Source organism: Mesorhizobium sp. SEMIA396, from assembly GCF_024518615.1.
Lineage (GTDB): Bacteria > Pseudomonadota > Alphaproteobacteria > Rhizobiales > Rhizobiaceae > Mesorhizobium.
In genome coordinates, this window is the sequence record NZ_JANIFC010000005.1 from 167,161 (window position 1) to 223,935 (window position 56,775).

The window sequence follows — 56,775 nt, forward strand, 5'->3', positions numbered from 1 at the left end:
CTGGCGATCGCCAAGGCGGCACGAAATGAATTCATCCACGGTTTCCTAAGCTATCTCGGGCCGATGATCGTGCCGCGCTTCCAGCTCGGCTATCTGGTCACGCCCGAACTCAAGGACAGCTATTACGCGCGCATACACAGCGAACATAAGACAATCGTCGACGCCATCGAAAGGCAGGATGGCCGCGCCGCCCGCCAGGCCATGCGCAAGCACCTGCACAACAGTCTCGGGCGGGTGCGCGCCCTGGCCCGAGCCTCTGGCGTGGAGGCAATCGAAGCCGAGCAGAAGGCGGCGGCGGCCTCACTTTTCACCGACATGAAAAGGCCTGCCTCGACAGGCGGATGAGGCCTCGCGAATTCGATCGCATCGGCGCGCCTGAGCTGAAAATTAGACATCCGTTGCGAAAGCCGTGTTTTTTGTTCCGTCACCGGCTGCGCGGGTTTCCCAAGGGCTGAAGGCGCCAGCTTGCCAGCGTTTCCCTGGGTTTTCGGCTGCTGCGGTTATCCGAACACCCCAAGGGATTTTGGAGGCATCCGAAATTTTCGAAAGTTTATCTTTCCTTTTTGCTGGTTTTCTTGGTTTCGCGGCATCGGCCCGGGCCGCAAACTGAAAACAGACAATCAGGAAAGCCCACGTGACGACAGCCTTCATCACCGGTGCGACGAGCGGCATAGGGCGGGCCATAGCGATCGCGCTGAGCGACGCCGGCTACGACGTCTATGCGGTCGGGCGCAGCCAGGCCGCGCTCAAGGAGCTGCAGGCACAGCGGCCCGGCATCGTGCCGATTGCCGTCGACGTCACCGACCGCGAGGCCCTGGAAGCGGCCCTGGCGGATCTCACCATCGACGTGCTGATCAACAATGCCGGGGTCATGCCGCCGCTCGGCAACTTCGCCGATATGGAGATCGCTGACATCGACACCACGCTCGAGGTGAACCTCAGCGCGGCAATCCTGCTCACGCGCCTCGTCGTCCCGCAAATGCGCGAGCGGCAGTCCGGGCATGTATTGTTCACCGGCTCCACAGCGGGCCACGCGGCATACTCCAACATTGCCGTCTATTCAGCGACCAAGGCGGCGATATCAGGCTTTGCAGCAGCGCTGCGCGCCGACCTCTCCCCATCGGGCGTACGCGTCACCGAGATCGTTGCCGGCCGTGTCGAGACGCAGCTCTACCAGGACATCCTCGACGCCAACGCGCGCGCAGCCATGTACGCCAGCAAAGTGGTGCAGCCGGATGACGTGGCCAGGATGGTCGTCGCTGTGCTTGGGCTCCCCGCGTGGGCCGACGTTACCCGTTTCGACATCATGCCGACTTGGCCAACCTCGCCAAGCGGTACCAAGTAAGGAAAACTGGGATGAAAGATCTTTCCGTTCTGATCGTTGGCGGTGGTGCCGGCCTCGGTGCCCTCTTAGCCGAGATGGCTGTCGAGGCCGGAGCGGCAAAGATCGGCATCATCGACATCAACCAGGAAGCCGCCGAGTCCGCGCTGGCGACCGCGAAGGCCAGCGGACTGCCTACCGCGACCGCCCTTTGCGACATCCAGGTAGGCCCACAGTGCCACGCCGCATTCGAGGCGATCGTTTCGAAACTCGGGCGCGTCGACACGCTGATCAATTGTGCCGCGATCTACCCTCGCCGCCCGCTCCTCGAAATCACCGACGCCGACTGGGATGCCTCCAACGGCATCAACATCAAGGGCACCTACCACATGATGGTGGCGGCGGTTCGCCACATGCAATCGCAGGAGCCGAAGAGCCACGTCCGCGGCCGGATCGTGAACCTGACCTCGGTCGACGCCTTCAAGGCGCATCCGCAGAACGCTCACTATGCGGCGACCAAGGCCGCCGTCGTCAGCCTTACCCGATCCTTTGCCCATCACGTGGCGAAGGACGGCATTCTGGTGAATTCGGTGGCGCCGGCCGGCATGGCGACGGAGAAGGCGAAAGCGCTCGGCTTCCTGGAGGAACTGGCCAAGGCGAGCCCGCTCGGCCGCGGTGCCGAGCCAAAGGAGATTGCCGAATGGGTGCTGATGACGGGCAGCCCCAAGAACACTTACATGACCGGTGAAAACGTAATTGTTTCAGGTGGTTACATATACGCCTAAGTCTCTTTCGCCGCGGGCGACTGAACTCTGGCAGTGCATGACCGAGGCAGTGCATGACCGACCGGGCCACAAGCAGGGAAAGGAACGGAATTTCGATGACCGGCAAGCTGCGCCTTCCCTCGCTGAATGCTCTGCGCGTGTTCCACGCGGTCGCGCAGCACAAGAGCTTTCGGCAGGCGGCGGATGAATTGCTGGTCACGCCGCAGGCCGTCGGACAGCAGATCAAGCTTCTGGAGGATACGCTCCAGGTAACGCTGTTCGAGCGTAAGGGCCGGTCGATCGAACTGACCGAGTCGGCCATTCTTCTGTCGCACTATGTCAAAGCCGGCTTCAACGAGTTTGCCGAAGGCGTTCGCCGCGTCACCAAGTCGAACTATCGGGACCGCATCAACCTGAATGCGAGCCCATACTTCGCCACGCATTATCTCCTGCCGCGGCTTTCGTTGTTCCGGGAAATCTTGCCGGGCGCGGACCTGCGCCTGACGACCATGGTCGACCTGCCCGATTTCGGGCGCGACGATATCGATATGACGGTCCAGTGGGGCTACGGCAACTGGTCCGACTATGAAACCACGTTGCTGGTGCCGGATCCGAAGATCATCTGCTGCACGCCGGCGATCGGCGAAAGGATCAAGTCGGCGCATGATCTGACACAGTTCACGTTGCTCGACACCGTCAAGTCGAAGCGTCTGTGGCCGGACATATTGCGCCACCTTGGCGTGGAACTGACGGATGGCGACCGCAGCATCAGCTTCGACGACGCCGCGACCATGCGCCGGGCGACCTTGCAAGGCATAGGTGTGGGCTTGGTTTCCGTCATCGATGCCGAGGAAGATTTCCGGGCGGGCACGCTGGTCGCGCCGATCGGCCGCGACGCCATTGCCGACATGAAGCCGGAGGAAGTCCCGGGCTTCTATCTTGTCGTCCCACGCGGACATCTGCGCGTGAAGGCGGTCGCGGCACTTCACCGATGGCTGGCTCAGCAGGATTGGCGCGGCGACCTCACGATTTCCTCGTTACCGAAACCGGCCCCGCTTTCCGACTAGAAGCGGCTTCGAGACCGAGGCCTGAAAGACGCCTTTCGGGCCTCCAACAACAAGAAACCAAACAACCTCAAACAGTGGAGACGGAACATGAAAATGATGAAATGGGGGGCTTCGGCCCTGGCCCTTGGCCTCGTGCATTTTGCGGCGCCGGCGGAAGCCGCCGGCGGCAAGACGCTCGAAACCGTCAAGGCACGCGGCATGCTGAACTGCACCGGCCATGACGGCTCCTATCTCGGCTTCGCCGAGGTGGACGACAAGGGCAACTGGAAGGGCATGGACATCGACCTCTGCAAGGCGGTGGCCGCGGCCGTGTTCGGCGACCCTGCGAAGCTGAAAGTCGTTCCTATCAGCTGGGCCCAGCGCTGGCCGGCCCTGCAGTCCGGCGATGTCGACATCATCGTCAAGGCCTCGGGCGGCACGCTCAGCCGCGACACCGAACTTGGGCTGCAGTTCTCCATGTCCTACTATCTCGGGACCACCAAGGTGATGGCGCACAAGGAGCTGAACCTCAAGTCGCTCAAGGATGCCGCAGGCGGCACGATCTGCATTCCCGCCGGCACCTCGCAGGAACAGCAGGTCGCTGCCTATACTGCCAAGCTCGGCATCAAGCTCGAACCGGTGCTCATCGAGAAGACCGAGGAGCTCGAGCAGGCCTATTTCTCGGGACGCTGCGATCTTTATGCGCAGTGGGGTCCGACACTGGCCATTGCGCGCATCGCCAAGAGCAAGGTCGACGACCATGTCATCCTGCCCGACGTGCTCGCCGTCGAGCCTGAAGTCATGATCATGCGGCAAGGCGACGACAACTGGGTCGACATCGCCAACTGGACGCTGAGCACGCTGATCTTTGCCGAGCAGGAAGGCATCACCTCGAAGAACGTCGACGAGATAAAGGCCAAGCCGACTTCACCGCAGGTCGCCAAATTCCTCGGCGTCACGCCAGGCATGGGCAAGGGTCTCGGGCTCTCCGACGACTGGGCCTACAAGGTGATCAAGAACGTCGGCAACTACGGCGAAATCTTCGATCGCGATCTCGGCAAGGACTCGCCCTACAAGATGGATCGCGAACTGACCAATTTGTGGAACAATGGCGGTGTCCTGTTCCCGCTGGTTGTTGATTGATCCGTTCTGAACGCATCCCGCTCCAGGTCCCGCCCGGCTCCCGCCGGGCGGGACCGCGCGGCAATTCGGGAAGGATTTCTGAATGGTCAGCCTGCTGAGAAATCAAAAAGTCCGCAACGCACTGTTGCAGATCCTGTATGTCGGCTCGATCGCCGCGATGGTGCTTGCCGGCATTGTGATCGCCAGACAGAACCTGGCGGCGCAGGGGATCACCTCCGGATTCGACTTCCTGTTCAAGTCGACGGGCTGGGACCTGAACTTCTCGCTGCTGCCCGCCACGGCCAACGACCCTTATTGGTGGTACTTCCTCATCGGGATCATCAATACGCTGTTTCTGGGAACCGTCGGCCTGACGCTGGCGACGATCGTCGGAACGATCGTCGGCCTGGCGCGGACATCCTCGAACGAATTGGCCCGGCTGCTCGGCCGCACCTATGTGGACATCTTCCGAAACATCCCGCTGATCCTCCAGGTTTTTTTCTGGTATGCCGTCATCACCCATCTGCCGACGCCGCGCGCCGCGCATGAGGGATGGGGCTTTCTCCTCACCAGCCGGGGGCTTTACATCCCGTTCCCCAATATCAGCAGCGCCGCGCTCGCTGCGGCGACATTGGCTGTGATTGCCGCCATCGCGCTGCCGATCTGGCTGGGCAGGACATCGCGCCTCAGCCTGCCGGTCGGCCAGCGTGGCGGCATTCAGCTTGCCGGCACGGCGGCGGCACTTGCCTGCGCGGCCATCGTTCTGGTGGCCGGCCGCCTGGCCGACTCGCCGCTACTCGATTTTCCGGCGCTGCAAGGTCTCAATCTGCGAGGCGGCCTGCGCATTCCGCCGGAGTTTGCGACACTGGCCATCGCGATCGCCATCTATGGCGGCTCCTACATCGCCGAGATCGTGCGCGGCGGGTTCAAGGCTGTCGGCAAGGGCCAGGTCGAGGCGGCTCTTTCCCTGGGCCTCGGCCCGTGGCGGGTCTTCATGCTGGTGCGGCTGCCGCTGGCACTACGCGCCATGCTGCCAATCCTCGCCAACCAGTATGTCTGGCTGATGAAGGCGACCACAATGGGCATCGCGGTGGGCTTCACCGATTTCTTCATGATCGTGGCGCTGACGATCAACCATTCCGGCCAGACAATCGAAGCGATCGGCATCCTGATGGCTGGCTTCCTCGTCATCAACCTCAGCCTCGCCGCCATCTTCAACCGCATCAACAAAGCAATCGCCCTCAAGGGCAACCAGTTGAGGGGGTGAGGGATGGAAATGGTCGTTGTCGCCCCTCCTGCCATTGGCAAGATCGAGGATCTGAGGCGGCGCTTCTTTGCGACGCCCCTGCAGGCATTGCTGTCGCTGGCTTCCCTGGCGGTCATGGTCTTCCTGGCCTGGAAGCTCCTGAATTGGGCGGTTTTCTCGGCCGTCTTCACGACGAGCGGCGGACCCGAAGCCTGCCAAGCGGCGGCGGGAGCCTGCTGGTCGGTCATTGCCGCGCGATGGCGCATCATCCTGTTCGGCCTCTATCCCTATGACGAGCAGTGGCGGTCGGCCCTGGCTTGCCTGATCGTCGTGGTCATGACGGTGCTAAGTTGCGTTCCAGCCTTCTGGACGGGTCGCCGCATCGCACTCGTATGGGGAGCCGGAACGGCGCTTTTCTACGTGCTGATGAAGGGCGGCGTGCTTGGTCTGCCCTATGTCGGCGAGGAGGCCTGGGGCGGACTGGCGCTGACCCTGTTCATCTTCGTGACCACCTGCCTGATCGGCTTCCCGCTGGCGATCTGCCTGGCGCTGCTGCGCCGCTCCGGCCTGCCATGGATTTCCCGCACCACTGGCCTCATCATCGACGGGGTGCGTTCATTGCCTCTGATCTCGATCCTGTTCACCTTCGCCATCGTGCTGCCGTTCGCACTGCCGCAATGGCTGGTGGGCGACAAGCTGTACCGGGTGATCCTGGGCTCGGCCCTGTTTTTTTCCGCCTACCAGGCGGAGATCGTCAGGGGTGGGATGCAGGGCGTTCCCAGTGGGCAAGAAGAGGCAGCCATGGCGCTTGGCATGCGCTATTGGCAGCGCGTCGGCCGCATTCTTCTACCGCAGGCCATGCGCAATGCGCTGCCGGCGACGATCAACCAGTTCGTGATCTCGTTCAAGGAAACTTCGCTGGTGATCATCGTCGGCTTCTTCGAGATCCTGGCCTCCGGCAATGCCGCCTACGGCACCGGCGAGTGGCGCTTCGCCTATGTCGAGGTCTATGCCTTCATCGCCTTCATCTACTTCATCTTCGTGTTCAGCCTGTCCCGCTATGGCGCTTTTCTCGAGCGCCGTATGTCGGTCGGCGAACGATAGGGGGCGTTTACGTGATTTCAGGAAACTCGCCCCGATCCAGCGGCCCCGCGGTGCTGATCGAAAATCTCGACAAATATTACGGGACATTCCAGGCGCTGCGAAAGGTGAGCTTGTCCGTGGATCGCGGCGAGAGGATCGTCGTCTGCGGCCCGTCCGGCTCCGGCAAGTCCACCATGATCCGCTGCATCAACCGTCTGGAGCAGCACAATGGCGGCCGGATCACCGTGCTCGGCACCGAGCTCAACGACGATGTCGGCAACATCGACGGGATCAGGCGGGAAGTCGGCATGGTGTTCCAGCACTTCAACCTGTTTCCACACATGACGGTGCTGGAGAACTGCATGCTCGCGCCCATGATCGTACGCAAGGTGCCGCGCGCGGATGCCGAGGCGACCGCCCGGCGCTATCTGGAGAAGGTACGCATTCCCGAACAGGCGATGAAGTATCCCGGTCAGTTGTCCGGTGGCCAGCAACAGCGGGTCGCGATAGCGCGTGCCCTTTGCATGCAGCCCGAGATCATGCTGTTCGATGAGCCGACCTCTGCGCTCGACCCGGAAATGATCGCGGAAGTGCTCGACGTCATAGTCACGCTCGCCTCCGAAGGCATGACAATGATCTGCGTCACGCATGAGATGGGTTTTGCGCGCCGGGTTGCCGACCGGGTAATTTTCATGGATGGAGGCGAGATCGTCGAACAGGCGCCTCCCGATGAATTCTTCACCTCCTCCCGCAACGAGCGCACGCGGCAGTTCCTGTCGCAGGTGCTTGGTCACTGATCGATGCAACGATCCCGCGTCAGGCCGCAGCCATGTCCGTGACTGATCCCGTCACCGCCTTGCGCGATATGCTCGGACCGAAAGGATGGCTTTCGGGCAGCGATGCCAGGCCCTATCAGCGCGATTGGCTCGATCGCTACGGCGTCGCGGCTCTGGGCGTGGCCAGGCCTGCGGACACCTCCGAAGTGGCCAGTGTCGTAAAGACATGCCACGCGGCCGGTCTGGCGGTCGTGCCGCAAGGCGGCAACACCGGGCTTTGCGGCGGCGCCGTCGCCGATCGGCCGGATGCGGTGATCGTTTCGCTTTCGCGCATGACGGCGATCGGCAAACCGGACTTGGACAGCGGCTCGATCCTCGTCGAGGGGGGAGCCGTGCTTGCCGCGCTGCACGAGGCGCTGGAACCGCACGGCCTGATGTTTCCGATGCATCTCGGCGCGGAAGGCAGCGCCAGGATCGGCGGCCTGGTCGGCACCAATGCCGGCGGCAGCCAGGCATTCCGGTATGGCATGATGCAAGACCTCGTGCTTGGCCTGGAGGTCGTGACCCCTGATGGGGCGATATGGAACGGGCTGCGCGCGGTGCAGAAAGACAATGCCGGCTACCAGTTGCGCAAGCTCTATTGCGGCGCGGAAGGAACGCTTGGCATCGTGACGCGCGCGATCCTGCGGCTCTACCCGATGCCGCGGCGGCAGGCGAGCGCGCTTGTCGTCATGTCCGATTTCGCCGCGGCGATTTCGTTTGGCACCTTTCTGCGGGGCGAGGTGGGGGAATTCCTGACCGGGCTCGAGTTCTTCTCCGACATCGGGCTGGGACTGGCCCTCAAACACCTGCCCGACCTCGCCTACCAGTTGGAGGCACGCGGCGAGGTCTATGTGCTGGTCGAACTGGCATCGGGCGCCCCCCGCGTTCCGCTCGACGAGATACTGGCTTCGGCGCTGGAGTGGGGCATGGAGCAAGGCCTGGTGCTGGACGGAGCATTGGCGGCGACGGGCGCGCATCGCGCACAATTCTGGCGGCTGCGAGAGGAGCAGCCGGAAGGACAGAGGCTGGAAGGAGAGCAGCTGAAGCACGACATCTCGGTGCCTCCGGGCGCTATCGCCCGTTTCGTCGAGGCCGGCGCAGAGATCTGCGACGACATTCTTCCCGGCGTGCGGATAAACCCGTTCGGGCATCTCGGCGACGGCAACATCCACTACAATCTGTCGCCGCCGGAAGGCCGCGCCGATTTTGACGGCAAGGCCGAGCGGTTCGCCGAGGCGCTATCGTCGCTCGCCACGCAAATGGGCGGCAGTTTCGCGGCCGAGCATGGACTTGGCCGCGCAAAGGTCGCCATGGCCGACCGAAACCGCAGTCCATTGGAACGCGAACTCATGGCGCGGCTCAAGGATGCATTCGATCCACGGGACACGATGAATCCGGGCGTGCTGGTGCGCGCTGCCCGGCAAAGAAAAACTTTCGAATAGACGGCATTTCTTGATTTCGCCCCGAACCGCCTGCGTGCACCTATGAACCGAAGGCAGGCTCGATCGACCTGCCGCCAAAGTGAGGATGTCGAAGCATGATCCGCAATGGCGGCCGCCTTCTCGTCGAGTGCCTGATCGGGCTTGGCGCGACCAGGAGCTTCGGCGTGCCCGGAGAAAGTTATCTGGCCGTCCTGGACGCGCTGCACGACACGCAGGGAAAGCTGGACTACACGCTTTGCCGCAATGAAGGCGGCGCGGCGTTCATGGCCTCGGCCTACGGCAAGTTGACCGGCTCGCCAGGCATCTGTTTCGTGACGCGCGGCCCAGGCGCCACCAACGCCAGCATCGGCGTTCACACGGCCATGCAGGACAGTTCGCCGATGATCCTGTTCGTCGGCCAGGTCGGCACCGACATGAAGGGCCGCGAAGCGTTTCAGGAAATCGACTACCGGTCGGTGTTCGGCACGGTCGCCAAATGGGCGGTCGAGATCGACGATGTCGCGCGCCTGCCCGAGATTGTGGCGCGGGCATGGACGACCGCATTGACCGGACGACCTGGTCCCGTCGTGGTCGCGCTGCCCGAGGACATGCTGACCACCATGACCGAAGCGGCTCCGCTCAGCGCACCGGCGGCCATTTTCGAGCCGGCGCCGGCGCCGGAAGCGATCGCTTCGGCCTTCAGGCTGCTGGCCAAGGCCGAGAGGCCGGTCCTGCTCATGGGCGGCGCCAACTGGACCGTGGACGGACGCGCGGCGCTACAGGCTTTCGCAGAGGTTTCCGACATCCCTGTCGTGGCGGCCTTTCGCTATCAGGACCAGTTCGACAACCATTCGCCGGTCTTTGTCGGCGAGGCCGGCGTCGGCATGGTGGCGCATGTCAAAGCCCTGCTCCGCGACGCCGACGTGATCCTGGCCGTCAATGTGCGTTTTGGCGAGATGACCACGGACGGCTATACGCTGCTGTCCGTGCCGGTGCCGCGCCAGAAACTGATCCATGTCCATGGCTCCGATCGCGAGATCGGCAAGACCTATGTGCCGGCTATCGGTATCCATGCCGGGCCGAACGCTTTTGCCCGGGCGTTGACGCCCGTCAAAGGCGGCTGGGCGGACTGGCGCGCCGCGGCCCGCAAAGCCTATGAAGGGACATTCGGCGCGCCCGTCCAGCCCGGCCCGGTGGACATGGTGGAGGTCAGCGCCTGGCTGCGCGCAAACCTGCCTGCCGACGTCATTCTCACCAACGGCGCCGGCAATTTCACCGTCTGGCCGAACAAGTTCTTCAAGTTCGGGCCGGACGCACGGCTGCTCGCCCCGCAGTCTGGCGCCATGGGCTACGGCCTGCCGGCGGCAATTGCCGCCAAGGTTGCGTTTCCAGAACGCACGGTCGTCTGCTTTGCCGGCGACGGCGACTTCCAGATGAATTGCCAGGAACTCGGAACCGCTATGCAGGCTGGCGCGCAGCCGATCGTGCTGATCCTCAACAACGGCATCTACGGCACGATCCGCGCCCATCAGGAGCGCCACTATCCGGCGCGCGTTTCGGGCACGTCGCTCGAAAACCCTGATTTCGTGACACTGGCTAAGGCCTATGGCTTCCATGCCGAGCGGGTCGAGGCGACGCGCGATTTCGCGGCGGCGTTCGATCGGGCGCTCGGATCCGTGACGGGAGCGGTCCTCGACATCGCCATATCTCCCGAAGCGCTGACGCCCCGACAGACCCTTTCCCAGATGCGTGACGCCGCGCTCGCTTCCCAGAAGGCCAAGGCATGACCTCCAAAGACGACATCCGTCTCGGCGCGGACATCGGCGGCACGTTCACCGACGTCGCGCTCGACCTCAGGGGAACGATCTTCTCCACCAAGGTATTGACCAATTACGCGGCGCCCGAGCAGGCGATCCTGGACGGCATTGCCGTCGTCACGCGCGATGCCGGTATCGCGCTTGCCGAGATCGGCATCATCATCCACGGCACGACGCTGGCGACGAATGCGCTCATCGAACGCCGTGGCGCCAAGACCGCACTGGTCACCACCGAAGGGTTCCGCGATGTCATCGAGATGCGGACCGAAAACCGTTTCGAGCAGTATGACCTCGACCTGCAGCTGCCGGCGCCGCTAATCCCGCGCGAGCACCGTTTCACGGTAAAGGGCCGGATCGGTGCGGAAGGCCAGGAGCTTCAACCGCTCGACGAAGCCGCCCTGGAAGGCATTGCCGACCGGATCGCGGCCGGCGGTTTCGGCTCCGTGGCGATCGGCTTCATCCATGCCTACACCAACCCTGATCATGAGCGCCGGGCACGCGCTATCCTGTCCCGCAAGCTTACCATCCCGATTTCGATCAGCGCCGAAGTCTCGCCGCAGATGCGCGAGTTCGAACGCTTCAACACGGTCTGCGCCAACGCCTATGTGCGGCCGCAGATGGCGGACTATCTCGCGCGTTTCCAGACTCGCTTGAAGGAGATGGGCGCCGAGTGCCCGGTCTTCATGATCCATTCGGGGGGCGGTCTGATCTCGGTAGAGACGGCCTCGGAATTTCCCGTGCGCCTCGTTGAGTCCGGCCCGGCCGGCGGCGCCATCTTCGCCGCCGACATCGCCAGGCGATTCGGCCTGGAAAAGGTCGTCTCCTATGACATGGGCGGCACCACTGCAAAGATCTGCCTGATCGAGGATTATGCGCCGCGCACCGCCAGAACCTTCGAAGTGGCGCGTACCTATCGCTTCTGCAAAGGTTCCGGCATGCCGATCTCCATTCCCGTGATCGAGATGATCGAGATCGGCGCCGGCGGCGGCTCGATCGCCTGGGTCGACGCCATGGGCCGCATCCAGACCGGTCCCGAAAGTGCCGGATCGGAACCTGGCCCGGCCTGCTACGGCCGCGGCGGCAGGCGCCCGGCCATCACAGATGCCGACCTGGTGCTCGGCAAGCTCGATCCCGACAATTTCGCCGGCGGCGCCATCAGGCTGGACTCGCCCGCATCCGAACAGGCGATCCTGCGCGATGTCGGCGAACGCCTGTCGCTCGATGCCATGGCGACGGCCTTCGGCATCTGCGAGGTGGTGGACGAGAACATGGCCAATGCCGCCCGCGTCCATGCTGTCGAAAACGGCAAAAACATTTCCGACAACGTGATGATCGCCTTCGGTGGCGCGGCCCCGCTTCACGCCGCAAGGCTTTGCGAGAAACTCGGCATCGACCAGTGCATCGTCCCCAAGGGCGCGGGCGTCGGATCGGCGATCGGCTTCCTCAAGGCTCCGTTCGGCTACGAAGCCCTGGCATCCCGGCTGACGCGGCTGTCGCAGTTCAAGCCGGCCGAGGCCAATGCTTTGCTCGATGACCTCAAAGTGTCAGCCGAAAGCTTCGTGCGGGCAGGGGCCAACGGTACGATCACATGCGAAATCACCGCCTTCATGCGCTACGCCGGCCAGGGCTGGGAAATCCCCGTGCCGCTGCCGGACGAGCCGTTCGGCAATGATGCCGCAACCACGCTCGAGGATTTGTTCCAGGCGAATTACCAACGCTTCTTCGGCCGCGCCATCGAAGGACTTGGCGGCCTGGAAATCGAGATCGTCACCTGGTCCGTGAAGGCGACGGATGTCCGGCCTGCTGTCGCCAGGCACGAGCTGATCACCGGCAAGCGGACCACTCAGCCGGCAACAAGCCGCGCGGTGTTCGATCCGGCCAGCGGTGCGCCACGGACCTATGGCATCGTCGAACGGGAGGGGCTGTGCACCGGCGATCGGGTGGCAGGCCCGGTCATCATCGTCGAACGCGAGACGTCCACCGTCGTCACCACGAGCTTCGACGCCGTCATCCAGAGCGACGGCGCGATCCTTCTGATCCGCAAAGGCAGCCAGGCATGAGCGACATCAGTGAAATCCGCATGCAGGTCATGTGGAACCGGTTGATCTCGGTGGTCGAGGAGCAGGCCCTCACCTTGCTGCGCACGGCTTTCTCGACATCGGTGCGCGAATCCGGCGATCTGTCGGCAGGCGTGTTCGATCCCCGCGGCCAGATGCTGGCACAGGCGGTGACGGGAACGCCCGGCCATGTCAACACCATGGCCGAGGCGGTGCTGCATTTCATGAACGAAATCCCGCGCGAAACCATGTTCGAGGGTGACACCTACGTCACCAATGACCCCTGGTTGGGCACGGGCCACCTGCACGATATCACCATGGTGTCGCCGTCGTTCCTGAACGGCGAATTGGTTGCGTTCTTCGCCTGCACGGCACATGTGGTCGATGTCGGTGGGCGCGGCTTCGGCGCTGACGGCAAGTCGGTCTACGAGGAAGGCATCCAGATCCCGATCATGAAGTTCGCGGAGAAGGGCAAGGTCAATCTCGATCTCGTCAGGATCCTGCGCGCCAACGTCCGCGAGCCGAACCAGGTCGTCGGCGATTTCTATTCGCTCGCCGCCTGCAACGAAGTCGGCCACCGACGCCTCGTCGACATGATGAAGGAGATCGGCCTGGCATCGCTGGACGGGCTTGGCGAGTTCATCTTCTCGCGCACCCGCGACGCCTTGGTCGAACGCATCAAGGCGATGCCCAAAGGCAGCTGGTCGAACGCGCTGGTGACCGACGGCTACGACGAGCCGGTGAAACTCGCGGCGACGGTCACGGTTAGGGACGCCGGCGTCGAGGTCGATTTCACCGGTACCGACCCGATGAGCCGATGGGGCATCAACTGCCCGATCATCTACAGCAAGGCCTATGCCTGCTACGCGTTGAAATGCGTGGTGGCGCCCGATATTCCTAACAATGCCGCGTCGCTCGCCTTCTTCACCGTGTCGTCTCCGGTCAACATCCTGAACGCCGTGCGGCCGGCGCCGGTGGCGCTCAGGCACATCTTCGGCCACATGGTTCCCGATCTGGTGCTCGGCGCGATCGCCAAGGCGATGCCCGGCAAGATCCTTGCCGAGGGCGCCGGCGCACTGTGGAACATCCATATCTCGGTTCGGCCGGTCTCCGGCGGTTCGGGCCGCCGTGCCGAGGTGCTGATGTTCAATTCCGGCGGCATGGGCGCGCGCCCCGGTCTCGACGGACTGTCGGCGACGGCCTTCCCCTCCGGCGTCCATACGATGCCGATCGAGGCAACGGAGCACACCGGGCCGATCGTCATCTGGCGCAAGGAGCTGCGGCCCGATTCCGGCGGCGACGGCGAGTTCCGCGGCGGGCTCGGGCAGGTTATCGAAATCGAGGCGATCGAGGGCCATGAATTCGACTTCTCGGCCATGTTCGACCGCGTCAATCATCCCGCCCACGGGCGCAACGGCGGCGGGCCTGGAGTGGCCGGCGTGGTCAGGCTGGACGATGGCACGCAGATGCGACCCAAAGGCTGGCAGCATGTTCCGGCCGGCCGTCGGCTGATCCTCCAATTGCCGGGCGGCGGCGGCTATGGCGATCCGTCCAAGCGCAGCACCGAGGCGCGGGCGAACGACCGCTCCAAGGAATACATTTCGGAGAACGGCAAATGAGCTACATTGCCTCGCGCCTGTCTGCGGTGAAGCCGTCGGCGTCCATGGCTGCTTCGCAGGCAGCCAAGGCCCTGCGCGCCAAGGGCGTCGACGTGATCGATCTTGGCCTGGGCGAGCCGGATTTCCCGACACCGAGCCATATCATCGAAGCGGCGCATTTCGCCGCGAAGGCCGGCCAGACGCTATACACGGGTGCCGCCGGCACGGCCGAGGTGCGCGAAGCCGTGGCCGGCAAGTTCCGCCGCGAAAACGGACTGGACTACACGGCGGACGACGTCGTCGTGGCCAATGGCGCCAAGCAGATCATCTTCAACGCGCTGATGGCGACGCTGGAGTCTGGTGACGAAGCGGTCCTGCCGGCGCCCTACTTCGTCTCCTATCCCGAGATGGTGAAGCTGCTCGGCGGCAGGCCTGTCGTTATCGAGTGCCCGGAAACTTCCGGCTTCCGGCTGACGCCGGAGCTGCTCGAAAAAGCCATCACTCCAAGGACGAAATGGCTGTTCCTCAACATGCCCGGCAACCCCTCCGGCGCCATATATTCGCAATCGGACCTGCGGGCACTCGGAGCGGTTTTGGCAAGGCATCCGCAGGTGCTGGTGCTTTCCGACGAGATTTACGAGCACATCCTGTTCGACGGACGCGACTTCGTCTCCTTCGGCAAGGCTTGCCCGGAACTCAGGGACCGCACCCTGATCGTCAACGGCGTCTCCAAATCCTATGCGATGACCGGGTGGCGTGTCGGCTATGCCGCCGGGCCGGCGCCGCTCACCAGGGCGATGGCGATCATCCAGAGCCAGTCCTGCACGTCCGTCTGCTCGATCGCGCAAGCGGCGACGGTGGCCGCGCTCAACGGCCCCCAGGACGAGGTGGCACGCTTTCGGCAGGCGTTCGAGGCGCGCCGCGACCTTGTCGTCGACGGCATCAGGCGGATCAACGGTCTTACGCTTTCGCCACCGGAAGGCGCCTTCTATGCCTATATCGGATGCGCCAGCCTGATCGGCCGCAGGACCCCAAAAGGCGTCGTGCTCGAGGACGACACGGCAGTGGCGAATTATCTCCTGAACGAAGGGCGCGTGGCCTCGGTGCCGGGCGCCGCCTATGGACTTTCCCCCTATTTCCGCATCTCGACCGCGACCGGCGAAGAGGTGCTGACCGAAGCGATCGCGCGCATCAACGCCGCCGTCGCGCAAGTGGAGTAAATCATGCCGCATTACGAACGCATCCTGATCACCGGCGCGGCCGGCCGCCTCGGTTCGGAACTGCGAAAGGGGCTGGTGCCGCTGGCAAAAACGATCCGCCTGGCCGGCCGCGAACCGTTCGGCGATCTTGCTCCACACGAGGAAGAAGCGGTCTTCGACCTCGCCGATATGGAGGCGACGTTTGCCGCCACCAAGGATTGCGATGCGATCGTGCATTTCGGCGGCGCACCACTCGAATGCGAATGGCAAACCATCCTGGATTCCAGCATCCGCGGCTCCTATCACATCTACGAGGGCGCCCGGAAACACGGCGTGAAACGAGTCATCTATGCCTCCTCCGTGCATGCCGTCGGCTATCACGAGGTCGAGGCGCATATCGGCGTCGACGCGCCGGTGCGTCCCGACAGCCTCTATGGCGTGTCGAAGAACTTCGTCGAGAGCCTGAGCCGGCTTTACTGGGACAAGTTCGGCATCGAGACGGCGTGCCTGCGCATCTTTTCGTCCTTCCCCGAACCGGCGGACCGTCGCATGCTGTGGTCATACCTCTCCTTCGCCGATTGTGTGCGTCTGGTCGAGGCAGCTCTCACCGCGCCGCGCGTCGGCCATACGATCTCCTTCGGCCTTTCCGACAACAAGGTGAAAACGGTCGACAACAGCGGCGCCAACCATCTGGGGTTTTCTCCGCAGGATAGTGCCGAGCCGTTCCGCGCCGCGGTCGAGGCGAAAACGCAGGTTCCGGATCCCAAGGCGCCATCGGTGAAGTATCTGGGCGGGTGGTTCTGCGAGCTTGGCCATCCGGACGACAAACAGGCGTAGCTGCCAATCCGCTCGATGGCGCAGAGCGGAAGCCGAGATGCGGCAGGCGACGGATTCACGCGTGGTGGCGGAGATCGAGGAGGTTGTCGGCGGCGCCGGCTTCGATGTGCCACGCCGACCACGGTCATGGATCAGATCTGGCAGCGGTACCTGCAGACGATGCCGGACTTCCCCCAAGCGTTCATCCACCTTGGGCGTCGAAGACTTGCCGGTCGTCATCGGTTTTGGGATTCTCATCTGATCTGGTAGTGGGATCCAAATCACAGGAGATGGCATGCCGAACGATGTAATCGTGCGCGACAGCAATGGCGCTCAATTGAATGACGGTGATTCCGTAACGCTGATCAAAGACCTCAAAGTCAAAGGCACTTCGGAGACGATCAAGCGCGGCACGTTGGTGAAGGCCATCCGCCTGAACGGCAATCCCGGCGAGATCGAATGCAACACCAAGCAAGTGAAAGGCCTGGTGCTCAAGACCGAGTTCGTGAAGAAGGCGTGAGCCTCAAGGCGGCAAGCGATCTCGATGGCTCCTTCGGGATTTTGGAGAGCCTGCCGTCGCCAAGGGGGCTGCGGAGCCGTTGAGCGTCCGGCACGCGATCGTTGCGCTGTGAATTGATAACTTCGCCGACCAGGCACAATCAAAAAAATCGCCAAGTCCCAAGCTGGAACCTCCGGCCTCATTGCGCGTTTCACGGCGTCCCGTTCGCGGACCCGCCCGGATATCTCTCCAAGCGCGCGAAAAACCAGGAGCCCGCTTCATGCACGACAAGCTGTTTCATTCACCGGTCGCACTGTCGGTCGGCCTCGGCTTCAAGCGCGAGATTGCCTCGCTGGCCGAAATGCACGATTTCCTCACCAATTGGACGACCTCCCGCCGCGGCCCGCTTTACCGAAACGCGGTGGAGACATGTGATCTGGCCGTTCCAGGTTATGTGAGCGTCGAGCAGGCGCGCCGGGCGTTGCTCGAATTCGCGCAAGCCGCCGGCATCCTGTGGCCGGACCTCGAGCCGGTGGCGGGCGTGCACGCCGTTGCGCGTGGCTATGGCGGCTACGCCGCCTGAAGATTGATGTTCTCCGTGGCGGCTAAAGCCACACCACCATAGAAAGCCCGGCTGGCCCCCAGCCGGGCTTTCGCGTTTCCGGCAGCTCGCAAGGAAATCGCCATCCTGTAGCCGTGTGTCTTGGGCGACAATCCCTGCGTGGAGTGTCGGGAAGAGCCCGAGCAAAAATCTTTATGAAATTCCTATTTCTTTCTACTGCGCCCCGTCTCGAACCTTTATGGCGATCGGGTCCATATTCCTTTTAGAAAATACAACCGGCTCCGTCGCCAAAGGTGCGACGGGACACTTTCGAGATATTGCGAACTCTCTTGTCAAATTCGCAAAGTACAAAAGAACAAAAGGAATAAACACAATGGATATGGCCGTTATCGGAATCGGAATTTTGTTCTTTGCCCTTTGTTTCGCCTACATAAAAGCTTGTGACGCGCTCTAGAGCGAGGCTGAAAAAATGATCGTCGACTATATTCTCGGTGGCGGCGTTACGCTGTTCCTGCTCGCCTACCTGACATACGCCCTCGTTCGTCCAGAACGCTTCTGAAGGCACGGAAAGCCACACCCATGACACTGAACGGTTGGATACAGATCCTGGTCTATTGCGGGATCGTCGTTTTGCTGGTGAAGCCGCTCGGCGGCTACATGCACCGCGTCTTCAACGGCGACCGCACGCTGCTTTCGCCGGTCCTTCGCCCGCTTGAGCGTGGGCTTTATCGTATTTGCGGAACCAGCGAACGCGAGGAACAGCACTGGACCACCTACGCGGTCGCCCTGCTGCTCTTCAACCTCGCCGGCTTCCTGGTGCTTTATGCGCTGCAGCGCCTGCAGGGCAGCCTGCCTTACAACCCTGCCGGCATGACAGCGGTTGAACCAGGGTTGGCCTTCAACACCGCCGCCAGCTTCATGACCAACACCAACTGGCAGAACTATGGTGGCGAGAGCACGATGTCCTATCTCGTGCAGATGGCCGGGCTGACGGTGCAGAACTTCGTTTCGGCGGCCACCGGCATTGCCATCGCCATTGCGCTGATCCGCGGCTTTGCCCGGGCGTCCGGCAAGTCGATCGGCAATTTCTGGGTCGATATGACCCGCTCCACACTCTATCTGCTGCTGCCGTTCTGCATCGTGCTGACGCTGGTCTATGTCTGGCTCGGCATGCCGCAGACGCTCGGCGCCTACGTCAACGCCACGACGCTGGAAGGCGCGCAGCAGACCATCGCCGTCGGCCCGGTCGCTTCGCAGGTGGCCATCAAGATGCTCGGCACCAATGGCGGCGGTTTCTTCAACGCCAATGCCGCGCACCCGTTCGAGAACCCCGACGCGATCTCCAACCTGATCCAGATGGTGTCGATCTTCGCCATCGGCGCCGCCTTGACCAATGTCTTCGGCCGCATGATCGGCAACCAGCGCCAGGGCTGGGCGATCCTCTCGGCCATGGGCGTCATGTTCATCGCCGGTGTCGCCATCTGCTACTGGGCGGAAGCCGCCGGCAACCCGCTGGTGCATGCGCTGGGCATCGACGGCGGCAACATGGAGGGCAAGGAGAGCCGCTTCGGCATCGCCCTGTCGGCGCTGTTTGCCGTCATCACCACGGCCGCTTCCTGCGGCGCCGTCAACGCCATGCACGGCTCGTTCACCGCGCTCGGCGGCATGATCCCGATCATCAACATGCAGCTTGGCGAAGTCATCGTCGGCGGTGTCGGCGCCGGTCTCTACGGCATCCTGATGTACATCGTCGTCGCCGTCTTCGTCGCCGGCCTGATGGTCGGCCGCACGCCCGAATATCTGGGCAAGAAGATCGAGGCCAAGGAGGTCAAGATGGCTATGCTGGCCATACTGTGCCTGCCGCTGGCGATGCTGATCTTCACGGCCATCGCCGTCGTGCTGCCGACCGGCGTGGCGTCGATGGGCAATGCCGGCCCGCACGGCTTCTCCGAGGTTCTGTATGCCTACACTTCGGCGGCGGCCAACAACGGTTCGGCCTTTGGCGGCCTCAGCGGCAACACGCCCTGGTACAACATCACGATCGGCATCGGCATGCTGATGGGCCGCTTCCTGGTCATCATCCCGGCGCTGGCCATTGCCGGCTCGCTGGTGGCGAAGAAAACGGTTCCGGCTTCCGCCGGCACCTTCCCGACCGATGGCCCGCTGTTCGTCGGACTGCTGGTCGGCGTCATCCTGATCGTCGGTGGCCTCACCTTCTTCCCGGCGCTCGCCGTCGGGCCGATCATCGAGCACCTGGCGATGGCTCACGGGCAGACCTTCTGAGACCGTCATGTCCTGGTTCAATGCCATGCGCCGCAAGGTCGGCCACAGGGACGATCACCGAAAGGAGGAGAGACCTCCTCCTTTCCCGACCCTGTCGACGTTTCTCGGCCTTGCGGCAGTCATGCTCGTCCTCTGGCTGCTGGCCTACGGGCCACCGCATTTCCTTTCGGCATCCAATCATCGGGTGCCGTCCAACAACACCGAAGCCGGAGCTTCAAAATGAGCAACTCGAAATCAGCAAGCATCATGGATGCACGCATCCTAGTTCCCGCCATTGGCGGCGCCTTCCGCAAGCTCGATCCGCGCACGCTGGCCAGGAACCCGGTGATGCTCGTCGTTGCCGTCGTCTCGGCGCTCACCACGGTGCTGTTCGTGAAGGACCTGGTCACCGGAGGCGGCAATCTCGGCTTTACGCTGCAGATCATCATCTGGCTTTGGTTCACCGTCCTGTTCGCCAACTTCGCCGAAGCGGTCGCAGAAGGCCGCGGCAAGGCGCAGGCGGATTCGCTGCGCAAGGCACGCACAGAGACCCAGGCCAAGCTTTTGACCGGTGAGGACCGCACCAAATACAAACTCGTGCCCGGCACCAGCCTCAAGGTCGGCGATGCCGTCCTGGTCGAGACCGGCGACATCATCCCGTCGGACGGCGAAGTTGTCGAGGGCGTCGCGTCGGTCAATGAGGCGGCGATAACAGGCGAATCGGCGCCGGTCATCCGCGAATCCGGTGGCGACCGTTCGGCGGTCACCGGTGGCACCCAGGTGCTGTCAGACTGGGTCCGCGTCCGCATCACCGCCGCCTCCGGCCATACCTTCCTCGACCGCATGATCTCGCTGGTCGAAGGTGCCGAGCGCCAGAAGACGCCGAACGAGATCGCGCTCAACATCCTGCTCGTCGGCATGACGCTGATCTTCGTGCTGGCCACCGCGACGATCCCGAGTTTTGCCTCCTACTCGGGCGGCTATATCTCGGTGACCGTTCTGGTGGCGCTGTTCGTCACCTTGATCCCGACCACGATCGGCGCGCTGCTTTCGGCCATCGGCATCGCCGGTATGGACCGCCTGGTGCGATTCAACGTGCTGGCCATGTCGGGCCGCGCCGTGGAGGCCGCAGGCGACGTCGACACGCTGCTGCTCGACAAGACCGGCACGATCACACTCGGCAACCGCCAGGCGACGCAGTTTCGCCCGGTCAAGGGCGTCACCGAACAGGAACTGGCCGACGCGGCTCAGCTAGCCTCGCTCGCCGACGAGACGCCGGAAGGCCGCTCCATCGTCGTGCTGGCCAAGGAGAAATACGCCATCCGCGCCCGTGACATGGCAACGCTGCACGCCACTTTCGTGCCCTTCACAGCGCAGACCCGTATGAGCGGCGTCGACATCGATGGTTCGTCGGTGCGCAAGGGCGCCGTCGATTCCGTGCTTGCCCATGTCAACCAGTCGGCAGCTGCCGCCCATGGCACGCGCCCAAGCAGCGAATCCATCCGCGATCTCCAGTCCATCGCCGACGAGATCGCCAAGTCCGGCGGCACGCCGCTGGCGGTCGAACGCGACGGCCGCCTGCTCGGCGTCATCCACCTCAAGGACATTGTCAAGGGCGGTATCCGGGAGCGCTTCACCGAACTGCGCCGCATGGGCATCCGCACGGTGATGATCACCGGCGACAATCCGATGACGGCAGCAGCCATCGCCGCGGAAGCCGGCGTCGACGACTTCCTCGCGCAGGCCACACCGGAGGACAAGCTGAAGCTGATCCGCGACGAACAGGCCAAGGGCAAGCTGGTGGCCATGTGCGGCGACGGCACCAACGATGCACCCGCCCTTGCACAAGCCGATGTCGGCGTCGCCATGAACACCGGCACGGTTGCCGCCCGCGAGGCCGGCAACATGATCGATCTCGACAGCGATCCGACCAAGCTCATCGAGATCGTCGAGATCGGCAAGGCGCTCTTGATGACGCGGGGTTCGCTGACGACCTTCTCGATCGCCAACGACGTGGCCAAGTATTTCGCCATCATTCCGGCGATGTTCGCCGTCTTCTACGTCGCACCGGGACAGACGACCGGCCCGCTGCAGGCACTCAACGTCATGCATCTGGCGACGCCGCAAAGCGCCATCCTGTCGGCCATCATCTTCAACGCACTGATCATCATCGCGCTGATCCCGCTGTCGCTGAAGGGCGTCAAATATCGCGCCATTGGCGCCGGGGCGCTGCTCAGCCGCAATCTGCTTGTCTACGGCCTCGGCGGCCTCATCGTGCCGTTCGTCGGCATCAAGGCGATCGACATGATCGTCACCGCGCTTGGCCTCGCTTAACTCTTTGTTTTAACGCAATTCCGGACGGAAACCCTGGAATTGCTTTGAGGAACATCTCCATGCTCACCCAGATAAGACCCGCGATCATCATGATCGTCTTCTTCACGGTCCTGACCGGCCTGATCTATCCCTTGGGCATGACCGGCATCGCCCAGGCGATCTTCCCGCGCCAGGCCAATGGCAGCCTGATCGAGAAGGATGGCAAGGTCATCGGCTCCGAGCTGATCGGCCAGGGCTTTGCCAGCGACAAGTATTTCCATGGCCGCCCCTCGGCCGCCGGCGACGGCTACAACGCCGCCGCCTCGAGCGGCAGCAATCTCGGCCCGACCAATCCCAAGCTGATCGACCGCATCAAGGGCGACGCGGAAAGATTGAAGGCGCAGAATCCGAACCAGCCCGTCCCGATGGACCTGGTGACGACGTCCGGCAGTGGCCTCGATCCCGATATCAGTCCCGAAGCAGCCTACTTCCAGGCCGCCAGGGTGGCCAAGGCCAGGGGGATCGATGAAGCCAAGGTCAAGGCGCTTGTCGATGCCCAAGTCGAGGGCAGGGAGCTTGGCTTCATGGGCGAACCGGTGGTCAATGTGCTCGGTCTCAACCTTGCGCTGGACGCCGCGAAACAGTGAATGGTGCGGGCCGGGGATCGACAGTATCCCCGGCGCCATCCATGATCGATCCCGATGCCGGACGACAGAAGCAACGACGCTAGACCTTCTCCCGACGCACTGCTTGACCATGCCGAGCGGGAAGGTCGCGGCCGGCTGCGGATATTCCTGGGTGCCGCTCCCGGCGTAGGCAAGACCTACGAGATGCTGATGTCGGGCCGCGCCAGGCTGACCGACGGCGTGGATGTGGTGATCGGTGTCGTCGAGACGCATGGGCGCAAGGAGACACTGGCCCTGGTCGAGGGCTATGAGGTCATTCCCCGCCGCAAGGTCGACTACAAGGGGCGCATCCTCGACGAGATGGATATCGACGCCATCCTCGCCCGGCGCCCGGCGCTGGTTCTCGTCGACGAACTCGCCCACACCAATGCGCCTGGCAGCCGGCACCCCAAGCGCTATCTCGATGTCCAGGAAATCCTGACGCACGGTATCGACGTCTACACGACGCTCAACATCCAGCATGTCGAAAGCCTGAACGACGTCGTCGCCCAGATCACCAAGGTCAGGGTTCGCGAGACGGTCCCCGATTCCATCATCGACCAGGCCGACGATGTCGAGATCATCGATCTCACCCCCGACGACCTGATCAAGCGGCTCGAGGAAGGCAAGGTCTATTTCCCCAACACCGCGCAGCGCGCGATCGAGAACTATTTCTCGCCGGGCAATCTGACGGCGCTCAGGGAGCTGGCGCTGCGCCGCACCGCGCAGCGCGTCGACGACCAGTTGCTGATCCATATGCAGGCCCACGCCATTCCCGGACCGTGGGCCGCGGGGGAAAGGGTTCTCGTCTGCGTCGACGCGCGTCCGGGCGGGGCGGCGCGTATTCGCTATGCGCGCAGGCTGGCCGACCGGCTCCGTGCCCCGTGGACGGCGCTGCATGTCGACAGCCCTCGCTCGGCCAGCATGCCCGAAGCGGACAAGGATCGGCTCGCTACGAACCTGCGGCTTGCCGAACAGCTCGGCGCCGAGGTGACCACCATTCCCGGTCAGAACATCGCGCAGGACATTGTTCGCCATGCGACGGCGAACAATTTCACCCATATCGTGGTCGGCAGGCCGACCCGGTCGCGCTGGCGGGAATTGATCGAAGGTTCGCTCACCTACGATCTCATCCGCAATGCCGGCGACATCAGCGTCCATGTCATTTCAGGAACCGAACGCAATGCCGAGGTGACGTCGAGGAGTGTCAAGGCGGCGGACGAGCAGTGGCAGTTCGAGATCTGGCCCTATCTCAAGGCCACGGCCTTTGTCATCGGTTCGCTCGCCTTCGCCGTCGTTCTCGACCAGTTTCTCGACGTTCGCAACCTGGCGATCATTCTTCTCATCGGCGTACTGGCATCGGCGGTAACGGGCGGTCTGTGGCCGGCTCTGTACGCTTGTTTCGCCAGCGCCCTTGCTTTCAATTATTTCTTCCTGGAGCCTCGCTATACGCTGACGATCCGGGATCCGGAGAGCATCGTCGCGCTCGGCGTCTTTCTCGTCGTTGCGGTCATCGCCAGCAATCTGACGGCGCGCGTGCAGCGCCAGGCGGTCGCCGCCCGCTCGCGGGCGCGGGCCACGGAAGACATCTACCTCTTTTCAAAGAAGCTCGCCGGCGCCGGCACGCTCGACGACGTCCTTTGGGCTACTGCCTTCCAGATCGCCTCGATGCTGAAGCTGCGGGTGGTGCTGCTTTTGCCGGAGGACGGGACCATCACCGTCAAGGCCGGCTATCCGCCCGACGACACGCTGGCCGAGGCCGACATCGCCGCCGCCCGCTGGGCCTGGGAGCACAATCGTGCCGCGGGTCGCGGCGCCGACACGCTTCCGGGCGCCAGGCGCCTCTATTTGCCCTTGCGCACGGGGCGCACGGCCATCGGGGTCGTCGGCCTCGACAACGACAAGCAGGGTCCGCTGCTGACGCCCGAGCAGCAGCGGCTGCTTGACGCACTGGCCGACCAGGCGGCGGTCGCCATCGAGCGTATTCAGTTGGTTGCCGACGTCGACCGCGCCAAGCTCGCCGCTGAGGCGGACAGGCTGCGCTCGGCGCTGCTCACCTCCATTTCCCATGATCTGAAAACGCCGCTCGCCGCCATCATGGGCGCGGCCGGCACGCTGCGGGATTTTTCAGCAGCGCTTCCCGAACCGGACCGGGCTGAACTGCTGTCGACGGTGCTCGACGAATCCGAGCGGTTGAACCGCTTCATCGCCAATCTGCTCGACATGACCAAGATCGAGTCCGGCGCGATGGAGCCGAACTACGCCTTTCACTATGTCGGCGACATCGTCGGCTCCGCCTTGCAAAGGGCCAGGAAAATCATTGGCGAGCACAAGATCGAGACCGACATCCCCAGGGATTTGCCGATGTTGAAGGTCGACCCGGTGCTGTTCGAGCAAGCGTTGTTCAATCTTCTCGACAATGCGGCGAAATATGCCCCGGCAAGCTCGACGATTCGCATGCAGGGTTGGACCGACAATGGCTCCGTCCTGCTGCAAATCATGGATGAAGGGCCAGGCATTCCTCCCGGCGATCTGGAACGGATTTTCGACACGTTCTATCGAGTGCGCAAGGGCGACCAGATCCGCGCCGGTACGGGGCTCGGCCTGTCGATCTGCCGCGGCTTCGTCGAAGCGATGGGTGGCACCATCATGGCGGCAAACCGGACCGACGGTTCGGGCGCGGTGTTCACCATCAAAATGCCCAGGCCGGCAAATCCGCCCAATTTCGACACTTCGAATACCGACGACCACGACGTGGGTGACCTGGCATGACAAACTCGAACGTCAGGATATTGGTCGTCGATGACGAGCCGCCGATCCGCAAGCTGCTGCGCGTCGGGCTCGGCAGTCAAGGTTATGCGGTCAGCGAGGCGCCGAACGCGAAGGTGGCGATCGAGCTGATGGAGGCGGAGAAGCCGGACCTCGTCCTGCTCGACCTTGGGCTGCCCGGCATGAGCGGTCATGAGTTGCTGCGCAAATGGCGCGACGATGGTCTCGACATTCCAGTGGTCATGCTGTCCAGCCGAACCGACGAGGCCGGCATCGTCCAGGCCCTGGAACTCGGCGCCGACGACTATGTCACCAAACCTTTCGGCATGAACGAGCTGGTGGCGCGCATTCGCGTGGCGCTCCGCCACAAGTTCCAGCAAAAGGGCGAGAAGCCGATTTTCCAGACCGGCGATCTCAGCGTCGACCTGGTCAAGCGCATCGTCAAGGTCGAGGGCAAGGAGGTAAAGCTGTCGCCGAAGGAATACGACATCCTGCGTATGCTGGTGCAGCACGCCGGCAAGGTGCTGACCCATCATTTCCTTTTGAAGCAGGTCTGGGGCGATTCGACCGATGTGCAGTATCTCAGGGTCTATGTCCGGCAGCTCAGGCAAAAGATCGAGAAGAGCCCCGACCAGCCGCGCTACATCACCACCGAGACCGGCGTCGGCTACCGCCTGCGCGAGGCCGAATGAGCAGGCCAGGTTTTAGCCGATAGCTTCCCGTGGCTGGCCAAGCGGTCTGGAAACCCGCAAAGCCGCGAGGCAGCCAACAATGCCGAGCGGCACGAAGGCAAGAAACAACCACGACGCGACATTCGCCGCCGCGTCGTGGTTCAGGCCTTGCGAAAAGCCGCTGGCGTTGGCGACGATGCCGGCGAGTGCGGCGCCCACGGCATAGCCGATGCGCTGCATGGTCGGCACCGCCGCCGAGGCGATGGTCTGCTCGCCCTCCGGGGCGGAGGCGACGATGACGCGCGTCAGGAACGGCCAGGCGATGCCGAAGCCGCCGCCCTGCAACAGGGCACATATCAGGATCAGCGGGACGGAGCCCAGGGGTATCGCATACGCAAAGCCGGCGATGCCGGCCGCGATCATCACTGCGCCGCCGACGATGATCAGCCGCTCGCGCTGCGGCGGCGCGTTGGCGACCAGGATCGAGAGGATCGACCAGGCTATCGATTCGGCGGCGATGATGTAGCCGGTGGTCAGCAGCGGAATGTCGTGAAGGCTGGTCAGCAACAGCGGTCCGTAGACGCCGAAGGAACAGGTCGCCACCGAAAAGGCGGCAACCATGGTCATGCCGGCGCCGACCGGCGTGCGCCATGAGAACAGCCGCGCCGGGAACAGCCGCGAACGCGGCTTCAGCGCGTCGATGGTGAAGAACAGCACCAGGCCGATGAGGCCGAAGGCCATCAGCAGCGAAGAGCGCAGCAAGGCGATGTCGACGCCGGCCGAGGCGATCAACACCACGGCGACGGCAAGGCAGCCAAGGGCCGCGAACGGGAAGGGCGGCGCCTTACCCGTGCTCGTCTTGGGTTTCGTCGCCTGCGGCGTGTCGAGCACGAGGAAGCTTGCCAGCGCCATGGCGGCGCCGCCGAGTGTGAAGATGCCGAAGGCCCAGCGCCATGACAACAGCTCGGTCATGATCGCGCCGAGCAATGGTCCGCTGAAGGCGGCGACGCCCCAGATCGCCGACATGATGCCGAAAAGCTGCGGCCAGATGGCGCGCGAGAACAGTCGTTCGACCGAGACGAAGGCCAGCGACACCAGCGCACCGCCGCCAAGTCCTTCGATCAGGCGGCCGGCGAGGAACAGTTGCATGGAAGGCGAGGTGGCGCATATCAGCGCGCCTGTTGCGTAGAGCAGCGCGGCGACCACCATGTTGGTGCGCAAGGGGACATAACTCACCAGTCGTCCGGCGGCCGCGCCGGCAACGATGGCGCCGAGTTCGTAGATCGCCAGCGACCAGCCGACGAGCTGTACGCCCGCCAGTTCGCCGACCATGGCCGGCATCACCGTTGCCACCATCGTTTCGTTGGTGGCGTGCAGCAGGATGCCGAGGCTGATGAAGCAGAAGCGCGCCAGGTCGCCGCTTGCCCACAATACGCGCCAGTCGACCCTGTTCGTGCTGATCTCGGTCATTTCCACCCCCGTCTTGCATATCTCGACGCCAGCGCAGGACGCCAGAAGCCAGTACGGGTTTCCGGCAGGACCATGCGGATCGACAGCGCTGGATCGAGGCGTTGTTGCGCTCGGGGCAGGCTTGTAAAACCTCAACCGGGGTTGAGCTCAAGCGTTTTTTTGAGGGCCGTTCGCGCGGATGCCCCTTCGGTTGGCGGGCTTCGTTGCGCGATCAATTCTCGGTGCTGCGCAGCTGGAATTGGCTGACGCCGATCGCGAGGTTCATGCCGGTCTGCGTCTGCAAGCTGAGCGGCTGCAAGGTGAAGGCCTGAGAGGAGCCGCCGACCAGCAGATTGGCGCCGGCGCCGACGGCGGCCGTCACCTCCGCGCTGGCGCCGATATAGTCGCCGGCCAGCGCACCCGGCGCATAGATGTTCTTCAGCGGCGTCAGCACGATCCACTGCATGACCGTCTGCTTCGTCGTGCCGATGTCGAGGCCGTATTTGTTGACGGCGCCGAAATAGGCTTCCGGCGCGAAGCTTTTGTCGGCGGGGTTGAAGGTGCAGCTCAGATCCTTGCTCGAGCCGAAGATGAAGCCGGTGCCGCCGCCTATGGCGCAGTCAAGCGTACCGACTTCCATGCCTCGGTCCTGCGCCTGCACCGCTCCGGATAGCGTCGTGAACATGGCGGCAGCTATGGCTGTCTTCAGCATGATGGTTCCCCCCCAAAATCAAACGGCGCGAAACCATCCTATCTGGTTCCGCGCCGCGGGGTGAGGGGTCATGGAGCGCACGGCTCCATGCAATCACTTGAATGAGTGGATCAGCTGGAGCGAGGTCACGGCCACGGCAAGGTTGACGCCGGTCTGCGCCTGGACGCTGAGCGGCTCCAGCATGACGGCGCTGTCCAGGCCGCCAACCAGCAGATTGGCGCCGCCGCCGGTCACCACGCTCGCCTCGGCGTTGACACCGTAGTAGCTGCCGGCGAGATCGCCTCCGTCACGATCCCGGGTCGCGGCCAGCACGGCCCAGACGAGCTGGCCCTGATGCGTCTGGCCGACATCGAGGCCGATCTTGGAGATGATGCCTGTGTAAATCTCGGACGGCCCGTGATGATGAGGCCGGAAGACACAGGACACGCCCTTGTTGGAAGCGACGATATAAGCGGTGCCGCCGTCGATGGTGCAATCGAGCGTGCCGAGTTGCAGCTTGCCGGCGCTGGCCGGAGCCACCGCGAACATCGTCGTGGCGAGGGCAGCGGCGCAGGCGAGTTTCTTGATCATGGGAGGGTCCTTTCGCAAAATACTTTCAACAACGGCTTGGGTGGGTAGACCGTTCCGCTGAAAACTTGGCGCGATCAAGGCAGGGGCCGAAAGCCTCCTGCCTGGGTTAATGCCCGGTTGCGAAGTGCGTCCTTTAGGACACGCAAAGGATCCCGCGGCACTTGGATGTCACGCGGATTCGTATGGGAAGCGCTTGCCGAAACCGAGATCAGCTGACGCGGGCGAGGCCATCCTTGGCCGGCTGGTAGGTAGGGTCGAGGCGAACGGCTTCCTTATAGGATTTCGCGGCCTTCGCCTTGTCGCCGCGCCGCTCATAGATCAGCGCCTGGTTGGACCAGGCCTCGGCATTCCTGCCGTCGAGCTTGATCGCCATGTTGAAATCGGAAAAGGCGTTGTCCTCGTCGTTGGTCGCCAGATAGGAGAGGCCGCGGCCGTTGTAGGGCTCGGCGGCGTCCGGCGCCAGCGAGATGGCGGTCGAGAAGTCCTCGATGGCGAATTTGTGCTGGCCCTGGCTCTGATAGATCAGGCCTCGATTGTGGTAGGCGCGCGCGTCGGTCGTATCGAGCTGGATTGCCTTCTGGAAGTCGTTGAAGGCGTCCTGGGTGCGACCCGCCTTGCGGTAGAGATTGCCGCGGCCGATATAGGCGGCGTCGTAGTTGCCGTTGATCTGGATCGAACGGTTGTAGTCCGCGAGCGCGGCTTCCTGATTGCCGAGGAAGCGCTGGATCAGCGCGCGATTCGAATAGGCCTGGAAGAAATTCGGGTTGAGCTGGATGGCTTGATTGAAATCCTTGAGCGCCGCTTGGTACTGGCCGCCACGACCATAGGCCGAGCCGCGCACATTGTAGCCTTCGGGATCCTGGGGATTGCGCTGGATGACCGCCGACAGCGAAGAAATGTTCTCGCTCGACCCTTGCGCCTTGTCGATGTTGTTGAATTCACCGGTCGGGCCCGCCGTTTGGCAGCCGGCAAGCGCCAGTCCGGAGAGCAGGGCCGCTGTCAGGGCGAAACCACGCAATGCAGTCCCGCGCTCCACGCTCGTTGCGTTCATGTCTGCCCTGTCCTCACTTCAAGCCGCGTCGTTCAGGTCCGGCTCCCCCTCCGGACCGGTCACATCAAAACAAAAAGGTGGCGGCGATTCCACATCGCGCCACCTCTGATATCCTTCGAAAAGGACGAAAAATTGGCGTTAGAACCGCGGCGGACGCGGAGCGCCACCTGCACCGCCGGCGGCGCCAGCAGCGACCGGGCGCGGCGTCATCGGCAGCAGGCCTTCGCGCTGGGCGCGCTTGCGGGCCAGCTTGCGGGCGCGGCGGACAGCTTCAGCCTTTTCACGGGCGCGCTTCTCGGACGGCTTCTCGTAGTGACCGCGCATCTTCATTTCGCGGAAAATGCCTTCGCGCTGCATCTTCTTCTTGAGAGCGCGAAGCGCCTGATCAACGTTATTGTCGCGGACGAGTACCTGCACGGGCAATCCTGTCTTTCGGGTTTGATATCAACAGGCAAGCGGCCATAGCCACTAGCCTCCGCGGCGGTTTACACCACGAATTGGGGCGGCTGATACCAGAATCATGCCGCGCTGTCCACAGCGGAAATGATTTTGCGGGGCCAGCCGCCGTCTGTTTGCCCTTGGACAAGTGTGCCACTTGCCCTTGAGATAAGGAGCCGACTAGGCCCTCGCGAGGTGCAGCAGCTCGAAATCCTCGAAGAACTCGCCGTAGTCGCAGGTGATCTCCTCGCCCACGGCGATGTCGCGGGTCGCCGTGGCTCCGCCATATTGCGAAAAATCCGTATTCGGATTGCTGGAATGGTTCATGAAGCGGCCATTGTCGACTTCATAGACCATGAAACCCGGCCGGTCCGGGCTCGGATAGGCATAGCGGTCGAGCAGTTCTCTGAGATGCGGGGGTGCCGTCTCGTATTTGTCCATGGGGATCAGCCGGTCGAAATCCGGATCGAGCCGCCAGATCGAAGCGCCTTTCCTGATCGGCTCCGCGGCGAACACGCCGACGCCTTCGATCGCACTCGCAGTCACATAGGTTCTGATCAGCATCATGGTTCCAGACCCGCTTTTGGACAGAAACGGAATCGCCAAATCGCGGCGAGAAATCAAGACCGGACGTCTGCCTGGCGGCTATGAACATGCATCCGGCCGCGAAAAGCCTTCACGTCCGATTGATCGACACGCCGCCATCGGCAAACAGAGCCGCTCCGGTGGTGAAGCTCGAGGCGTCGGAGGCGAGATAGAGCGCGGAACGGGCAATCTCCTCCGGCATTGCGATACGCTTCAAAGCATGCAGGCCTTCGACGAAGGCTCTTGATTCCGGGGTCTTGAAGGTTGCCGCCGGCGTGTCTGTGCCGCCGGGCAGCAGCGCGTTGACCCGCACGCCTTTCGGGCCGTATTCGGCGGCAAGCACCTGTGTCAGTCCGATCAGGCCGGCCTTGCTCGCGGCATAGCTTGTCATGCCCGGCATGCCGACTGTGTGGCCGACGAAGGTGGAAGTGAAGATCAGCGAACCACCGCCACGCTCGATCATTGCCGGCACCTGGTATTTGGCGCCGAGAAACGCGCTGGTGAGATTGGTGTCGAGCGTCTCGCGCCAGCCTTCCAGCGGCAGGTCCGAAATCGGTCCCATCCGGCCGACGGCGCCGGCATTGTTGAAGGCGATGTCGAGCCCACCGAACTTTTCGACCGCCAGATCGACGAGGGCTTTCGCGTAGGCTTCGTCGCGGACATCGCCGGCAAGCGCGATGGCGATGCCGTCGGCGTCCGCGATTTCGGCGACAAGCGCATCGAGTTCGGCCTGGCGGCGGGCGGCAACGATGACCTTGGCGCCTTCCTCGGCAAAGAGTTTTGCCGTGGCGCGTCCGATGCCGGAACTGGCGCCGGTGACGATGGCGACCTTGTTGGCGAGTGCGAACATTTCTGCATCCTTGTTATTTGGGCCGGCTTCACTGGCAGTTGGGATGCTTGGTCGCAGATCGAGGCAACGCGAGCCACCCGATACGTGCGAAGCCATCGGCGACGATTTCTTGACGTCGGATGGACACCGGGGTACCAAGACGCCATTCAACCTTGCGGGTGGATGCGCCACCCATTCCAATGACCCCCCAAGACATAATGAGCAAGTTGTTGGCCTCCGGCTTCGAGGGCAACAGCAAGCTGACGTTCGCTCTCCAATCGGAATTTCATAAGGGCTTTCCGCTCGAAAACCTTCGGCCGCTGCTGACGTCCGACAACCTTCATACGCAGGCCGCCGCGGCTTTTTTGACGGCTGAAGCCAGTTCCCGGATAGGTTACAAGATGAATTGCGTTGTCGCAGAGATAGCCGATCTGCTCGACAGTCAGGTCTCAGGCATCCGGTTCGACGCAATCGAGGCACTTCTGGGATGCACGACGCCGGCCGATGGAGCCATTCTTGGCCGCGTGATGCTGCGGCTGGATGACGAACATGCCGGCGTTCGATGGAGGGTGGTCCAGTTCATCTGTCTTGCGGAGCGCTGGCAGCTAAAGCTTGCGGTGGAAAATGCCGCCGCCCTGCGTCCGGACTCGGCTTTCAAGACACTGGTCAATGCTTATGGTCACTATTTCATGCCGAGCTCCAAGGACCTGCGACAGTTGCTTGAGCATGCGGATCCGGTGTTGCGGCGCTTTGCGGCGGCAGTAGCTATCAGGCCGCGCGAGGTGATCGTCGAGCGTTTCGTGGCCATGGCGGAGCAGTCGGACGATGCGGAAATTCGTAAAATCGCCGCCGATTGCCGCCAAGGTTATTTGCGGCCGACCTATGCAATCGGACCGTCCATCGTGAAGCGTGTCTCGTCTGAACCAGCAAAAGGCGAAGCTCAAAACGGCGGCCGTTGAAGGCGCGGCGCAAAACGGCAAGCGCCGTCGCAAACAGCGCAAGGGTGGAAGCGCTGTTTCGCTAGTGATACACCTCGCGCGCCGGGACCGAATGAACGCCGGCCGCCATTCGCGAAGCCTTTTTGGGGCGAGGTTGGGACGTTGAAGAAATATTCGGTATTCGCCATCGCCCGTGAAGCCATGCGCGGTCACAAGGGCTGGGAGGAACAGTGGTCCTCGCCTGAGCCCAGGAAAGAATACGACGTCATCATCGTCGGCGCCGGCGGCCATGGCCTGGCCACCGCCTATTACCTCGCCACCGTGCACGGCATCACCAATGTCGCGGTGCTGGAAAAGGGCTGGCTCGGCGGCGGCAACACCGGCCGCAACACCACCATCATCCGTTCCAACTATCTCTATGACGAGAGCGCCGGCATCTACGACCATGCGCTGAAGCTGTGGGATGGCTTGAGCCAGGAACTCAACTACAACGTCATGTATTCGGCGCGCGGCGTCATGATGCTCGCCCACAATGTGCACGACGTCCAGGTGCTGAAGCGCCACGTGCACGCCAACCGGCTGAACGGCATCGACAATGAATGGCTGACGCCGGAGCAGGCGAAGGAATTCTGCCCACCGCTCAACACCTCCAGGGATGCGCGCTATCCGGTGGTCGGTGCGTCGCTGCAGCGTCGCGGCGGCACGGCGCGGCATGATGCGGTTGCCTGGGGCTATGCGCGCGGCGCCTCGGCGCGCGGCGTCCACATCATCCAGAATTGCGAGGTGACCGGGGTCAAGCGGGCGCCAAATGGCGCTGTTATGGGCGTCGACACGACGCGCGGCTTCATCGGCGCCAAGAAGGTCGGCGTCGTTGCCGCCGGCCATTCCTCCGTCATCATGAACATGGCAGGCGTGCGCATGCCGCTGGAAAGTTATCCGCTGCAGGCGCTGGTGTCGGAACCGGTCAAGCCGGTGGTGCCCTGCGTGGTGATGTCGAACACGGTGCACGCCTATATCTCGCAGTCCGACAAGGGCGAGCTGGTGATCGGCGCCGGCACCGACCAGTATGTCTCCTATTCGCAGACCGGCGGCTTGCACATATTGCAACATACGCTCGACGCCATCTGCGAGATGTTCCCGATCTTCACGCGCATGAAGATGCTGCGCTCGTGGGGCGGCATTGTCGACGTCACGCCCGACCGCTCGCCGATCCTGGCCAAGACGCCGGTGCCGGGCCTCTATGTCAATTGCGGCTGGGGCACGGGCGGCTTCAAGGCAACGCCGGGTTCGGGCCATGTCTTTGCCCACACCATCGCCAAAGACGATCCGCATCCGATCAACGCGCCCTTCACCATCGAACGCTTCCGCACCGGACGGCTCATCGACGAGGCGGCGGCGGCGGCGGTGGCGCACTGATGATGGCTGAGATGGCTGTCGCGATGCCGCTGATGCTGGCGGGGGAGCAAGTGCTGGCGGGAGAACGGGGCATGTTCCATTTTCCCTCGCCGGATGAAGTGCGCACGCAGCCGATCAGCCGTGCCGGCAACGAAGCCGGCTGGCCGTTTTCGGTCGATGACGGCACGTTGGCCTGCGTCTGGAGCGGCGGCCAGAGGGTGGTGATGTTCTTCGAGGGACGACCCGAAGGGCTCGAAGAAGACGAGACATTCCAGCCGCGTCAAGTCATCGTCACAACCGATCCGATGCAGCTCACCCTCGGCAACATGGCGTCCCGCGATCTGTTTCGTCCCGCTGCAAGCGTGGAAGAGCGCATCCGGCTCGTCGCACCGTTCGCGACCCTGGGACAGAAGCTTTGCGATCAACCGGCGGGCGCCCGCGTCGGCCACGGCGAATTGTAGGAACGAACCAAATGCTTCTCATCCGCTGCCCCTATTGCGAGGAAGAGCGTCCGGAACTCGAGTTCCGCAACGCCGGCGAGGCGCACATCGCGCGCTCGGCCAATATGGCCGGCGAGAGCGACGACGATTTTGAAAAGTTCTTCTTCATCCGCTCCAACCCCAAGGGCATCATTTATGAGCGCTGGCGGCACATGCATGGCTGTGCGCGCTTCTTCAATGCCGTACGCGACACCGTCACCGACAAATTCGTCATGACCTACAAGGCCGGCGAGCGGAAGCCGTCGAAGCTCCCGGGAGTTGCCAAATGAGCGGCGCGTTCCGCATTCCCGGCGCTGGCCGCTTCAGCCAAGCCAAGACCGCGCGGTTCAGCTTCGATGGCCGGTCCTATGCCGGCATCGAGGGCGACACGCTGGCCTCGGCGCTGCTCGCCAATGGCGTCCATCTCGTCGGCCGTTCGTTCAAGTACCACCGTCCGCGCGGCATCCTGTCGGCGGGCGCCGAGGAGCCGAACGCCCTGGTCGAAATCAAGCGCGACGCGGCACGCAAGACGCCGAACGTGCGGGCGACCGTGCAGGAGCTCTATGACGGGCTTGATGCGCAGTCGCAGAACCGCTGGCCGTCACTGTCCTTCGACCTCGGTGCGGTCAGCGATATCGCCTCACCGCTGCTTTCGGCCGGCTTCTACTACAAGACCTTCATGTGGCCGAAAGCGGCGTGGAAGAGGCTCTACGAGCCAAAGATCCGCGCCGCGGCCGGTCTTGGCGTTTCCCCGGACCAGCCGGACCCCGACCATTATTCATCGCGCTACGCGCATTGCGACGTGCTGGTGCTGGGCGGCGGTGCGGCAGGCATCGCGGCAGCGCTTGCGTCGGCCGAGACCGGCGTGCGCGTCATCCTCGCCGACGAGCAGGCCGAGTTCGGCGGCAGCCTGCGTTTCGAGAGCGGCGCGAAAATCGACGGCCAGGACGGTTTTGCCTGGGCGCAAGCTGCCGTGGCGAAGCTCGCCGCAATGGACAATGTCCGCGTGCTGTCGCGAACGACGGCGTTCGGCTACTATGCGCAGAATTTTGTGGGGCTGGTCGAGCGTGTCAGCGAGCATCTGAGGACCCCCGGCCACGATCTGGCGCGCGAGCGGCTGTGGCAGGTCCGGGCCAAGCGCGTGGTGCTGGCCTCGGGCGCGATCGAGCGCCACATGGTGTTTGCCGACAATGACCGGCCGGGCATCATGCTGGCGGGTGCCGCGCGCACCTATCTCAACCACTATGGCGTCGCGGTCGGCAGGAATGTCGGCGTCTACACCGCCAATGATTCTGCTTACGCGGCGGCGATCGACCTGAAGAAGGCCGGCGTCAACGTGGCGGCGATCGTCGATCTGCGCGAAAATCCGACCGGACCGGTGATCGACGAGGCGAGGGCGCTCGGCATCGAGATCAATTTCGGCCGCGCGGTGATCCGCGCTGGCGGTAAGCTCAGGGTGTCGTCGATGACCGTGCAGCCGAAGAATGGCGGCGGCGAACGCACCATCGCGGTCGATGCGATCCTGATGTCGGCCGGCTGGACGCCGTCGGTGCATCTGTTCTCGCAGTCGCGCGGAAAGGTCGCCTTCAACGACGAGACCAAGCGCTTCGTGCCGGGCACCTATGCGCAGGACTGCGTCTCGGTGGGCGCCTGCAACGGCACCGACGGGCTGTCGGCGACGGTGGACGAGGCCTATGCGGCGGGCGCCAAGGCGGCGAAAGATGCCGGCGCCAAAGCCGCCAAGAGCAGTAAGCCGAAGGTCGATGCGTCGGAGAGCTGGTCGCGCGGTATGTTGGGCGCGGCGCCCGGCGCCGGGCCGGACACGACTGTGAAGGCGTTTGTCGATTTCCAGAACGACGTCACCGCCAAGGATATCCGCCAGGCGGTGCACGAAGGCATGCGCTCGATCGAGCACGTCAAGCGCTTCACCACCAACGGCATGGCGACCGACCAGGGCAAGACCTCCAACATGCACGGCCTGGCGATTGCCGCCGAGACGCTGGGAAAGCCGATCCCGGAGGTCGGCCTGACCACGTTCCGTGCGCCCTATACGCCGGTCACCTTCGGCGCGATCGTCAGCCATGCGCGCGGTCCGCTGTTCGACCCGACGCGCAGAACCGCGATCCATCCCTGGGCCGAGGCGCAAGGTGCCGTGTTCGAGGATGTCGGCCAGTGGAAGCGCGCCTGGTATTTCCCCAAGGCGGGCGAGGACATGCATGCCGCGGTCGACCGCGAATGCGTCGCGGTGCGCAAGACGGCGGGCCTGTTCGATGCCTCTACGCTGGGCAAGATCGAGGTGGTTGGGCCGGATGCGGCCAAGTTCATGGAACTGCTCTACACCAACCCATGGGAGAAGCTGGAACCCGGCCGCTGCCGCTACGGCATCATGCTGCGCGAGGACGGCTTCATCTATGACGACGGCGTCGTCGGCAGGCTGGCCCCCGACCGTTTCCACGTGACGACGACGACCGGCGGCGCGCCGCGCGTCATGAACCACATGGAGGATTATCTCCAGACCGAGTTCCCGCATCTCAATGTCTGGCTGACCTCGATCACCGAGCAGTGGGCTGTCATCGCCGTGCAAGGGCCGAGCGCGCGGAAGATCATAGAGCCCTTGGTCGAAGGCATCGACATGTCCGACGAGGCGCTGCCGCATATGTCGGTGCGTGAAGGCAAGATCTGCGGCGTGCCGACGCGGTTGTTTCGCATGTCGTTCACCGGCGAGCGCGGCTTCGAGGTCAATGTGCCGGCCGACTATGGCCAGGCGGTCTGGGAAGCCCTGTGGGCCGAGGGCCAGAAGCATGGTGCGGCCGCCTACGGCACCGAGGCGATGCACGTGCTGCGCGCCGAAAAAGGCTACATCATCGTCGGCCAGGACACGGATGGCACGGTAACGCCGAACGACGCCGGGCTCGACTGGGCGGTCGGCAAGAAGAAGACCGATTTCGTCGGCATCCGCGGCCTGACGCGGCCGGATCTGGTCGCCAAGGGCCGCAAGCAGCTGGTCGGCCTCAAGACCAGGGACCCCAAAGTGGTGCTGGAAGAAGGCGCGCAGGTCGTCGAGGATCCCAAGCAGGCGATCCCGATGAAGATGATCGGCCATGTCAGCTCGAGCTATTGGTCGGAAAATTGCGGCCGCTCGATCGCATTGGCGCTGGTCGCCGGCGGCCGCGACCGGATGGGCGAGACCCTCTATGTGCCGATGCCGAATGGGGTGATCGAAGTGGAGGTTACCGGCATGGTATTCTTCGACGAGACGGGAGGGCGCCTCAATGGCTAAGGCCGCTGCAAGGAAGACGGCTCCGGCCGCATCGCCTTCGGTCGAACGCCGTCCGGCGCTGGCTGGGCGCAGCACCACTGCCGCCGCCGTCAAGGTCGAGGTGCTGCCGTCGGCCGAGCGCGTTTCACTGCGTGCGCCGGAGGCTTCGGCCGCAGCGCTTTCGAAGGCGCTCGGCGTGACCTTGCCGAACAAGCCGAAAACCTCTGCCGCGAAGGGCGGGCGCACCGTCTTGTGGCTCGGTCCCGACGAATGGCTTGTGATCGATGAGGCCGGCAACGATCCGCTCGCCGATTGCGCCAAAGTATCCGCGCTGCATTCGGCGGTCGGCGTCTCGCATCGCAACATCGCGATATCGGTGACGGGCCCTGGGGCAGCGGCGACGATCAATGCTGGCTGCCCGCAGGACCTGTCGCTCGACGCCTTCCCGGTGGGCGCAGCGTCGCGCACCATCCTGGGCAAGACCGAGATCGTGCTGCTGCGCACAGCCGCCGATGCCTTCCGGGTCGAATGCTGGCGTTCCTTCTCGGACTATGTCTTTACTTTCCTGTCCGAGGGATCGCGCGACGCTGCGGTCTGAACTCGGAACGTTTTGCAGGGCACGCTCGTTCTGCATCCGCACGCCGAGGGAGAATGCCGATGCCGTCGAATTCCGCACCGAAGTCGCCGGTCATAAAGACATCGGCCGTCCGCTCGCTCGAACATGAGCGACATGAAGCCCCGAGCGCCGAAGAGGAACTCGAGGAAGGCCTCGAAGACACGTTCCCGGCCAGCGATCCGATATCCATTACCGGAACCGCCATCCCCGGCGCCCCGGCGAAACCGGGCACGGCCAAGACCGTGCCGGGGCGCAAGAAGCGCAAGACGTAGTATTCCATCGGGCCAGGCGGCATCGGCACCTTCTCAATCCCTTTTGACATGCTATTTAAAGCGCTTTGGGAGATGAAAATGCCGACAAAAGCGATCGTTTGGGGCGAGAATGTCCACGAGCAGACCAATGAAGCCGTGCGCGACCTCTATCCCTTGGGCATGCATGGCACCATTGCCGCCGCCCTCAACCAGGACAAGGGCATCGAGGCGACCACCGCCACCTTGCAGGAGCCCGAGCACGGCCTGAGCGAAAAGCGCCTGGCGGCCACCGACGTGCTTTTGTGGTGGGGCCACGCGGCGCATGGCGAGGTCAAGGACGAGATCGTCGAGCGGGTGCAGAAGCGGGTGTGGGAAGGGATGGGCTTGATCGTGCTTCATTCCGGCCACTACTCGAAGATATTCAAGCGGCTGATGGGCACGCCCTGTTCGCTGAAATGGCGCGAGGCGGGCGAGCGCGAGCGCGTCTGGGCGATCAACCGCGGCCACCCGATCGCGCAAGGCATCGGCGAGTGCCTGGAGATCGGCGAGACCGAAATGTATGGCGAGCCCTTCGCCGTGCCGGAGCCGCTGGAGACGGTGTTCGTCTCCTGGTACGAGGGTGGCGAGGTGTTCCGGTCCGGGCTGACCTACCAGCGCGGCGCGGGACGGATCTTCTACTTCTCGCCCGGCCACGAGACCTATCCGATCTATCACAATGAGGGCGTGCAGCAGGTGCTGCGCAACGCCGTGCACTGGGCGCACAACCCGGCGCCGGCATGGTCCGGCATCACCAATGCGTCGAACGTGCCGACGGATGCGGCCAAGGAGAAGATCGTGCAGAAGGGGCTGCGCCTGCATGCCGACGGCGACAAGGGCCTGAGTTGATTCGGGCCTGAGCTGATTGGGGTGTGAGGTGGCTGGGGGCCTGAACTGATGCATCGAATTCTTCTGCTCGGCACCGGCGGCATCGCCGGACATCATGTCGATGAGTTTGCCGGGATTCCCGGCTGCAGCATCGTCGCTTGCGTCGATCAGGTGCCTGGCCGCGCGGCGGCGTTTGCCGCCGTCAGCAAGATCGGCGAATCTTTCGAGAGCCTGGAGGCGGCGATCGCCTGCGGTCAGTTCGATGCCGCCATCAACGCGACGCCGGATGGTGCGCATATGGCAACGACGCTGGCGCTGCTTGCCCAGGGAAAGCATGTGTTTTGCGAAAAGCCGCTGGCGCCGAACCACGCCGACGCGCTTGATATGACCGAAGCGGCCGAGGCTGCAGGGGTGGTCAACATGGTCAACCTGACCTATCGCAACTCACCGGCGATCCATGAAGCGCGGCGCATGGTGCTGGCCGGCGAGATCGGCGTGTTGCGCCATGTCGAGGCAAGCTACCGGCAAAGCTGGCTGGTCAGCCAGTCGTGGGGCGACTGGCGGGTCGAGGACAAATGGCTCTGGCGCTTGTCGAGCCGGCACGGTTCGACCGGTGTGCTGGGCGATGTCGGCATCCATATCCTGGACTTCGCCACCTATGGCGCCGGCCAGGATATCGTCAGCCTGCATGCCGATCTGGTGACGTTTCCGAAGGCCGAGGGCGAGCGCATCGGCGACTATGTGCTGGACGCCAATGACAGCGTGGCAATGACGGCGCGGCTCAGTTCCGGTGCGCTCGCTACGATCGTGGCGAGCCGCTACATGACCGGCCACGCCAACGATCTGTCGCTGGCCCTGCACGGCACCAAGGGCGCCATCAGGGTCGAAACCGACGGCAAGGCATCGAACCTGTCGGCCTGTCTCGGCGGCGATGTCGATCTTCAGCGCTGGCAGATCTTGGCGCTGCCCAGTGTCAAGCGCAATGCGCGACGCTTTGCCGATGCGCTGGATACAGGCCGGAATGGCGATCCGTCGTTCCGGCGTGCCGCGGACATGCAAAAGCTGATCGACGCGGCCTTCGAGAGTTCAGCGGCGAAGCTGCCGGTTTCGGTCGGCTGAAGCTGGCCGGCTTGTGCCGGCCAGACGCGATCTTTGCTGATGTCAAAATGCGCTTGGTACAATCCACGGATTGATGCTGATGCCGAGCCGCGGGCCCTTGCCTTCAGCGGTATTTTGCGTGGCACCCTTCTTCTCGACCGAACCGGTCGAAGCGCAATCGAGCTTCACGTTGGTCCTGGTGTCAACGCAGGCCGCCACCGGCGCATGCTTGACGGGATGGGTGGTGTTGGCGGCGAAGGCCGAGCCCGAAAGTGCCAGCACGGCGGCGAGGGTGAGGAGTGTCTTTTTCATTGTCAGTCTCCGGTTTCCGGGTCGAATTCAATTCGTACCGACGGGTGAATTTCTCTCGTACATGTACGATACGCTGTACATATACGCCCGTCGATCGCGAAGTTCAAGGAAAACCGTACGCGTACAATAAATTTTTGTTAACCAAGAACCCCCAGGTCTGGAGGGGAATACACAAAACCAGGAAACGGCGTTCAGCAGTTGACCGGTGTCTCGGTCAGCGGCGGGACGTTTTGCGTGCTGAGCGTGGCGAGCGTGAAATCGCACATCCGCTTCACGAAGGCCTGCGGATCGCCGAAGGGGTAGAACGGAAAGGTGATGAGCAGCGAGATCGTGCCGTGGCCGACCGCCCACAGCATGGTGGCGATGGCGCGCGGATCGCCCTGCAATTTGCCGGCGGCGACGCAGGCCTCGACCCTGCTGATCAGCACCTTCATAGCAGGGTTGCTCTCCTCCATTTCATTGTAGCCTTCCGGCAGCTTGGTCTTTTCGGTCATGAACACGGTGCGGTATTCGTTGGGATTGCCGAGTCCGAAAGCGGCATATTCGGTCATCACCGCCTGCAAGGCCTCGATCGGATCATCGGATGGATGCTCCTCGATGCGGCGGGCCAGCGTCTCGAACGCATCCTCGGCCAGAGCGAACAGGATGTCCTGCTTGTCGGCGAAGTAGGAATAGACAGACATCGGGGCGTAGCCGACCCGCTTGGCCAATTTGCGGATGGTCAGGCCTTCATAGCCTTCTTCCTGGACGAGCTTGTGCGCGGCCTCGACAAGTTCGGAGCGCAGTTCGGCCTTTTGCTTCTCGCGGCGTGTCTGGACGCTCTGCGGCAAGATCTGGTGCCTTTGGTTGGTTGGTGGCTGGCTAAATTATATACGCTGTACGGAAACGGACAAGGGCACGGGAAGTTCCCAAGCGGTATGCTTCGGATCGTGCCGACGCTTGTCGAGGTTGGCGGCACCCGTGATCAGCACCTTTGCTCCGTCAAAGCGGCCCATCACGCCTCCTTGTCGATCAGCTTCGCGGCAAGGCGCGAAAGCAGCTTTACCGCCTCGCCATAGGTCCGGGCCTTTTCCGGATTGGAGGCGTTGCCGTCCAGCGCCCGCTTGTAGACGCCCTGGCAAATCGCGGCCAGCCGGAAGAAGGAAAAGGCGAGGTAGAACGTCCAGTTGCCGATACCGGTGAGCCCGCGCCGCCGGCAGTAGGCGGCGACGTAGTCCTCCTCGGAGGGCAGGCCGAGTGCGGAACGGTCGACACCGCCCAGGCCGCGAAAGCCGGAAGCGTGCGGCAGCCGCCATTGCATGCATTGATAGGCGATATCGGCGAAGGGGTGGCCTGATGTCGACAATTCCCAGTCGAGCACCGCCAGCACCTTCGGCCGGTCCGGCGCGAAGATCAGATTGTCCAGCCGGTAGTCGCCATGCACCAACGAGATCCGGCCGTCATCGGCGGGCATACGCGTTTCCAACCAGGCAATCAGCCGGTCCATGTCGGCGACTGCGTCAGTCTCCGAGGCGCGGTACTGGCTGGTCCAGCGCGCCAGCTGGCGCTCGAAATAATTTCCCGGCCGCCCGAAATCGCCGAGCCCCACTGTCCCGACATCGATCTCGTGCAGCGCCGCGAGGGTTTCGTTCATGGCATCATATATGGCGGCGCGTTCTTCGTTGTCGCCTGCCTCCGGCAGGGCCGGATCCCAGAAAATGCGGCCGTCGAGGAAATCCATCACGTAGAACATGCGGCCGATGGGCGAGTCTTCCGCCGACAGATGCAGCATGGCAGGCACGGGCACGGCGGTGCCGGCAAGCGCGCTCATCACCCTGAATTCGCGGTCGACCTGATGCGCCGATTTCAGCAATTGCCCCGGCGGCTTGGCGCGCAGCACGTAACGGCCGCTTGCCGCCGTCAAAAGGTAGGTCGGGTTCGATTGGCCGGATTTGAACTTCTCGACTGCCGCAAGTCCGGAAAAGCCCGGTATGTTCGCCTCGAGATAAGGCGCAAGCGCTGCCTGGTCGAGAACGGGATCACTCATGCCGTCTCGGGCTGGCGTTCGATCAAGGTCAGCGTCAGCCAGCGCGCGGTCAGTGCCGGCTTCTTCGAACCCTCGATCTCGATCGTCACGTCATGCGCGGTCTGCACCCAGCCCGACGGCCGAACCTTGACATCGGCCAGCACGAAACGCGTGCGGATGCGCGCGCCGGTCTTCACCGGCGCCAGGAAGCGCAGCGAATCGAAGCCGTGGTTGACGCCCATCTTGCCGTTTTCCAGCGGCGGCATGGTCTCGAAGGTCATCGCCGACAACAGCGACAGCGACAGGAAGCCGTGCGCGATGGTGCCGCCGAACGGCGTTTCGCGCATGGCCCGCTCCGGATCACAGTGGATGAACTGGTGGTCGTCGGTGGCGTCGGCGAACTGGTCGATCATGCGTTGCGTGACAGCCCGCCATGGCGACACGCCAACCTCCTTGCCGACACTGGCCAGAAGCACATCGAGACTGATCGGTTCCACGCTCATGTCCTCCAGTTCACCCCCGGCTTCTGTGGCCGGAAAATGTCATTCCTTGAACAAGGTCAGCCCATGCTGCACCGACTGTCCGCCGTCTATCGGCAGGATGGCGCCGGTGACATAGCTGCCTGCACGGCTGCACAAATAGAGCGTTGCGCCGGCAATGTCATCCGGCGCGCCGATACGGCCGATCGGAACATGGCTGCCGACGTGCCTGGCCTGCTCATCCGTACTGGTGGCGAATGCCGTCATCCGGCTCTGGAAGGGGCCGGGAGCGAAGGCATTGACGGTGATGCGGCGGCCAGCGAACTCGAGCGCAAGGGTGCGGGTCAGATGATGCACGGCTGCCTTGGACGCGGTGTAGGAATAGGCGTCGTCGGCCAGCGGCTGCGTGCCCATCACCGAACCGAGATTGATCACCCTGGCCGGATCGGCGTCCCTGGCGGCGGCATCGAGCAGCGGCAGCAATTCGCGGGTTAGATGGAAGATCGCGGTGACGTTGACGCCAAACACCTTGGCCCATGCCGAATAGGGGAAGCTTTCCAGCGGCGCGCCCCAGGAGACGCCGGCATTGTTGACCAGAATATGCAATTTCCCGGTCCGGGCTTTGACCTCGGCGACGAGTGCGGCAATGCCGGTTTCGCTGGAGACATCGCCGGCGAAGCCTTCGGCCCGGCCGGATGCGCCAAGCTCGTTCAACTCTTCGGCGACCTTGATGCAATCCTCGCCCTTGCGCGACGCGATCATCACGCTGGCGCCGGCCCTGACCAGCCCGGTCGCCGCCATGCGGCCGATGCCGGTCGCGGCACCCGTCACCAGCGCTGTCTTGCCGGCCACCGAAAACAGCTCGTCCAGATAGCTCATCACAATCCTCCGCGCTCGGCATGCGGGCAAACAGTTCGCGTTGACAAGGCTATCCGAAGTACGGTCATCCTTGCCACTGACAAAATGCCTGGCATGCATGAAGGGTTAGCGACCGATGACGGAGATGAATCTCGGCATGACCGAGCGGCTGAAGCCGATCCACGCGCGCGTCGCGGCCATGGTGCGCGACGAGATCATGCCGCTCGACCATGAATTCCTCAGCGAAGTGGGCAAGACAGGCAACCGCTGGGTCTACAGTGCGCGCCAGAGCGAGATCCTCGAAGGGCTGAAAAAGACCGCACGAGAGCGCGGCCTGTGGAACTTCTGGCTGACCGGCTCGGAACGCGGCTACGGCCTTTCCACCGTCGAATATGCCTATCTGGCCGAAGAGATGGGCAAGGCGCATCTCGGCGCCGAGACCTTCAACTGCTCGGCGCCCGACACCGGCAACATGGAGGTGCTGGAGCGGTACGGCTCGGCCGACCTCAAGAAAGCATGGCTCGAGCCACTGCTCGACGGCAAGATCCGCTCGGCCTATCTGATGACCGAGCCGGATGTCGCTTCGTCCGATGCCACCAACATTGCCATGCGCTGCGAACGTCAGGGCGACGACTATGTGCTCAACGGCGAGAAATGGTGGGCTTCGGGCGCAGGCGATCCGCGCTGCGCCATCTACATCGTCATGGTCAGGACCGGCGGCGATGACGAGCCGCAGCACCGCCGTCATTCGATGATCCTGGTGCCATCGGACACAAAAGGCGTGACCAAGGTGCGGGCAATGCAGGTTTATGGCGATGACGACGCGCCGCACGGCCACATGCATCTTCGCTTCGACAATGTGCGGGTACCGGCGTCGAACCTGATCCTCGGCGAAGGCAGGGGGTTCGAGATCGCGCAAGGGCGGCTCGGCCCCGGCCGCATCCATCACTGCATGCGCGCCATCGGACAGGCCGAGATGGCGCTCGAGATGCTGTGCCAGCGTTCCTTGCGCCGCGAGGCCTTCAGCCAGAAGCTGGCAAAGCTCGGCGCCAATTTCGACATCATCGCCGAATGCCGCATGGAGATCGAAATGGCCCGGCTGCTCTGCCTCAAGGCGGCGTGGATGATCGACCAGGGCGACGCCCGCGCCGCGGCCCCCTGGATCAGCCAGATCAAGGTGGTGGCACCCCGCGTCGCGCTCAAGGTCACCGACGAGGCCGTGCAGATGTTCGGCGCGCAAGGCATCAGCCAGGACACGCCGCTGGCGCGGTCGTGGACGCATCTGCGGACCTTGCGCCTTGCCGACGGGCCGGACGCCGTGCATCGCCGTCAGGTGGCGCGCACCGAGCTGAAGAAATACACGCAGGAAAAGGTCTGAGCGCCGGCATCGTCATCCGGCGATGCCGACAGCCCAAGCACGGAGTGTTCCAATGGCCGTCCCCTCCGAAATGAAGGCGCTGCTGCTGGTCGGCGACGGCTACACCAGGACGCCGAGCGGCAGTGTGCTGGAGGCGATGGAGCCGTATCTCGAGCCGGGCAACATCGCGGTGCCGACACCCGGACCGACGCAGGTGTTGATCAAGGTCAACCTCGCCTCGATCAACCCCTCCGACATCGCCTTCGTCAAGGGCCAGTACGGCCAGCCGCGCGCCAAGGGACAGCCGGCGGGCTTCGAGGGCGTCGGCATTGTCGTCGCCAGCGGGGACGAACCCTATCCAAAAGGCCTGATCGGCAAGCGTGTCGCTTTTGCCACGGGCGTCACCAATTGGGGCTCTTGGGCCGACTATGCCGTAGCCGAGGCCGATGTTTGCATCCCGCTGCTCGACACCGTTCGCGACGAGGATGGCGCGGCGATGATCGTCAACCCGCTCACCGCGCTCGCCATGTTCGACGTCGTCAAGAAGGAAGGCGGAAAGGCCTTTATGATGACCGCCGGCGCCAGCCAGCTCTGCAAGCTGATCATTGGCCTGGCCAACGGAGAGGGCTTCCGGCCGATCGTCACCGTGCGCCGCGACGACCAGATCGCGGCGCTGAAAGCGCTCGGCGCGGCGCACGTCCTCAACGAAAAGGCGCCGGATTTCAAGGCGGCGCTACGCGAGGTGGTGAAGGCTGAGCAGCCGCGCATCTTTCTCGACGCGGTGACCGGGCCGCTGGCTTCCGCCATCTTCGACATTATGCCGAAGCGGTCGCGCTGGATCATCTACGGGAAGCTCGATCCCGAAGCCACTGTTATCCGCGAGCCCGGCCAACTGATCTTCCAGCACAAGCGTATCGAAGGTTTTTGGCTGAGCGAGTGGATGCGCCAGTTCCAGGATCGCCGCGGCCCGGCGATCCTGGAAGCGCAGAAGCGTTTTTCCGACGGGCGCTGGTCGACCGACGTGACAGCGGTGGTGCCGCTTGCCGAGGCCATGACGCGGGTGCCGGCGGAACTGGCCAAGCCGAACGGCAAGGTGTTCATCCGGCCTTAGGCCAATTCGAAAGGTTCGAGAAGCTTGGACGCGAGGGGGCCTCGGAGTGCTTTGCGTCAGAGATCGCCGGTTATCCGCCGCCTCGGGACCGTCAGGCCGATACCCGCGTCCATCAAGCCCCCTATGCCATGCCGCTGCGTCCGTGATATGCCGCCGCCATCGAATGCCGGGACAGGCTGGACCGAGCTTGTTCCGGGATTGTGTGGGGTGCCTTGATGACGATTTCCAAGCCGGTTTTCGACCGTTTGGGGTTTGGCCTGTGGATCGGAGCGTTCCTGGTCGTTCTTGCCATGGTCCTGCGGTCGCCGTACACGCGGACGGTATGGAAGGCCTATATAGACGGCAGCGAGGCGCTTCTGGCCGGTCTGCCGCTCTACGACACCCAATCCGAGATGGGGTATCTCTACGCGCCGGCCTTTGCCGCGCTCTACACTCCGATAGTCAAGCTCGGTCCGCATCTGGGCGGCGTGGTGTGGCACTCCCTCGGGTTTGCGGTGCTGACCTATGCCGCGATGCGGCAGGTGCGCAAGCTCGGTGGTGGCGAGTTGATGTGGCTGCTTTCTTTCGGCCTCTTCCTCGCTTTGCCGATGGCGCTCGGCGCGATCCGCAACGGTCAGGCGACGATCCTTTTGACCGCCGCTTGCTGGCTTCTCACATTGTCGGCGCTGGAAGGGCGACGGGCGGAGACGTTCTTCTGGGCTTCGCTTGCCATCATCGCCAAGCCGACCGCGATCATAATGCTGTTGTTGGTAGGAGCCCTTCGGCTTCGGTTGATACCGGTGCTGGTGCTGGCGGTGCTGTTCGTGCTCGCACTGCCTTACGCTTTTGCTCCCGCCGGCTATCTCAACGATCAGTATCGTGTCTTCGCCCAGATGTTGACCTCCATGGCCGTCGACAATACCAGCCATTTCGTGTCCACCGATTTCACGGCACCGTTCACCACGATAGGGCTGCCGATACCGGAATTCGGCGCAACGATCGTGCGCATGGTCATGGCCCTCCTTACGCTTTCAGCCGTCATCTGGTTCGACCGCAGGCTCGAAGGGGGAAAGGCAGCGCTGGCGATCTTCCTGACGGCCACTTTCTACATGTGCGTCTTCAACCCGCGCGTCGAGCCCAACACCTTTGCCATGATCGCGGTACCAGCCGGTCTTGCCATCGCCCTGTTGTGGCGCGAAGAACGAGGCGGCGTCCTCGCCTCGGTGCTGTCGATGACGCTGTTCGTGACCGGGCTGAGCGGCGTCGAGCGCCATGTGCACGATTTCCTCTTCCCCTGGTTCCGGCCGGTGGCCGTCACTTTCATCGCCGGTTCGCTGATCTGGTGGTTCTGGGCCAAGGCACGGGAAAAGGTGGTGAATGCGGGAGTCGCGAATGGCTGAGTTGCGACAGAGCCTCGATATCGTTGCGCCATTCTTCAACGAGGCGGCTTCGGCATCGGCCTTCGCGCGCCTGCTCGGCGAGCTCGAAGCGGCCGTGGCACAGCGCTTCGGCATGACCGTGCACAAGATCCTGGTCGATGACGGCAGCCGTGACGACGGCGCCGGACGATTTTCGCAGGCGCTGACGGGATCGTGGGAGATCGTCCGCCTCAGCCGCAATTTCGGCAAGGAAGTCGCTGTGCTCGCCGGCCTCGACCAGTCGCGCGGCGACATGGTGCTGATCATGGACGCCGACCTCCAGCATTCCCTGGACATCAGCCTGAAGCTGATCGCCGAGCTGGTGAACCATCCCGACATCGACGTCGTCTATGCCCAGAACGACCGCCGCGAGGCGAGTTGGCGGCGCAGCCAGCTTGCACGGCTTTTCTACAGCCTGATCAACAGCAGCCAGCGTTTCGACATTCCTGAAAATGCCGGCGACTTTCGCGTCATGCGCGGCGCCGTGGCGCGCGCACTGACCAGCCTGCGTGACAAGCGTCGCTTCAACAAGGGCCTGTTTGCCTGGGCGGGCTTTCGCCAGAAAGCATTGCCCTATTCGCCGGAAGGCCGCGCCAGTGGCACATCGAAATGGAGCCGGCTCAACCTGATCGCCTTCTCGCTCGAAGGGTTCACCTCGTTCTCCGTCATTCCGCTGCGCCTGATCAGTCTTAGCGGGCTGCTCGCGGCGTTGGCCGGCGCGCTCTATGGTGCAAAGGTGTTCTTCGAGGTGATCTTCTACGGCATTGCCGTTCCGGGCTACCCCAGCCTGCTGGTTGCCGTCGTTCTGCTCGGCGGCCTCAACCTGACCCTGCTTGGCCTGATCGGCGAATATGTCTGGGTGACGCTCAGCGAGAGCAAGGATCGGCCGGTCTATCTCGTGCGCGATGTCGTGCGCAGCGATGCCTCCGCCGACCGGCCGGAGCCGGGCTCTTCGAACAGATGACGCGGCGCATTCGCCTGATCGCCGACGATTACGGCCTGGCGCCTGGCGTTTCCGCCGGGATTCTCGATCTTCTCGATCGGGGGCGCCTGACCGGCACCAGCTGCATGACCGGCTTTCCCGAGTGGGCAAAGGAGGCAGAGCGCATAAAACCGCTGTGCGGCCGGGCTGCGGTTGGGCTGCACCTCACCTTGACCGACCAGTTGGCCGTCACCGGCCGGTCGGCCCTGGCGCCGGAAGGCCGGCTGCCACCGCTCCGCGCACTGGCCTTGCCTGTTCTGCGCGGCCGCATCGGCGCCCGCCATGTCCATGCCGAGCTTGACGCCCAGTACAGCCGCTTCGTCGAGGCGCTTGGCCGCCGCCCCGATTTCGTCGACGGGCATCAGCATGTGCATTTCCTTCCCGTCGTGCGCACATGGCTGTGCGCACGGTTTCCAGAAGGCGCCGACAGGCCGGCCCTGCGCGGCGCCCCGACGCTGGCCGCGGGAGCGAAAGTCGCTGCGATTGCCGCGCTCGCCGCCGGGTTCAACCGCTCGATGCAGCGCGCGGGCTTCACCGTTTTCCAGCCGCTCGCCGGCATCTATGACTGGCGGCAACCGGAAAAGTTCGCTGCGGTTCTGCAGGCCGCCGTCGAAGGGTTGCCAGAGCGAGGGCTGTTCATGTGTCATCCCGGCCATGTCGACGAGACGCTGCGCGCGCGCGACATGATGCAAGGTGTGCGCGAGGTCGAATTCGCGGCCCTCGCATCGGACGCGTTCGGAGCCAGCCTGGCCCGCGCCGGCGTCGAGATCTTGGACGGCAAGAGATGAGCGACGCCGATCGGCCCCAGCGTTCGGCCGGCAGCAAGATCGTCCGCTTCGCCATTGTCGGACTGGCGAACACGGCCATCGACCTTGCCAGCTTTTTCCTGCTGCTCAAGCTCGGGGTTCCGCCGGTGCCGGCCAACATCGCTGCCTGGTTCGTCGCCGTCACCTTTTCCTTCGCGGCGAACGGCTTGTGGTCGTTCGAGCGCAATCGAGCCATCCGTTTGCATGACGCGTTCCTTCGTTTCGCCACGCTTGGAGCGCTGATTTCGCTCGGTGTCTCCAGCCTCTCGATCGCGCTGTTCGCCGGCATCATCGGGGTGTGGCCGGCGAAAATCGGCGGCGTCGTGGTGGCGGCGGTGCTGAATTTCCTCGCCGCGCGCTGGTCGATCGAAGGCCGGTTCTTGAGATAGGCGGAATTATTTTTCTTACGAAATTCCGGACGAAGAACCGCTACACACTTTTCCTGGGATTTCTATTCAGCCGGCTCCACATTGGTGTAGGCGGCTTCCTCCAACTCGCGCTTCAGTCGGGCTTCCTCGTGGGTCTTCGGCGTGACGAAGCGGCCAAGCAGGAGATAGGCGACCGGCGTCAGGAACAGCGTCGAGACGGTGGCCAGCCCCAGGCCGCCGACGATGACCCAGCCGAGCGCGACGCGCGCCTCGGCACCGGCGCCGCTCGCCAGCACCAGCGGCAGGCCGCCGAGCACGGTGCAGATCATCGTCATCATCACCGGCCGCACGCGGATGATCGAGGCCTGTTCGATCGCCTCGCGCACGCCAAGCCCGCGGTCGCGCAACTGGTTGGCGAATTCGACGATCAGGATGCCGTTCTTGGCCATGACGCCGACCAAAAGCACCAGGCCGATCTGGCTGTAGGCGTTGAGACTGGTGCCCGAGAGGAGAAGCGCGAAAATCGCACAGGCCAGCCCTAGCGGCACCGTCGCCATGATGATGACGGCGCTGACAAAACTTTCGAACTGGGCGGCCAGCACCAAAAGGATGATGACCAGCGCGAAGCCGAAAATGGTGACCATGGCGCTGTTGGTCTCGCCCAGCGTCGCCGCCTCGGCCAGCGGCAGGATGCGGCTGCCTGGCGGCAGCAGCGGCGTGGCGATTTGCTCGGCGCGGGTGAGCGCATCGCCAAGCGCGAAGTCGCCGCTGAGGTTGGACGTGATCGCCACAGAGGGCTGCTGCTGTTCGCGCGACAGCGACGGCGGCACGGCGCGTTCGGTCAGCGTGGCGATGGTCGACATCGGCACGAAACGTCCGTCGGCTGTTTTCAGGAAGATGTTCTCCAGATCCGTCGGATCGTTGATCGGATTGGTGGTCGAGACCAGCTTCACGCCGTAGCTGCGGTCGGCGATGTAGACGTCGACGACGTCGTTGCCGTCGAGCATGGCCTGCAGGGTGTTGGCCAGTCCCGATATGTCGATGCCGAGGTCAGAGGCGCGCTCGCGGTCGATGGCCACGGCGAGTTGCGGCTGCGTCGGGTCGATGGACAGGCGCGGTGTCTGGAAGCGCGGGTCCTTCTGCATCTCGGCGATGATCTTCACGGCGGCATCGCCGAGCGCCTTGCGGTCGTTGCCGACCAGCGCGAACTGCAGGCCGTTGCCGGCGCCGCGGATACCGAGGCTGTTGGGCTGGACCGGGAAGATGCGCACGCTCGGCACCTGCCTGGTCAGCTGGCTGATCTCGGCCATGATCTCCTGCTGGCTGCGGCTGCGCTCGTTCCACGGCGCCAGCGTCATCACCATGAAGCCGGAGTTGTAGGAGCCGTTCTGGCCGGCGTTCTCGAAAGTGCTGCGGATCTCGCCGGAATCGCGCATCGGCTGGATCAGTCTCTCGATCTTCTGCATCTGCTGCGTTGTGTAGTCGAGGCTGACGCCTTGCGGGGCGCTGATGCGCAGAAGCACGGCAGCGCGGTCCTCGGTCGGCGTCAGCTCCTGGCGGATGGTGCCGAACAGCGTGAAGGCGGTGCCGGCGAACAGCACCGCGACCAGAAGCACGATCCATGGCGCGTCGAGGCAGGCGTGCAGGCTGCGCTTGTAAGCCGTATTGAGCGCGCCGCCGATGCGGGCGCCGATGCCATGGCCACCTTCGTGGTGGAGCGATGCGCCGGTCAGCATGCGCGAGGCGAGCATCGGGCACAGCGTCAACGCGACCACGCAGGACAAGAGCACCGACATGGCAAGCACGAAGCCGAATTCGCGGAACAAGCCGCCAGTCTGGCCGGGCAGGAACGAAATCGGCACGAAGACGGCGACCAGCGTCAAGGTGGTGGCAATAACGGCAAAGAACACTTCCTGCGCGCCAAGCACAGCGGCCGCACGCGGTCCCATGCCTTCGTTGCGTCGTCGCACAATGTTTTCGAGCACGACGATGGCGTCGTCGACGACCAGGCCGGTCGCCAGCACCAGCGCGAGCAGGGTCAGGATGTTGACCGAGAAGCCGGCCAGATAGATGGCGGCGATGGTGCCGATCATGGCGACCGGCATCGCCAGGCCGGGGATCAGCGTCGCGCGCCAGTCTAGGAGAAACACATAGATGACGATCAGCACCATGGTGACGGACAGGCCGAGCGCGATCTCGACCTCGTGCACCGCGCCCTTGACGAAGACCGCGTCGTCGCTGGTGATCTTGATCGACATGCCCTTGGGCAGGTTTTCCTGCAGCTTGGCGACGGCGGACTGGACGCCGGTCGAGATGTCCAACGTGTTCGATTCCGCCTGGCGGATGATGCCGATGCCGATGCCGGTCTTGCCATCCGAGCGCAATGTGGTCTGGCCAACGTCGGGGCCGAGTGTGACGGTGGCGACATCGCGGATGCGCGTCGTGCCGCCGATGATGATGTTTTCGAACTCTCCCGGCGTGGTGACGTCGGCAGTCGTGCGGACGATCAGGTCCTGGTTGGTCGTGGTGATCGAACCTGCGGGGGAATCGAAGGCGACCGAGGCAAGGGCGGCCCTGAGGTCGGCAACCGTGAAGCCGAGGCTGGCCAGCTTGTTCTGATCGACGTCGATGCGGAAGATCTTGTCGCGGTCGCCATAGACCTGGACGTCGGCAACGCCGGGCACGGCGGCCAACTCGTCCTCGATCTGGTCCTGGACCACCACGGTCATGTCCTGGATCGACATGTTGTCCGAGGTCACCGCCAGCCGCATCACCGGGTCGGAATTGGCGTCGGCCTTGACGATGCGCGGCGGATCGGCGGTGTCCGGCATCTGGTTGGCGACGCGGCCGACGGCATCACGCACGTCCGAGGCGGCGACATTCAGATCGACGCCATCGTTGAACTCGATGGTGACGCGGCTTGAGCCGAATGAGGAAGACGACGAGATCGACTTGACGCCGGAGACGCGGGCGACGGCGCCCTCGATGGTGTCGGTCAGCTCGCGATCGACGGTCTCGGCCGCCGCGCCCTCGAAGGTGGTGGAAACGGTGACGACCGCGCGATCGACATCAGGCAGTTCGCGGATCTCGACGCCGTAGAAGGCGGCCAGGCCGGCGACCGCAATCAGTGTGTTCAGCACGAAGGCCATCACCGGCCTGCGGATGAACAGGGCGGTGAAGCCGGTCTCGCTGGCAGTGTTGGCGGGGCTGGTCATGTGCCTGCGGCGGCGTCCGCGGCGCGCTGCTCTTCACCTGCAAGGCGGACCGCGCCGCCCTCGCTGACGCTCTGGGTGCCCTCTGTGACCACCATGTCGCCATTGTCGATCTCGGCGTCGATCAGCACGGTCTCGGTGTTGCGCTGTATGATGCGCACCGGGACCCGCCTGGCCTTGCCATCCTCGATCTGCCAGACATAGGCGCCGTCCGACCCCCACAGGATCGCCAGCGGGCTGACGGCCGGATAGATTTGCCCCGGAAATTTCATGGTGATGCCGAACGACATGCCGGCGCGCAACGAATCCGCAGGGTTGGCGATCTTGGCCTTGACCAGCAGGGTGCGGCTCTTTTCATCGATGTGGTTGTCGATGGCCGAAACGGTGCCGCTATAAGCGTTGCTGGGATTGGCGATCGGCGTCGCCGTCAATTGTGCGCCGACCTTGACGGCGGCAGCGAAGCGCTCGGGCACTAGGAAATCGACCAGGATTGAGGACCGGTCGTCGAGCGTGGCGATGGCCGACTGGTTGGTGACATAATTGCCGGCCGAGATCGGCAGGATGCCGACGGTGCCAGCGATCGGTGCCAGTATCGACCGGCGCTGCAGCGCCAGTTCCGCATCCTGAAGCGCCAGCTTGGCGCCGGCCAAGACCACTTCGGCATCGGCCACTGCGACTGGTGTCGCGGCATTGGAGGCACGAAGCGACCTGACGCGGTCGAGTTTGGCCTGCGCATCCTGCAAGGCGAGCTTGGCGCGGTCCTGAGAGATCACTTCGGTCTCGGAATCCAGGGTGGCGAGGATCTGTCCCTTATCGACATGGCTGCCGGATTCGACCAGCAGTTCGGCGAGGCGGCCGGAGCTGTAGGGATTGACGGTCACCGAGGCGTTGGCACGGCCGGTGCCGATTGCCTGCAGGCGGTCGTTGATAACAGCCGAAGTGGCCGCAAGGGCGACCACGTTCACCCGCTGGTTGCCGCCATTACGGCCGTTTGCCTGCTTCGCGTTGGCGGTGCCGGTCTCAGCCGGGGGCGTTGCCGCGGAGGCCCAGTCGATGCCCCAGCGTGCCAGCACGTCCGGCGCGCCGGGATAAAAGCGCAGCCAGGCGGCTGCCGCCACCACCAGCACCACAAGTGCAAAAAGTATCTGTTTCCAGGCGGCCATCGGCACTCCGGTTGGTAAAACAATCCTTCCGTCTACCGGTTTCCCGAATGAAGCAGACGCAGCGAGGCTATTGTAAGGCAAAGAAGCCGCCTCGATATCGCGTCTTTATGACAATTCTCCGGGGGCTGCGCACATTAAATATATGTAACCTTTGAGAAAATATGCGTAACGCTTTGGATCGTCGCACAGGCACTAACGCAGACTTTCCATCTCGCGAATGCGTTTGGCGCCTTCTGCTTCCAGTTGCCTGGTGACGGCGCCGATCAGCGTTTCGGCGACAACGAAAAGGGCAGCCGAAGAGTCCCATGCCGACGGCACCGCGGTTCGTCCGGCGATAACATGACGAGCAAAGCGGGCGATCGGCGACAGCCACTGGTCGGTGAACAGCACGATCTGGACGCCACGCTGATGCGCCTTCTCGGCGAAGCGGACGAGGCTGTCCTGGTAGCGCCTGATGTCGAAGATCACCAGCACGTCGCGCTTGCCCATGTCGATCAGCCGGTCGCGCCACATGCTCTCCTGCCCGGCGAGGTGAAAGACATCCGGCTGGATGACGGCGAGGTGGGCGGCCATGTAGCGCGCCAGCGGATCGGTGAAGCGGCCGCCGATCAGGAAGGTCTTGCCGCGCCGGTCCGCTAGCCGGGCGGCGATGTCGGCAAGCTGCTTGTCGGACAGGTGCCTGAACGTCTCGCGCATGTTGTCGAGCGTCGCTTCCAGCATCGGCGACACCGTGCCGCCGCCAGGCGAGGGCGGGTTGAGTGTCCTTGTCGCCGGCGATTGCAGTTGCGCCGCCAGTTCGTCCTGCAGGCTCGACTGGAATTCCGGATAGTTCTGAAAGCCCAGCCGGGCGACGAAACGCAGGATCGTCGGCGAGGAGACGCCCGCCGCGGCCGAGAATTCAGCGACCGTTTTCAGGCCGATCATCGGATAGTTGGCGATCAGTGTCTGGGCCGCGCGCCGTTCGCCGGCCGGCATCGTGCCGAGGCGATCGGCGATCAGTTCGGCAATGCTGGAAATCATGTTTTCCCCACCTCTGGCTCGGCCGAAGGCCTTTTCCGAGATCGCATTTGACAAAGCCGGACAAACTGTATGAAATCATCCACAGGGACGCAATGAGGCAAAATACGTAACATACGATACAGCGCTCCCCGGGGACGGCAGAGTATGGAGAAAGCACGGCCCGCCAGCCTTGCATCGTCTGATACCGTGAGGGTGACGAACCCCGCCGGATCGAGCCCATTCGTGCTGACCTGCGATCACGCCTCGAACTACCTGCCGGCCGAATTCGGCACGCTCGGCCTTGCCGCCGAGGACCTGTCGCGCCACATCGCCTGGGATCCCGGCGCGCTGCCGGTTGCCCTCCGCATGGCGCAGGCGCTTGACGCGACTCTGGTCGAAACCTGCATTTCGCGCCTTGTCATCGACTGCAATCGGCCGCTCGACGCGCCCGACCTGGTGCCGCCGGTCAGTGAGACAACGGCCATACCGGGCAATGCCGGCCTGTCGCAAAGCGAGCGGGCGGCGCGTGTCGCGTTGTCATGGCAGCCTTTCCACGACACGATTGCCGGTATCATCGACAACAGGCTGTCACATGGTCAGGAAACGCGGCTGGTTTCGGTCCACTCCTTCACGCCGGTCTACAAATCCAAAAACCGGCCCTGGCATATCGGCATCATCCACGACGAGGATCGCCGGCTGGCGGCGCCGCTGATATCGGCGCTGAAGCGGCTTGCCGGCGTCACCGTCGGCGTCAACGAGCCGTATTCGCCTGCCGACCGCGTCTATTTCACGCTGGAACGGCATGCGCGATCGCGCGGCCTGCCCTGCGCGATGATCGAAATCCGCAACGACGAAATCGCCGGCGAGACCGGGCAGCGGAAATGGGCGGATCTGCTCACGGGCATTTTTTCGGATCTGGAGCCAGAGGAGGCCGGATATTCCAGATCGCCTTCAGTCGGAAAGTCAGTTCAATCGGCCAATTAGAACCACAGGGGAATGAAAATGGCAGGACCGGATTATACGGACGTTGACAAGAAGGAGGACCTGAAGGTTCTCCACGGCATGGGCTATGCCCAGGAACTGTCGCGAAGCATGAGCCGCTTCTCGAATTTCGCGATATCGTTCTCGATCATCTGCATCCTT

55 protein-coding genes (2 of these 55 cut by a window edge) are annotated in these 56,775 nt (G+C 63.7%); 40 read left to right on the top strand and 15 right to left on the bottom strand.

Going from position 1 to position 56,775, the window contains the following annotated elements; translation table 11 throughout:
* The 23 genes from NP503_RS14675 to NP503_RS14785 all read left to right on the top strand — a co-directional run.
* Positions 1-345, top strand: the 3' end of a protein-coding gene (locus NP503_RS14675) for a FadR/GntR family transcriptional regulator (RefSeq protein WP_164749433.1). The gene continues 444 nt to the left of window position 1, outside the view; only the last 345 of its 789 coding nucleotides appear in the window; the start codon falls outside the window, past its left edge; its stop codon occupies positions 343-345.
* Between the two features lie 289 nt (positions 346-634).
* Complete coding sequence (locus NP503_RS14680) at positions 635-1,345, top strand: SDR family oxidoreductase (protein ID WP_127268816.1); 711 nt, start codon at positions 635-637, stop codon at positions 1,343-1,345.
* 11 nt (positions 1,346-1,356) lie between these two features.
* Positions 1,357-2,106 carry an SDR family NAD(P)-dependent oxidoreductase gene (locus NP503_RS14685; RefSeq protein WP_127271850.1) on the top strand — a complete coding sequence of 250 codons (750 nt, stop codon included), beginning with the start codon at positions 1,357-1,359 and terminating at the stop codon, positions 2,104-2,106.
* Between the two features lie 95 nt (positions 2,107-2,201).
* A complete protein-coding gene (locus NP503_RS14690; RefSeq protein ID WP_023810154.1) occupies positions 2,202-3,152 on the top strand; it encodes a LysR substrate-binding domain-containing protein in 951 nt (316 codons plus the stop codon).
* Positions 3,153-3,239: 87 nt separating this feature from the next.
* Positions 3,240-4,274 (top strand): amino acid ABC transporter substrate-binding protein, encoded by a 1,035-nt coding sequence (locus tag NP503_RS14695; RefSeq protein ID WP_127267661.1) that lies wholly within the window; start codon positions 3,240-3,242, stop codon positions 4,272-4,274.
* Between the two features lie 82 nt (positions 4,275-4,356).
* A complete protein-coding gene (locus NP503_RS14700) occupies positions 4,357-5,520 on the top strand; it encodes an ABC transporter permease subunit (protein ID WP_127267662.1) in 1,164 nt (387 codons plus the stop codon).
* Between the two features lie 3 nt (positions 5,521-5,523).
* Positions 5,524-6,603, top strand: a complete 1,080-nt coding sequence (locus NP503_RS14705) for an amino acid ABC transporter permease (protein ID WP_127267663.1) — start codon at positions 5,524-5,526, stop codon at positions 6,601-6,603.
* 11 nt (positions 6,604-6,614) lie between these two features.
* Entirely contained in the window at positions 6,615-7,379 is a 765-nt protein-coding gene (locus tag NP503_RS14710) for an amino acid ABC transporter ATP-binding protein (protein WP_127267664.1), read from the top strand.
* Between the two features lie 32 nt (positions 7,380-7,411).
* Positions 7,412-8,842: an FAD-binding oxidoreductase gene (locus NP503_RS14715; RefSeq protein ID WP_236383032.1), complete on the top strand. Its 1,431-nt coding sequence runs from the start codon at positions 7,412-7,414 to the stop codon at positions 8,840-8,842.
* Positions 8,843-8,937: 95 nt separating this feature from the next.
* Positions 8,938-10,608: a thiamine pyrophosphate-binding protein gene (locus NP503_RS14720; protein ID WP_127267665.1), complete on the top strand. Its 1,671-nt coding sequence runs from the start codon at positions 8,938-8,940 to the stop codon at positions 10,606-10,608.
* Positions 10,605-12,698: a hydantoinase/oxoprolinase family protein gene (locus NP503_RS14725; protein WP_127272763.1), complete on the top strand. Its 2,094-nt coding sequence runs from the start codon at positions 10,605-10,607 to the stop codon at positions 12,696-12,698. The genes NP503_RS14720 and NP503_RS14725 overlap by 4 nt, the downstream gene beginning before the upstream one ends.
* Positions 12,695-14,314, top strand: a complete 1,620-nt coding sequence (locus tag NP503_RS14730) for a hydantoinase B/oxoprolinase family protein (protein ID WP_127269543.1) — start codon at positions 12,695-12,697, stop codon at positions 14,312-14,314. Before NP503_RS14725 ends, NP503_RS14730 begins: the two co-directional genes overlap by 4 nt.
* Positions 14,311-15,513: a pyridoxal phosphate-dependent aminotransferase gene (locus NP503_RS14735; protein ID WP_127269542.1), complete on the top strand. Its 1,203-nt coding sequence runs from the start codon at positions 14,311-14,313 to the stop codon at positions 15,511-15,513. The genes NP503_RS14730 and NP503_RS14735 overlap by 4 nt, the downstream gene beginning before the upstream one ends.
* Positions 15,514-15,516: 3 nt before the next feature.
* Positions 15,517-16,329 carry an NAD(P)-dependent oxidoreductase gene (locus NP503_RS14740; protein ID WP_127269541.1) on the top strand — a complete coding sequence of 271 codons (813 nt, stop codon included), beginning with the start codon at positions 15,517-15,519 and terminating at the stop codon, positions 16,327-16,329.
* Between the two features lie 274 nt (positions 16,330-16,603).
* The gene (locus tag NP503_RS14745) at positions 16,604-16,828 is read left to right on the top strand and encodes an alkylphosphonate utilization protein (protein ID WP_013529641.1); all 225 of its coding nucleotides are present in this window, start codon (positions 16,604-16,606) and stop codon (positions 16,826-16,828) included.
* A gap of 259 nt (positions 16,829-17,087) precedes the next feature.
* On the top strand, positions 17,088-17,390 hold the full coding sequence (locus NP503_RS14750) for a DUF982 domain-containing protein (RefSeq protein ID WP_127269540.1): 303 nt from the start codon (positions 17,088-17,090) through the stop codon (positions 17,388-17,390).
* A 448-nt stretch (positions 17,391-17,838) separates the two neighbouring features.
* Complete coding sequence (locus NP503_RS14755) at positions 17,839-17,928, top strand: K(+)-transporting ATPase subunit F (protein WP_032808122.1); 90 nt, start codon at positions 17,839-17,841, stop codon at positions 17,926-17,928.
* A gap of 20 nt (positions 17,929-17,948) precedes the next feature.
* A complete protein-coding gene (gene kdpA, locus NP503_RS14760) occupies positions 17,949-19,652 on the top strand; it encodes a potassium-transporting ATPase subunit KdpA (RefSeq protein ID WP_127273222.1) in 1,704 nt (567 codons plus the stop codon).
* Positions 19,653-19,659: 7 nt separating this feature from the next.
* Positions 19,660-19,875, top strand: coding sequence for a hypothetical protein (locus NP503_RS14765; protein WP_127270652.1), 216 nt, complete (start codon positions 19,660-19,662; stop codon positions 19,873-19,875).
* The gene (kdpB, locus tag NP503_RS14770) at positions 19,872-21,965 is read left to right on the top strand and encodes a potassium-transporting ATPase subunit KdpB (RefSeq protein ID WP_127272692.1); all 2,094 of its coding nucleotides are present in this window, start codon (positions 19,872-19,874) and stop codon (positions 21,963-21,965) included. The genes NP503_RS14765 and kdpB overlap by 4 nt, the downstream gene beginning before the upstream one ends.
* A gap of 59 nt (positions 21,966-22,024) precedes the next feature.
* Positions 22,025-22,591 (top strand): potassium-transporting ATPase subunit KdpC, encoded by a 567-nt coding sequence (gene kdpC, locus NP503_RS14775; protein ID WP_127267747.1) that lies wholly within the window; start codon positions 22,025-22,027, stop codon positions 22,589-22,591.
* A 54-nt stretch (positions 22,592-22,645) separates the two neighbouring features.
* Positions 22,646-25,381, top strand: coding sequence for a sensor histidine kinase KdpD (locus NP503_RS14780; protein WP_127267748.1), 2,736 nt, complete (start codon positions 22,646-22,648; stop codon positions 25,379-25,381).
* Entirely contained in the window at positions 25,378-26,070 is a 693-nt protein-coding gene (locus NP503_RS14785; protein WP_127267749.1) for a response regulator transcription factor, read from the top strand. The genes NP503_RS14780 and NP503_RS14785 overlap by 4 nt, the downstream gene beginning before the upstream one ends.
* 12 nt (positions 26,071-26,082) lie before the next feature.
* Here NP503_RS14785 and NP503_RS14790 read toward each other — a convergent pair whose 3' ends face one another.
* From NP503_RS14790 to NP503_RS14820, 7 genes are all read right to left on the bottom strand, one after another.
* Positions 26,083-27,519, bottom strand: coding sequence for an MFS transporter (locus tag NP503_RS14790; protein ID WP_127267750.1), 1,437 nt, complete (start codon positions 27,517-27,519; stop codon positions 26,083-26,085).
* 211 nt (positions 27,520-27,730) lie between these two features.
* Positions 27,731-28,210: a DUF992 domain-containing protein gene (locus NP503_RS14795; protein ID WP_023810132.1), complete on the bottom strand. Its 480-nt coding sequence runs from the start codon at positions 28,208-28,210 to the stop codon at positions 27,731-27,733.
* Positions 28,211-28,303: 93 nt separating this feature from the next.
* Entirely contained in the window at positions 28,304-28,780 is a 477-nt protein-coding gene (locus tag NP503_RS14800; protein ID WP_127267751.1) for a DUF992 domain-containing protein, read from the bottom strand.
* Between the two features lie 208 nt (positions 28,781-28,988).
* The gene (locus NP503_RS14805; protein ID WP_127267752.1) at positions 28,989-29,831 is read right to left on the bottom strand and encodes a tetratricopeptide repeat protein; all 843 of its coding nucleotides are present in this window, start codon (positions 29,829-29,831) and stop codon (positions 28,989-28,991) included.
* Between the two features lie 138 nt (positions 29,832-29,969).
* Positions 29,970-30,248, bottom strand: coding sequence for a 30S ribosomal protein S21 (gene rpsU / locus NP503_RS14810; RefSeq protein ID WP_023810129.1), 279 nt, complete (start codon positions 30,246-30,248; stop codon positions 29,970-29,972).
* Between the two features lie 201 nt (positions 30,249-30,449).
* Positions 30,450-30,836 (bottom strand): SET domain-containing protein, encoded by a 387-nt coding sequence (locus NP503_RS14815; protein ID WP_127267753.1) that lies wholly within the window; start codon positions 30,834-30,836, stop codon positions 30,450-30,452.
* Between the two features lie 109 nt (positions 30,837-30,945).
* Positions 30,946-31,704 (bottom strand): SDR family oxidoreductase, encoded by a 759-nt coding sequence (locus NP503_RS14820; RefSeq protein ID WP_127271389.1) that lies wholly within the window; start codon positions 31,702-31,704, stop codon positions 30,946-30,948.
* A gap of 197 nt (positions 31,705-31,901) precedes the next feature.
* Between NP503_RS14820 and NP503_RS14825 the strand changes: the two genes are divergently transcribed.
* From NP503_RS14825 to NP503_RS14865, 9 genes are all read left to right on the top strand, one after another.
* The gene (locus NP503_RS14825) at positions 31,902-32,642 is read left to right on the top strand and encodes a hypothetical protein (protein WP_127270059.1); all 741 of its coding nucleotides are present in this window, start codon (positions 31,902-31,904) and stop codon (positions 32,640-32,642) included.
* 141 nt (positions 32,643-32,783) lie between these two features.
* Positions 32,784-34,037: a sarcosine oxidase subunit beta gene (locus tag NP503_RS14830; RefSeq protein WP_127270057.1), complete on the top strand. Its 1,254-nt coding sequence runs from the start codon at positions 32,784-32,786 to the stop codon at positions 34,035-34,037.
* A complete protein-coding gene (locus NP503_RS14835; protein WP_127270055.1) occupies positions 34,037-34,477 on the top strand; it encodes a hypothetical protein in 441 nt (146 codons plus the stop codon). The genes NP503_RS14830 and NP503_RS14835 overlap by 1 nt, the downstream gene beginning before the upstream one ends.
* An 11-nt stretch (positions 34,478-34,488) precedes the next feature.
* A complete protein-coding gene (locus NP503_RS14840; protein WP_127270054.1) occupies positions 34,489-34,785 on the top strand; it encodes a sarcosine oxidase subunit delta in 297 nt (98 codons plus the stop codon).
* A complete protein-coding gene (locus NP503_RS14845) occupies positions 34,782-37,775 on the top strand; it encodes a sarcosine oxidase subunit alpha (protein ID WP_127271392.1) in 2,994 nt (997 codons plus the stop codon). The genes NP503_RS14840 and NP503_RS14845 overlap by 4 nt, the downstream gene beginning before the upstream one ends.
* A complete protein-coding gene (locus NP503_RS14850; RefSeq protein ID WP_127271189.1) occupies positions 37,768-38,352 on the top strand; it encodes a sarcosine oxidase subunit gamma in 585 nt (194 codons plus the stop codon). Before NP503_RS14845 ends, NP503_RS14850 begins: the two co-directional genes overlap by 8 nt.
* A 59-nt stretch (positions 38,353-38,411) precedes the next feature.
* The gene (locus NP503_RS14855; RefSeq protein ID WP_127271190.1) at positions 38,412-38,642 is read left to right on the top strand and encodes a hypothetical protein; all 231 of its coding nucleotides are present in this window, start codon (positions 38,412-38,414) and stop codon (positions 38,640-38,642) included.
* A gap of 78 nt (positions 38,643-38,720) precedes the next feature.
* On the top strand, positions 38,721-39,506 hold the full coding sequence (locus NP503_RS14860) for a ThuA domain-containing protein (RefSeq protein WP_127271192.1): 786 nt from the start codon (positions 38,721-38,723) through the stop codon (positions 39,504-39,506).
* 48 nt (positions 39,507-39,554) lie between these two features.
* On the top strand, positions 39,555-40,604 hold the full coding sequence (locus NP503_RS14865; protein WP_127271394.1) for a Gfo/Idh/MocA family protein: 1,050 nt from the start codon (positions 39,555-39,557) through the stop codon (positions 40,602-40,604).
* Between the two features lie 42 nt (positions 40,605-40,646).
* Here the strand turns inward: NP503_RS14865 and NP503_RS14870 are convergent, their stop codons facing one another.
* From NP503_RS14870 to NP503_RS14890, 5 genes are all read right to left on the bottom strand, one after another.
* Positions 40,647-40,895: a DUF680 domain-containing protein gene (locus NP503_RS14870; protein ID WP_127268964.1), complete on the bottom strand. Its 249-nt coding sequence runs from the start codon at positions 40,893-40,895 to the stop codon at positions 40,647-40,649.
* 191 nt (positions 40,896-41,086) lie between these two features.
* Complete coding sequence (locus NP503_RS14875) at positions 41,087-41,725, bottom strand: TetR/AcrR family transcriptional regulator (RefSeq protein ID WP_127268963.1); 639 nt, start codon at positions 41,723-41,725, stop codon at positions 41,087-41,089.
* Positions 41,726-41,889: 164 nt separating this feature from the next.
* Positions 41,890-42,921: a phosphotransferase family protein gene (locus NP503_RS14880; RefSeq protein WP_127268961.1), complete on the bottom strand. Its 1,032-nt coding sequence runs from the start codon at positions 42,919-42,921 to the stop codon at positions 41,890-41,892.
* On the bottom strand, positions 42,918-43,403 hold the full coding sequence (locus tag NP503_RS14885; RefSeq protein WP_023810115.1) for a MaoC family dehydratase: 486 nt from the start codon (positions 43,401-43,403) through the stop codon (positions 42,918-42,920). The genes NP503_RS14880 and NP503_RS14885 overlap by 4 nt, the downstream gene beginning before the upstream one ends.
* A 39-nt stretch (positions 43,404-43,442) precedes the next feature.
* The gene (locus NP503_RS14890; protein WP_127268960.1) at positions 43,443-44,258 is read right to left on the bottom strand and encodes an SDR family oxidoreductase; all 816 of its coding nucleotides are present in this window, start codon (positions 44,256-44,258) and stop codon (positions 43,443-43,445) included.
* Positions 44,259-44,373: 115 nt separating this feature from the next.
* Between NP503_RS14890 and NP503_RS14895 the strand changes: the two genes are divergently transcribed.
* The 6 genes from NP503_RS14895 to NP503_RS14920 all read left to right on the top strand — a co-directional run bounded on the left by NP503_RS14895 (position 44,374) and on the right by NP503_RS14920 (position 50,279).
* Entirely contained in the window at positions 44,374-45,615 is a 1,242-nt protein-coding gene (locus NP503_RS14895; RefSeq protein ID WP_127268959.1) for an acyl-CoA dehydrogenase family protein, read from the top strand.
* A 52-nt stretch (positions 45,616-45,667) separates the two neighbouring features.
* The gene (locus NP503_RS14900) at positions 45,668-46,705 is read left to right on the top strand and encodes a zinc-binding dehydrogenase (RefSeq protein WP_127271398.1); all 1,038 of its coding nucleotides are present in this window, start codon (positions 45,668-45,670) and stop codon (positions 46,703-46,705) included.
* Between the two features lie 215 nt (positions 46,706-46,920).
* Positions 46,921-48,084 carry a glycosyltransferase 87 family protein gene (locus NP503_RS14905; protein WP_127269057.1) on the top strand — a complete coding sequence of 388 codons (1,164 nt, stop codon included), beginning with the start codon at positions 46,921-46,923 and terminating at the stop codon, positions 48,082-48,084.
* Entirely contained in the window at positions 48,077-49,066 is a 990-nt protein-coding gene (locus NP503_RS14910; RefSeq protein WP_127269058.1) for a glycosyltransferase family 2 protein, read from the top strand. The genes NP503_RS14905 and NP503_RS14910 overlap by 8 nt, the downstream gene beginning before the upstream one ends.
* Positions 49,063-49,872, top strand: coding sequence for a ChbG/HpnK family deacetylase (locus NP503_RS14915; protein WP_127269059.1), 810 nt, complete (start codon positions 49,063-49,065; stop codon positions 49,870-49,872). Before NP503_RS14910 ends, NP503_RS14915 begins: the two co-directional genes overlap by 4 nt.
* Positions 49,869-50,279 carry a GtrA family protein gene (locus NP503_RS14920; RefSeq protein ID WP_127269060.1) on the top strand — a complete coding sequence of 137 codons (411 nt, stop codon included), beginning with the start codon at positions 49,869-49,871 and terminating at the stop codon, positions 50,277-50,279. The genes NP503_RS14915 and NP503_RS14920 overlap by 4 nt, the downstream gene beginning before the upstream one ends.
* A 62-nt stretch (positions 50,280-50,341) precedes the next feature.
* On the opposite strand, the gene NP503_RS14925 is transcribed toward NP503_RS14920, so the two are convergent.
* The 3 genes from NP503_RS14925 to NP503_RS14935 form a co-directional block, all read right to left on the bottom strand.
* Positions 50,342-53,473, bottom strand: a complete 3,132-nt coding sequence (locus NP503_RS14925) for an efflux RND transporter permease subunit (protein ID WP_127271403.1) — start codon at positions 53,471-53,473, stop codon at positions 50,342-50,344.
* Positions 53,470-54,633, bottom strand: coding sequence for an efflux RND transporter periplasmic adaptor subunit (locus tag NP503_RS14930; RefSeq protein WP_127271405.1), 1,164 nt, complete (start codon positions 54,631-54,633; stop codon positions 53,470-53,472). Before NP503_RS14930 ends, NP503_RS14925 begins: the two co-directional genes overlap by 4 nt.
* Before the next feature lie 192 nt (positions 54,634-54,825).
* A complete protein-coding gene (locus NP503_RS14935) occupies positions 54,826-55,653 on the bottom strand; it encodes a MurR/RpiR family transcriptional regulator (RefSeq protein WP_127271407.1) in 828 nt (275 codons plus the stop codon).
* A gap of 144 nt (positions 55,654-55,797) precedes the next feature.
* Here NP503_RS14935 and NP503_RS14940 point away from each other — a divergent pair, with 144 nt between their 5' ends.
* Positions 55,798-56,616, top strand: a complete 819-nt coding sequence (locus tag NP503_RS14940; protein ID WP_127268308.1) for an N-formylglutamate amidohydrolase — start codon at positions 55,798-55,800, stop codon at positions 56,614-56,616.
* Positions 56,617-56,634: 18 nt separating this feature from the next.
* Positions 56,635-56,775, top strand: the 5' portion of a protein-coding gene (locus NP503_RS14945; protein WP_127268307.1) for an amino acid permease. Its footprint extends 1,422 nt past the window's final position; only the first 141 of its 1,563 coding nucleotides appear in the window; its start codon is at positions 56,635-56,637; its stop codon lies beyond the right edge, outside the window.

What these genes read in the sequence shown, in the direction of transcription:
- NP503_RS14805 (WP_127267752.1), bottom strand. Translation starts at nt 29,831, where the DNA reads ATGAACGCAACGAGCGTGGAGCGCGGGACTGCATTGCGTGGTTTCGCC.
- NP503_RS14750 (WP_127269540.1), top strand. Translation starts at nt 17,088, where the DNA reads ATGCACGACAAGCTGTTTCATTCACCGGTCGCACTGTCGGTCGGCCTC.
- NP503_RS14890 (WP_127268960.1), bottom strand. Translation starts at nt 44,258, where the DNA reads ATGAGCTATCTGGACGAGCTGTTTTCGGTGGCCGGCAAGACAGCGCTG.
- NP503_RS14815 (WP_127267753.1), bottom strand. Translation starts at nt 30,836, where the DNA reads ATGATGCTGATCAGAACCTATGTGACTGCGAGTGCGATCGAAGGCGTC.
- NP503_RS14735 (WP_127269542.1), top strand. Translation starts at nt 14,311, where the DNA reads ATGAGCTACATTGCCTCGCGCCTGTCTGCGGTGAAGCCGTCGGCGTCC.
- NP503_RS14825 (WP_127270059.1), top strand. Translation starts at nt 31,902, where the DNA reads ATGAGCAAGTTGTTGGCCTCCGGCTTCGAGGGCAACAGCAAGCTGACG.
- NP503_RS14725 (WP_127272763.1), top strand. Translation starts at nt 10,605, where the DNA reads ATGACCTCCAAAGACGACATCCGTCTCGGCGCGGACATCGGCGGCACG.
- NP503_RS14705 (WP_127267663.1), top strand. Translation starts at nt 5,524, where the DNA reads ATGGAAATGGTCGTTGTCGCCCCTCCTGCCATTGGCAAGATCGAGGAT.
- NP503_RS14855 (WP_127271190.1), top strand. Translation starts at nt 38,412, where the DNA reads ATGCCGTCGAATTCCGCACCGAAGTCGCCGGTCATAAAGACATCGGCC.
- kdpA (WP_127273222.1), top strand. Translation starts at nt 17,949, where the DNA reads ATGACACTGAACGGTTGGATACAGATCCTGGTCTATTGCGGGATCGTC.
- NP503_RS14925 (WP_127271403.1), bottom strand. Translation starts at nt 53,473, where the DNA reads ATGACCAGCCCCGCCAACACTGCCAGCGAGACCGGCTTCACCGCCCTG.
- NP503_RS14865 (WP_127271394.1), top strand. Translation starts at nt 39,555, where the DNA reads ATGCATCGAATTCTTCTGCTCGGCACCGGCGGCATCGCCGGACATCAT.
- NP503_RS14915 (WP_127269059.1), top strand. Translation starts at nt 49,063, where the DNA reads ATGACGCGGCGCATTCGCCTGATCGCCGACGATTACGGCCTGGCGCCT.
- NP503_RS14870 (WP_127268964.1), bottom strand. Translation starts at nt 40,895, where the DNA reads ATGAAAAAGACACTCCTCACCCTCGCCGCCGTGCTGGCACTTTCGGGC.
- NP503_RS14920 (WP_127269060.1), top strand. Translation starts at nt 49,869, where the DNA reads ATGAGCGACGCCGATCGGCCCCAGCGTTCGGCCGGCAGCAAGATCGTC.
- NP503_RS14755 (WP_032808122.1), top strand. Translation starts at nt 17,839, where the DNA reads ATGATCGTCGACTATATTCTCGGTGGCGGCGTTACGCTGTTCCTGCTC.
- NP503_RS14940 (WP_127268308.1), top strand. Translation starts at nt 55,798, where the DNA reads ATGGAGAAAGCACGGCCCGCCAGCCTTGCATCGTCTGATACCGTGAGG.
- NP503_RS14720 (WP_127267665.1), top strand. Translation starts at nt 8,938, where the DNA reads ATGATCCGCAATGGCGGCCGCCTTCTCGTCGAGTGCCTGATCGGGCTT.
- NP503_RS14820 (WP_127271389.1), bottom strand. Translation starts at nt 31,704, where the DNA reads ATGTTCGCACTCGCCAACAAGGTCGCCATCGTCACCGGCGCCAGTTCC.
- NP503_RS14910 (WP_127269058.1), top strand. Translation starts at nt 48,077, where the DNA reads ATGGCTGAGTTGCGACAGAGCCTCGATATCGTTGCGCCATTCTTCAAC.
- NP503_RS14840 (WP_127270054.1), top strand. Translation starts at nt 34,489, where the DNA reads ATGCTTCTCATCCGCTGCCCCTATTGCGAGGAAGAGCGTCCGGAACTC.
- NP503_RS14885 (WP_023810115.1), bottom strand. Translation starts at nt 43,403, where the DNA reads ATGAGCGTGGAACCGATCAGTCTCGATGTGCTTCTGGCCAGTGTCGGC.
- NP503_RS14860 (WP_127271192.1), top strand. Translation starts at nt 38,721, where the DNA reads ATGCCGACAAAAGCGATCGTTTGGGGCGAGAATGTCCACGAGCAGACC.
- NP503_RS14790 (WP_127267750.1), bottom strand. Translation starts at nt 27,519, where the DNA reads ATGACCGAGATCAGCACGAACAGGGTCGACTGGCGCGTATTGTGGGCA.
- NP503_RS14780 (WP_127267748.1), top strand. Translation starts at nt 22,646, where the DNA reads ATGCCGGACGACAGAAGCAACGACGCTAGACCTTCTCCCGACGCACTG.
- NP503_RS14695 (WP_127267661.1), top strand. Translation starts at nt 3,240, where the DNA reads ATGAAAATGATGAAATGGGGGGCTTCGGCCCTGGCCCTTGGCCTCGTG.
- NP503_RS14895 (WP_127268959.1), top strand. Translation starts at nt 44,374, where the DNA reads ATGACGGAGATGAATCTCGGCATGACCGAGCGGCTGAAGCCGATCCAC.
- NP503_RS14745 (WP_013529641.1), top strand. Translation starts at nt 16,604, where the DNA reads ATGCCGAACGATGTAATCGTGCGCGACAGCAATGGCGCTCAATTGAAT.
- NP503_RS14905 (WP_127269057.1), top strand. Translation starts at nt 46,921, where the DNA reads ATGACGATTTCCAAGCCGGTTTTCGACCGTTTGGGGTTTGGCCTGTGG.
- NP503_RS14700 (WP_127267662.1), top strand. Translation starts at nt 4,357, where the DNA reads ATGGTCAGCCTGCTGAGAAATCAAAAAGTCCGCAACGCACTGTTGCAG.
- NP503_RS14800 (WP_127267751.1), bottom strand. Translation starts at nt 28,780, where the DNA reads ATGATCAAGAAACTCGCCTGCGCCGCTGCCCTCGCCACGACGATGTTC.
- NP503_RS14930 (WP_127271405.1), bottom strand. Translation starts at nt 54,633, where the DNA reads ATGGCCGCCTGGAAACAGATACTTTTTGCACTTGTGGTGCTGGTGGTG.
- kdpB (WP_127272692.1), top strand. Translation starts at nt 19,872, where the DNA reads ATGAGCAACTCGAAATCAGCAAGCATCATGGATGCACGCATCCTAGTT.
- NP503_RS14835 (WP_127270055.1), top strand. Translation starts at nt 34,037, where the DNA reads ATGATGGCTGAGATGGCTGTCGCGATGCCGCTGATGCTGGCGGGGGAG.
- NP503_RS14740 (WP_127269541.1), top strand. Translation starts at nt 15,517, where the DNA reads ATGCCGCATTACGAACGCATCCTGATCACCGGCGCGGCCGGCCGCCTC.
- NP503_RS14765 (WP_127270652.1), top strand. Translation starts at nt 19,660, where the DNA reads ATGTCCTGGTTCAATGCCATGCGCCGCAAGGTCGGCCACAGGGACGAT.
- NP503_RS14900 (WP_127271398.1), top strand. Translation starts at nt 45,668, where the DNA reads ATGGCCGTCCCCTCCGAAATGAAGGCGCTGCTGCTGGTCGGCGACGGC.
- NP503_RS14715 (WP_236383032.1), top strand. Translation starts at nt 7,412, where the DNA reads ATGTCCGTGACTGATCCCGTCACCGCCTTGCGCGATATGCTCGGACCG.
- NP503_RS14785 (WP_127267749.1), top strand. Translation starts at nt 25,378, where the DNA reads ATGACAAACTCGAACGTCAGGATATTGGTCGTCGATGACGAGCCGCCG.
- NP503_RS14880 (WP_127268961.1), bottom strand. Translation starts at nt 42,921, where the DNA reads ATGAGTGATCCCGTTCTCGACCAGGCAGCGCTTGCGCCTTATCTCGAG.
- NP503_RS14730 (WP_127269543.1), top strand. Translation starts at nt 12,695, where the DNA reads ATGAGCGACATCAGTGAAATCCGCATGCAGGTCATGTGGAACCGGTTG.
- NP503_RS14685 (WP_127271850.1), top strand. Translation starts at nt 1,357, where the DNA reads ATGAAAGATCTTTCCGTTCTGATCGTTGGCGGTGGTGCCGGCCTCGGT.
- NP503_RS14690 (WP_023810154.1), top strand. Translation starts at nt 2,202, where the DNA reads ATGACCGGCAAGCTGCGCCTTCCCTCGCTGAATGCTCTGCGCGTGTTC.
- kdpC (WP_127267747.1), top strand. Translation starts at nt 22,025, where the DNA reads ATGCTCACCCAGATAAGACCCGCGATCATCATGATCGTCTTCTTCACG.
- NP503_RS14850 (WP_127271189.1), top strand. Translation starts at nt 37,768, where the DNA reads ATGGCTAAGGCCGCTGCAAGGAAGACGGCTCCGGCCGCATCGCCTTCG.
- NP503_RS14935 (WP_127271407.1), bottom strand. Translation starts at nt 55,653, where the DNA reads ATGATTTCCAGCATTGCCGAACTGATCGCCGATCGCCTCGGCACGATG.
- NP503_RS14845 (WP_127271392.1), top strand. Translation starts at nt 34,782, where the DNA reads ATGAGCGGCGCGTTCCGCATTCCCGGCGCTGGCCGCTTCAGCCAAGCC.
- NP503_RS14795 (WP_023810132.1), bottom strand. Translation starts at nt 28,210, where the DNA reads ATGCTGAAGACAGCCATAGCTGCCGCCATGTTCACGACGCTATCCGGA.